General features: G+C 70.1%; 49 protein-coding genes (2 of these 49 only partly in view). 31 read left to right on the forward strand and 18 right to left on the reverse strand.

Going from position 1 to position 57671, the window contains the following annotated elements:
• The 12 genes from OG936_RS25405 to OG936_RS25460 all read left to right on the forward strand — a co-directional run.
• Positions 1-388, forward strand: the final stretch of a protein-coding gene (locus OG936_RS25405) for an MFS transporter (protein ID WP_406497701.1). The gene continues 947 nt to the left of window position 1, outside the view; 388 of the gene's 1335 nt are visible here — the last part of the coding sequence; its start codon lies off the left edge, out of view; it ends in the stop codon at positions 386-388.
• A 279-nt stretch (positions 389-667) separates the two neighbouring features.
• Positions 668-2275: a citramalate synthase gene (gene cimA, locus OG936_RS25410; protein WP_406497703.1), complete on the forward strand. Its 1608-nt coding sequence runs from the start codon at positions 668-670 to the stop codon at positions 2273-2275.
• Positions 2276-2525: 250 nt separating this feature from the next.
• Entirely contained in the window at positions 2526-3500 is a 975-nt protein-coding gene (locus tag OG936_RS25415; protein ID WP_406497705.1) for a LacI family DNA-binding transcriptional regulator, read from the forward strand.
• Positions 3501-3770: 270 nt separating this feature from the next.
• Positions 3771-5444 carry an ABC transporter substrate-binding protein gene (locus OG936_RS25420; RefSeq protein WP_406497706.1) on the forward strand — a complete coding sequence of 558 codons (1674 nt, stop codon included), beginning with the start codon at positions 3771-3773 and terminating at the stop codon, positions 5442-5444.
• A gap of 21 nt (positions 5445-5465) precedes the next feature.
• Positions 5466-6584, forward strand: coding sequence for an ABC transporter ATP-binding protein (locus tag OG936_RS25425; RefSeq protein ID WP_406497708.1), 1119 nt, complete (start codon positions 5466-5468; stop codon positions 6582-6584).
• Positions 6581-7561 (forward strand): ABC transporter permease, encoded by a 981-nt coding sequence (locus OG936_RS25430; RefSeq protein ID WP_406497709.1) that lies wholly within the window; start codon positions 6581-6583, stop codon positions 7559-7561. The genes OG936_RS25425 and OG936_RS25430 overlap by 4 nt, the downstream gene beginning before the upstream one ends.
• Before the next feature lie 3 nt (positions 7562-7564).
• The gene (locus OG936_RS25435; RefSeq protein ID WP_406497711.1) at positions 7565-8563 is read left to right on the forward strand and encodes an ABC transporter permease; all 999 of its coding nucleotides are present in this window, start codon (positions 7565-7567) and stop codon (positions 8561-8563) included.
• Entirely contained in the window at positions 8560-9579 is a 1020-nt protein-coding gene (locus tag OG936_RS25440) for an ABC transporter ATP-binding protein (RefSeq protein WP_406497713.1), read from the forward strand. The genes OG936_RS25435 and OG936_RS25440 overlap by 4 nt, the downstream gene beginning before the upstream one ends.
• 171 nt (positions 9580-9750) lie before the next feature.
• The gene (locus OG936_RS25445; RefSeq protein WP_406497714.1) at positions 9751-11169 is read left to right on the forward strand and encodes a GH1 family beta-glucosidase; all 1419 of its coding nucleotides are present in this window, start codon (positions 9751-9753) and stop codon (positions 11167-11169) included.
• A 74-nt stretch (positions 11170-11243) separates the two neighbouring features.
• The gene (locus OG936_RS25450) at positions 11244-12620 is read left to right on the forward strand and encodes a hypothetical protein (RefSeq protein ID WP_406497716.1); all 1377 of its coding nucleotides are present in this window, start codon (positions 11244-11246) and stop codon (positions 12618-12620) included.
• Between the two features lie 53 nt (positions 12621-12673).
• On the forward strand, positions 12674-15466 hold the full coding sequence (locus OG936_RS25455) for a SpoIIE family protein phosphatase (protein WP_406497718.1): 2793 nt from the start codon (positions 12674-12676) through the stop codon (positions 15464-15466).
• 137 nt (positions 15467-15603) lie between these two features.
• Complete coding sequence (locus tag OG936_RS25460) at positions 15604-16050, forward strand: hypothetical protein (RefSeq protein ID WP_406497719.1); 447 nt, start codon at positions 15604-15606, stop codon at positions 16048-16050.
• 172 nt (positions 16051-16222) lie between these two features.
• On the opposite strand, the gene OG936_RS25465 is transcribed toward OG936_RS25460, so the two are convergent.
• Complete coding sequence (locus OG936_RS25465) at positions 16223-16840, reverse strand: YceI family protein (RefSeq protein ID WP_406497721.1); 618 nt, start codon at positions 16838-16840, stop codon at positions 16223-16225.
• Between the two features lie 213 nt (positions 16841-17053).
• Here OG936_RS25465 and OG936_RS25470 point away from each other — a divergent pair, with 213 nt between their 5' ends.
• The gene (locus OG936_RS25470; RefSeq protein WP_406497723.1) at positions 17054-17578 is read left to right on the forward strand and encodes a hypothetical protein; all 525 of its coding nucleotides are present in this window, start codon (positions 17054-17056) and stop codon (positions 17576-17578) included.
• A 201-nt stretch (positions 17579-17779) separates the two neighbouring features.
• Here OG936_RS25470 and OG936_RS25475 read toward each other — a convergent pair whose 3' ends face one another.
• Entirely contained in the window at positions 17780-18208 is a 429-nt protein-coding gene (locus OG936_RS25475) for a DUF6223 family protein (RefSeq protein ID WP_406497724.1), read from the reverse strand.
• 195 nt (positions 18209-18403) lie between these two features.
• Here OG936_RS25475 and OG936_RS25480 point away from each other — a divergent pair, with 195 nt between their 5' ends.
• The 3 genes from OG936_RS25480 to OG936_RS25490 are packed head-to-tail and all read left to right on the forward strand — an operon-like array spanning position 18404 to position 20486.
• Complete coding sequence (locus tag OG936_RS25480; protein ID WP_406497726.1) at positions 18404-19531, forward strand: sensor histidine kinase; 1128 nt, start codon at positions 18404-18406, stop codon at positions 19529-19531.
• Complete coding sequence (locus tag OG936_RS25485) at positions 19528-20244, forward strand: response regulator (protein WP_406497728.1); 717 nt, start codon at positions 19528-19530, stop codon at positions 20242-20244. The genes OG936_RS25480 and OG936_RS25485 overlap by 4 nt, the downstream gene beginning before the upstream one ends.
• Positions 20241-20486 (forward strand): hypothetical protein, encoded by a 246-nt coding sequence (locus tag OG936_RS25490; protein WP_406497729.1) that lies wholly within the window; start codon positions 20241-20243, stop codon positions 20484-20486. The genes OG936_RS25485 and OG936_RS25490 overlap by 4 nt, the downstream gene beginning before the upstream one ends.
• A 120-nt stretch (positions 20487-20606) precedes the next feature.
• Here the strand turns inward: OG936_RS25490 and OG936_RS25495 are convergent, their stop codons facing one another.
• The 3 genes from OG936_RS25495 to OG936_RS25505 form a co-directional block, all read right to left on the reverse strand.
• Positions 20607-20894: a DUF1905 domain-containing protein gene (locus OG936_RS25495; RefSeq protein WP_398948866.1), complete on the reverse strand. Its 288-nt coding sequence runs from the start codon at positions 20892-20894 to the stop codon at positions 20607-20609.
• Positions 20895-21180: 286 nt separating this feature from the next.
• Positions 21181-21444 carry a DUF397 domain-containing protein gene (locus OG936_RS25500; protein ID WP_406497731.1) on the reverse strand — a complete coding sequence of 88 codons (264 nt, stop codon included), beginning with the start codon at positions 21442-21444 and terminating at the stop codon, positions 21181-21183.
• Positions 21441-22262 carry a helix-turn-helix domain-containing protein gene (locus OG936_RS25505; protein WP_406497732.1) on the reverse strand — a complete coding sequence of 274 codons (822 nt, stop codon included), beginning with the start codon at positions 22260-22262 and terminating at the stop codon, positions 21441-21443. The genes OG936_RS25500 and OG936_RS25505 overlap by 4 nt, the downstream gene beginning before the upstream one ends.
• A 111-nt stretch (positions 22263-22373) precedes the next feature.
• On the opposite strand from OG936_RS25505, the gene OG936_RS25510 reads away from it, so the two are divergent.
• The gene (locus OG936_RS25510) at positions 22374-22793 is read left to right on the forward strand and encodes an ATP-binding protein (RefSeq protein ID WP_406497734.1); all 420 of its coding nucleotides are present in this window, start codon (positions 22374-22376) and stop codon (positions 22791-22793) included.
• Positions 22794-23040: 247 nt separating this feature from the next.
• Here the strand turns inward: OG936_RS25510 and OG936_RS25515 are convergent, their stop codons facing one another.
• Positions 23041-23451: a VOC family protein gene (locus OG936_RS25515; RefSeq protein WP_406497736.1), complete on the reverse strand. Its 411-nt coding sequence runs from the start codon at positions 23449-23451 to the stop codon at positions 23041-23043.
• 72 nt (positions 23452-23523) lie between these two features.
• Positions 23524-23916 (reverse strand): helix-turn-helix domain-containing protein, encoded by a 393-nt coding sequence (locus OG936_RS25520; RefSeq protein WP_406497738.1) that lies wholly within the window; start codon positions 23914-23916, stop codon positions 23524-23526.
• Positions 23917-24099: 183 nt separating this feature from the next.
• Here OG936_RS25520 and OG936_RS25525 point away from each other — a divergent pair, with 183 nt between their 5' ends.
• From OG936_RS25525 to OG936_RS25560, 8 genes are all read left to right on the forward strand, one after another.
• Complete coding sequence (locus OG936_RS25525; protein WP_406497740.1) at positions 24100-27972, forward strand: endo-alpha-N-acetylgalactosaminidase family protein; 3873 nt, start codon at positions 24100-24102, stop codon at positions 27970-27972.
• A 325-nt stretch (positions 27973-28297) separates the two neighbouring features.
• Entirely contained in the window at positions 28298-29689 is a 1392-nt protein-coding gene (locus OG936_RS25530; RefSeq protein ID WP_406497742.1) for a serine protease, read from the forward strand.
• Positions 29686-32049, forward strand: a complete 2364-nt coding sequence (locus tag OG936_RS25535) for a tetratricopeptide repeat protein (RefSeq protein WP_406497744.1) — start codon at positions 29686-29688, stop codon at positions 32047-32049. The genes OG936_RS25530 and OG936_RS25535 overlap by 4 nt, the downstream gene beginning before the upstream one ends.
• A gap of 30 nt (positions 32050-32079) precedes the next feature.
• Entirely contained in the window at positions 32080-33486 is a 1407-nt protein-coding gene (locus OG936_RS25540) for a hypothetical protein (RefSeq protein WP_406497746.1), read from the forward strand.
• Entirely contained in the window at positions 33486-34505 is a 1020-nt protein-coding gene (locus tag OG936_RS25545; protein WP_406497748.1) for a hypothetical protein, read from the forward strand. Before OG936_RS25540 ends, OG936_RS25545 begins: the two co-directional genes overlap by 1 nt.
• Complete coding sequence (locus OG936_RS25550) at positions 34502-35737, forward strand: carbohydrate ABC transporter substrate-binding protein (protein ID WP_406497750.1); 1236 nt, start codon at positions 34502-34504, stop codon at positions 35735-35737. The genes OG936_RS25545 and OG936_RS25550 overlap by 4 nt, the downstream gene beginning before the upstream one ends.
• 153 nt (positions 35738-35890) lie before the next feature.
• Positions 35891-37474 (forward strand): acyl-CoA carboxylase subunit beta, encoded by a 1584-nt coding sequence (locus tag OG936_RS25555; RefSeq protein ID WP_406497752.1) that lies wholly within the window; start codon positions 35891-35893, stop codon positions 37472-37474.
• 66 nt (positions 37475-37540) lie between these two features.
• Positions 37541-37744 carry an acyl-CoA carboxylase subunit epsilon gene (locus tag OG936_RS25560; protein WP_406497754.1) on the forward strand — a complete coding sequence of 68 codons (204 nt, stop codon included), beginning with the start codon at positions 37541-37543 and terminating at the stop codon, positions 37742-37744.
• A gap of 191 nt (positions 37745-37935) precedes the next feature.
• Here the strand turns inward: OG936_RS25560 and OG936_RS25565 are convergent, their stop codons facing one another.
• From OG936_RS25565 to OG936_RS25600, 8 genes are all read right to left on the reverse strand, one after another.
• Positions 37936-38517 (reverse strand): ATP/GTP-binding protein, encoded by a 582-nt coding sequence (locus tag OG936_RS25565; RefSeq protein WP_014048542.1) that lies wholly within the window; start codon positions 38515-38517, stop codon positions 37936-37938.
• The gene (locus OG936_RS25570) at positions 38498-39106 is read right to left on the reverse strand and encodes a DUF742 domain-containing protein (RefSeq protein WP_406497755.1); all 609 of its coding nucleotides are present in this window, start codon (positions 39104-39106) and stop codon (positions 38498-38500) included. Before OG936_RS25570 ends, OG936_RS25565 begins: the two co-directional genes overlap by 20 nt.
• Positions 39107-39195: 89 nt before the next feature.
• Positions 39196-39609 (reverse strand): roadblock/LC7 domain-containing protein, encoded by a 414-nt coding sequence (locus OG936_RS25575; RefSeq protein ID WP_073771622.1) that lies wholly within the window; start codon positions 39607-39609, stop codon positions 39196-39198.
• Between the two features lie 10 nt (positions 39610-39619).
• On the reverse strand, positions 39620-42766 hold the full coding sequence (locus OG936_RS25580) for a nitrate- and nitrite sensing domain-containing protein (protein ID WP_406497757.1): 3147 nt from the start codon (positions 42764-42766) through the stop codon (positions 39620-39622).
• A 347-nt stretch (positions 42767-43113) separates the two neighbouring features.
• Positions 43114-43695 (reverse strand): ATP/GTP-binding protein, encoded by a 582-nt coding sequence (locus tag OG936_RS25585; protein WP_072487286.1) that lies wholly within the window; start codon positions 43693-43695, stop codon positions 43114-43116.
• Positions 43676-44083, reverse strand: coding sequence for a DUF742 domain-containing protein (locus tag OG936_RS25590; protein ID WP_406497759.1), 408 nt, complete (start codon positions 44081-44083; stop codon positions 43676-43678). The genes OG936_RS25585 and OG936_RS25590 overlap by 20 nt, the downstream gene beginning before the upstream one ends.
• A gap of 133 nt (positions 44084-44216) precedes the next feature.
• Positions 44217-44639 carry a roadblock/LC7 domain-containing protein gene (locus OG936_RS25595; RefSeq protein WP_003966009.1) on the reverse strand — a complete coding sequence of 141 codons (423 nt, stop codon included), beginning with the start codon at positions 44637-44639 and terminating at the stop codon, positions 44217-44219.
• Positions 44640-48461 (reverse strand): nitrate- and nitrite sensing domain-containing protein, encoded by a 3822-nt coding sequence (locus OG936_RS25600; RefSeq protein WP_406497761.1) that lies wholly within the window; start codon positions 48459-48461, stop codon positions 44640-44642.
• A 580-nt stretch (positions 48462-49041) separates the two neighbouring features.
• Here OG936_RS25600 and OG936_RS25605 point away from each other — a divergent pair.
• The 5 genes from OG936_RS25605 (at position 49042) to OG936_RS25625 (ending at position 52747) form a co-directional block, all read left to right on the forward strand.
• Positions 49042-49230: a hypothetical protein gene (locus tag OG936_RS25605; protein ID WP_406497763.1), complete on the forward strand. Its 189-nt coding sequence runs from the start codon at positions 49042-49044 to the stop codon at positions 49228-49230.
• 154 nt (positions 49231-49384) lie between these two features.
• Positions 49385-50161, forward strand: a complete 777-nt coding sequence (locus OG936_RS25610; protein WP_114246867.1) for a fumarylacetoacetate hydrolase family protein — start codon at positions 49385-49387, stop codon at positions 50159-50161.
• A complete protein-coding gene (gltX, locus tag OG936_RS25615) occupies positions 50154-51665 on the forward strand; it encodes a glutamate--tRNA ligase (protein ID WP_406497765.1) in 1512 nt (503 codons plus the stop codon). The genes OG936_RS25610 and gltX overlap by 8 nt, the downstream gene beginning before the upstream one ends.
• Before the next feature lie 108 nt (positions 51666-51773).
• Positions 51774-52376: a helix-turn-helix domain-containing protein gene (locus OG936_RS25620; protein WP_406497767.1), complete on the forward strand. Its 603-nt coding sequence runs from the start codon at positions 51774-51776 to the stop codon at positions 52374-52376.
• Entirely contained in the window at positions 52355-52747 is a 393-nt protein-coding gene (locus tag OG936_RS25625) for a helix-turn-helix transcriptional regulator (RefSeq protein WP_406497769.1), read from the forward strand. Before OG936_RS25620 ends, OG936_RS25625 begins: the two co-directional genes overlap by 22 nt.
• A gap of 122 nt (positions 52748-52869) precedes the next feature.
• On the opposite strand, the gene OG936_RS25630 is transcribed toward OG936_RS25625, so the two are convergent.
• Entirely contained in the window at positions 52870-53988 is a 1119-nt protein-coding gene (locus OG936_RS25630) for a hypothetical protein (RefSeq protein ID WP_406497770.1), read from the reverse strand.
• Positions 53989-54067: 79 nt separating this feature from the next.
• On the opposite strand from OG936_RS25630, the gene OG936_RS25635 reads away from it, so the two are divergent.
• Positions 54068-55270 carry an RNA-guided endonuclease InsQ/TnpB family protein gene (locus OG936_RS25635; RefSeq protein WP_406491934.1) on the forward strand — a complete coding sequence of 401 codons (1203 nt, stop codon included), beginning with the start codon at positions 54068-54070 and terminating at the stop codon, positions 55268-55270.
• A gap of 167 nt (positions 55271-55437) precedes the next feature.
• On the opposite strand, the gene OG936_RS25640 is transcribed toward OG936_RS25635, so the two are convergent.
• Together OG936_RS25640 and OG936_RS25645 are read right to left on the reverse strand one after the other, a co-directional pair.
• Complete coding sequence (locus OG936_RS25640; RefSeq protein ID WP_406497772.1) at positions 55438-56370, reverse strand: aldo/keto reductase; 933 nt, start codon at positions 56368-56370, stop codon at positions 55438-55440.
• Positions 56367-57671 carry the 3' portion of a hypothetical protein gene (locus OG936_RS25645; RefSeq protein WP_406497774.1) on the reverse strand. The gene runs 594 nt beyond the window's last position, so only the last 1305 of its 1899 coding nucleotides appear in the window; the start codon falls outside the window, past its right edge; the stop codon is at positions 56367-56369. The genes OG936_RS25640 and OG936_RS25645 overlap by 4 nt, the downstream gene beginning before the upstream one ends.

Here is a 57671-nt window from a genome sequence, read left to right on the forward strand (position 1 = left end):
GATGCTCAAGCACGCCGGCACCTTCTGGCCCGCCTTCGGCCTGGCGCTCCTCGCCCTGGTCGTCGTCACCGGATACACCTCGATCAACGCCTGCGTGAAGGCCGAACTCTTCCCGACCGGCATCCGCGCCCTGGGCGTCGCCCTCCCGTACGCCATCGCCAACGCGCTCTTCGGCGGCACCGCCGAATACGTGGCGCTCTGGTTCAAGAAGGCCGGCATCGAGTCCGGCTTCTACTGGTACGTCGCGGGGTGTGCCGCGGTCTCCCTGATCGTCTACCTGACCATGCGCGAGACCCGCGACATCGACCTGGGCCGGGTCGGCGCCGGCAAGCCCGGACAGGAACGCTCGGAGCCGTCCGGAGCGACCACCGTCACGCCCGCATCCTGAGACGGGGCAGGGCACGGAGGCGGCCCTGTGCAAGACTGCCTCCGTGCCCTCGTTCGTCATGATTATTGGCAACAGGCGCGCCGGTCCGCAGTGACCGCCCCGTATCACCTACGTGCGGCGCGGCCACCGTGCCCCAGACCCGCGCGCAGACCTCTCGCACCCGCGAGGGGTTTTTTCGTTTTCCGGCCCTCACCTCGGCCGGGGCGAGGCGCGCGGGATGATGGGGGCAAGTGGAGCCAGATCGTCCGGATCCACTCATCCGACAGGAGTCAGACCAGCATGACCACCAAGGCCAAGGCCAGCGACGACAGTTTTCACGTCTTCGACACCACACTGCGCGACGGGGCCCAGCGTGAAGGCATCAACCTGACGGTCGCGGACAAGCTGACCATTGCCCGGCACCTGGACAACTTCGGCGTGGGCTTCATCGAGGGCGGCTGGCCCGGCGCCAACCCCCGGGACACCGAGTTCTTCGCCCGAGCCCAGCAGGAGATCGAGTTCGAGAACGCCCAGCTGGTCGCCTTCGGCGCGACCCGCCGGGCCGGTGGCAAGGCCGCCGAGGACCCCCAGGTCAAGGCACTGCTGGAGTCCGGCGCCCCGGTGATCACGCTGGTCGCCAAGTCCCACGACCGCCATGTGGAACTCGCCCTGCGCACCACCCTCGAAGAGAACCTGGAGATGGTCCGCGACACCGTCTCCTTCCTGCGCGAGCAGGGCCGCCGGGTCTTCGTCGACTGCGAGCACTTCTTCGACGGCTACCGCGCCAACCCCGAGTACGCCAAGGCCGTCGTCCGGGCCGCCGCCGAGGCCGGCGCCGATGTCGTCATCCTCTGCGACACCAACGGCGGCATGCTCCCCGCGCAGGTCACGGCCGTCGTCTCCACCGTGCTTGCCGACACCGGCGCCCGGCTCGGCATCCACGCCCAGGACGACACCGGTTGCGCCGTCGCCAACACCCTGGCCGCCGTCGACGCGGGCGCCACCCACGTCCAGTGCACCGCCAACGGCTACGGCGAACGGGTCGGCAACGCCAACCTCTTCCCCGTCGTCGCCGCCCTGGAACTCAAGTACGGCAAGACCGTCCTCCCCGAGGGTGCGCTCGCCGACATGACCCGCGTCTCCCACGTGATCGCCGAGGTCGTCAATCTGACGCCCTCCACCCACCAGCCCTATGTGGGGGTTTCCGCCTTCGCCCACAAGGCCGGACTGCACGCCTCCGCGATCAAGGTCGACCCGGACCTGTACCAGCACATCGACCCCGCGCTGGTCGGCAACACCATGCGGATGCTGGTCTCCGACATGGCCGGCCGTGCCTCCATCGAGCTCAAGGGCAAGGAGCTCGGCATCGACCTCGGCGGCGACCGCGAACTCGTCGGCCGCGTCGTCGAACGCGTCAAGGAGCGCGAACTCAAGGGCTACACGTACGAGGCCGCCGACGCATCCTTCGAACTGCTGCTGCGCGCCGAGGCCGAGGGCCGGGCACGCAGCTACTTCCGTACCGAGTCCTGGCGCGCCATCGTCGAGGACCGCCCCGACGGGACGCACGCCAACGAGGCGACCGTGAAGCTCTGGGCCAACGGTGAGCGCATCGTCGCCACCGCCGAGGGCAACGGCCCGGTCAACGCACTCGACCGGGCGCTGCGCGTCGCGCTGGAACGGATCTACCCGCAGCTCGCCAAGCTGGAACTGGTCGACTACAAGGTCCGCATCCTCGAAGGCCGCACCGGCACCGAGTCCACCACCCGAGTCCTCATCACCACGGGCGACGGCAGCGGCGACTGGGCGACTGTGGGCGTAGCGGAGAACGTCATCGCGGCCTCCTGGCAGGCGCTGGAGGACGCGTACACGTACGGACTGCTGCGCGCCGGGGTCGAGCCCACGGAGTAGCGGGGGCGCTCCTCGGCCGCCGGACGGGCCCGGCCCCGGGCCCGTCCGGCGGCCGAGGACTGTGAGTCACCGGGTGCGTTCAGAACCTGAACGCATAACGCAACCTGCCCGTACGGGAAATGGGTACGGACCAATGTCGGCGTGAAGTATTGACGGCAGTGTTCCAGCGGGGTTAACTCACGCCGCAACGCCGGTACCGGTTCCGGTACCGGTTTCAGCTCCCTGTCGCGCCTTGTCCTGGAGGCCCCCGATGCGTGTCACCATCGCCGATGTCGCCCGCGAGGCCGGCGTCAGCAAGACGACCGTGTCCCGGGTCATCAACACCAAGGGCGAAGTGGACGTCTCCACGGCCGCCCGTGTTCGTGAAGTGATCGCACAGCTCGGCTATGTGCCCAGCTCGGGCGCCGTCGGACTGGCCCGGGGCAGCAGCCGTACGGTCGGCATGCTGGTGCCCTCGCTCACCTGGCCGTGGATGGGCGAAGTGCTCCAGGGCGTCGTCGACACCGTCGAGGCCGCCGACTACGGACTGCTGCTCTTCACCTGCAACCGGGGTGCCGAGTCCGTGGAGCGCTTCACCAGCCAGGTGTCGGCGCGCGCCTTCGACGGGCTGGTCGTCGTCGAACCCGAGAACACCCTCGACCACCTCACCGCACTGCACCGCGGCGGTCTGCCGATCGTGCTGATCGACGACCGCGGCCACCACCCCGAATTCCCCTCCGTCGTGACCACCAACCGCGAAGGAGGCGCGTCCGCGGCCCGCCATCTGCTGGCCGCCGGACGCATCAGACCCCTGGTCATCACCGGCCCCCAGAACTTCGGCTGCGTACGCGACCGGTTGGACGGATTCCGTACGGTCCTGCCCACCGATCTCGTCGCCCACGGGGACTTCACCGAACGCTGCGGCCGGCTGGCCGTGGAGCAACTCCTCGCCTCCGGAACGGAGTTCGACTCGGTCTTCGCGCACAACGACATCAGCGCGGCAGGCGCGCTGCGGGCGTTGCGGACGGCCGGGCGGTCCGTGCCGGACGACATCGCCGTGGTCGGCTTCGACGACATCCCGATGGCCGAGCACACCGAACCGCCGCTGACCACCGTGCGCCAGCCCACCCGGCAGATGGGTGAGACGGCCGCGCGAATGCTGCTCTCCCACCTCGGTGGCACGACCGTGCCCGACGCACCGGTCGTGTTGCCCACCGAACTGGTCGTGCGCCACTCGGCGCCGTAGCGGTCCGGCCGGCATCCCCGGCCGCCTGCCCCTTCCGCAAGCTCCCGCGCACCACCGGCCCCGCCTGCGCCACTGGTATCGCCCGTACCACTGGCATCACTGGCACTGTCCGCACTATCGACACCGTCGACACCACTGGCACCGGTTGCACCACTGGCACCGTCCGCACTATCGGCACCATCCGCACCGCCCCGTACCGCCTGTACCCGGCGCGCCGAGCGCTGCCCATTTCCCGGATCTCCCAGACCCGCAGTCCCTCATGGAGTCGCCATGTCCGCACGACGTCACGCCACCCTGAGAGCGCTCTCGCTCGCTACCACCGTGGTCGCGCTCGCCGCCGGTTGCTCGTCCGCCAATTCGGGTGCCAACAAAGGGGGCGGTGCCTCCGGCGTGCTGACCCTGGGCAAGCCGGACGGGCCGCAGACCAACAACAGCAATCCATTCCTCAGCACCTCGGCGGGCGCCACGCTCGGCTACCGCTTCATGATCTACGAGCCCCTCGCCATGACGAACCAGATCCGGCCCGCGGACAAGGCCGCCCCCTGGCTCGCGACCGGCTGGAAGTGGGAGTCCAACTTCACCAAGGTCACCTTCACGCTGGACCCCAAGGCCAAGTGGGCCGACGGCAAGCCGCTGACCGCCGAGGACGTCGCGTACACCTTCGACCTCCTGAAGAAGCACCCGGCGCTCAACGGCAACGGCATCCCGTTCGACGGGGTCGCGGTGCAGGGCAAGACGGTCGTCCTGACCTTCAAGGACTCCCAGTACGTCAACCAGAACAAGATCATCCAGCAGTTCGTCGTGCCCAAGCACATCTGGGAAGGCGTCAAGAACCCGGAGACCTGGCCCAACCGCACGCCCGTCGGCTCGGGCCCGTACAAGCTCAAGACGTTCACCCCGCAGACCACCACCCTGACCGCCACGCCCACCTACTGGAAGGGCGAGACCCAGGTCAAGGAGCTGCGCTACACCGCGTACAACGACAACAGCGCGGCGACCACGGCGCTGGCGAGCGGCAAGGTCGAGTGGTCGTTCGTCTTCATGCCGAACTACAAGCAGCTGTTCATCAGCAAGGACCCCAAGAACCACAAGCTGTGGTTCCCGTCCGGGCTCGGCATCCACGGACTGTGGTTCAACACCGCCCGCAAGCCGCTCGACAACCCGGCGCTGCGCAAGGCCATGGCGATGGTCGTCGACCGCAAGGCGATCTACACCCAGGCCGAGGCGACCCTCTACCCGGAGATCACCAACCCGACCGGCATCCCGCTGCCCGCCGGTGAGTCCTTTCTCGCGCCCGAGTACAGGAGCGCCACCACCGCACCGGACGTGGCCGGGGCCAAGAAGATCCTCGCCGACGCCGGGTTCGAGCTCAGCGGCGGAGTGCTGAAGGACCCGAGCGGCAAGCCGGTGCAGCTCACCTTCACCGACCCGGCCGGCTGGAACGACTACATCACCGGGCTCGCGATCATCAAGGACAACATCAAGCAGCTCGGCATCGAGGCCAAGGTCAAGACGCAGACCGCGGAGGCCTGGGGCGCGGACGTCGCCAACGGCAACTTCGACGCAACCCTGCACTGGACCAACAGCGGCGCCACCCCGTACGACATGTACCAGAACATCATGGACGGCGCGCTGCTCCAGCCCGTCGGCAAGGCGTCCCAGCTCGGCAACTTCGGCCGCTTCAAGAACGACCAGGCCACCAAGGCGCTCAAGGACTTCGCCAACGCCACCGAGGACTCCGCCCGCACCACGGCCATGAACACCCTCCAGAAGATCATGGTCGAGCAGGCGCCGGTGATCCCGACGGCCGCCGCCCCCATCGGAGCCGAGTACTCCACGAAGAACTGGGTGGGCTGGCCCACCGAGGCCGACCCGTACGCCCCGCCGCAGCACACCCAGCCGTCCGCGCTGCAGATCGTGCTCCAGCTCGAGCCCGCCAAGTAAGCACGGGGAAACGGACCGGCCATGACCACCACCACCGATCGGACCGGCGACGTCGTGCTCGAAGCACGCGGAGTCACCAAACACTTCCCCGTCCGCCGCACCGGCCGTGATCTCGTCTCCCGCCGGCGCCGCACCGTCCACGCCGTCGACGACGTCTCGCTGCAGCTCCGGCGGGGCACGGTCACGGCCCTGGTGGGGGAGTCGGGCTCCGGGAAGTCCACCGTGGCCAGACTGCTCGCCCAGCTGTATCCGCTCACCGAGGGCGAGATCCGGCTGGCAGGGAAGGCGGTGAAGGCAGGCCGCGGCCGGTCCTTCCGCGCGTACGTACGTCAGGTCCAGCTGATCTTCCAGGACCCGTTCGCCTCGCTCAACCCGGTGCACACCGTGCGCTACCACCTCACCCGGGCACTGGTGATCCACGGCCGGGAGACGAGCGGGGCCGAGCTCGCCGCGCTGCTGGAACGGGTGCAGCTCACCCCTGCCGCGCAGTACCTCGACAAGTTCCCGCACGAGCTGTCGGGGGGACAGCGCCAGCGCGTGGCCATCGCCCGCGCGCTCGGCGCCGACCCCCAGGTCCTGCTCGCCGACGAGCCCGTCTCGATGCTGGACGTCTCGATCCGGCTCGGGGTGCTCAATCTGCTGAAGGACCTCAAGGACCGGCTGCGTCTCGCGATCCTCTACATCACCCACGACATCGCCTCCGCCCGCTACTTCGCGGACACCACGCTGGTGATGTACGCGGGCCGGATCGTCGAGGGTGGCGACAGCGAGACCGTCACCCAGCGCCCCGCTCACCCGTACACCCAGCTCCTCATCGCCTCGGCGCCCGATCCGGACCGGGTGGTCGCCGAGGCGGAGCAGGAGGAGACGGGCAGCGGCGAACCGCCCTCGCTCATCGACCCGCCCGCGGGCTGCCGCTTCCACCCCCGCTGCCCCAAGGCGATGGAGCGCTGCCGCACCGAACCGCCGCCGCGCTTCGACCTCGAAGACGGCCAGTGGGCGGCCTGCTGGCTGTACGCGGACGACGCGCACGGCCCGCACGACGCAGACGGCCCGCACGGCGCGGACGGCCCGGACGACGCAGACGGCCCGCACGGCGCGGAAGCCGCCGATGGCCAGGCGAAGGGGGCCGCGAAGTGAAGTTCCTGCTGCAACGGCTCGCCTTCTACCTGGTCACCGCCTGGGCCGCGATCACCATCAACTTCCTGATTCCGCGCATGATGCCCGGCGACCCCGTCCAGGCGCTCATCTCCCGCTTCCAGGGCCAGCTCGACACCAACGCCGTCAACTCGCTCAAGGCGCTCTTCGGCCTCGACAAGCACCAGTCGCTCTGGCAGCAGTACACCGACTACTGGTCGCATCTGCTCGACGGCGACCTCGGGCTCTCCTTTACCTTCTTCCCGACGCCGGTCAGCGAGGTGATCGCCCAGTCGCTGCCGTGGACGCTCGCGCTCGTCGGCGTCACCACCCTGATCAGCTTCGTGCTCGGCACGGGCATCGGGGTCTTCACCGGCTGGCGGCGCGGCTCCTGGATGGACAGCCTGCTGCCCGTCACCACGTTCATCTCGGCCATCCCGTACTTCTGGCTGGGGCTCATCGCCATCGCGCTGTTCGCCGTGAAGTGGCCGCTCTTCCCGGCTGCCGGCGGCTACGACAGTTCGCTCGTGCCCGCCTTCGACTGGCCGTTCATCTCCAGCGCGCTCCGCCACGCGGTGCTGCCCGGTCTCACGATCGTGCTCAGCGCGGTGGCCGGCTGGATCCTCGGCATGCGGAACATGATGGTGACGGTGTCCTCCGAGGACTACGTCATGGTCGCCCAGGCCAAGGGGCTCTCCGAGCGCCGGGTGATGTTCGGATACGCCGCACGCAACGCGATCCTCCCCAACATCTCCGGCTTCGCCCTCTCGCTGGGCTTCATCGTCGGCGGCACGCTGCTGGTGGAGATGGTCTTCTCCTACCCCGGCATCGGCTACCAGCTCTTCCAGGGCGTGGGCGCGAAGGACTACCCCCTGATGCAGGGCGTCTTCCTGATCATCACGCTCTCCGTCCTCGCGGCGAACCTCCTCGCCGATGTGCTCTACATGGTCCTCGACCCCCGTACCCGAAGGGAGGCCTAGGGCATGGCCGTCACCGCAGCCGAGGTCGCCGTGATCGACGCGACCGAGACCCCGGCACCCAGCAGACGCCGCCTGCGTTTCCTGCGCGGCCGCAAGACCGTCATCGGCCTCGGCATCCTGTCGTTCTTCGTCGTGATCGCGGTCATCGGGCCGTGGATCGCACCGTACGACCCGGACACCATGAGCAACGAGCTGCTCCAGCCACCCTCCGGCGCCCACTGGTTCGGTACCACGCAGACCGGTCAGGACGTGCTCTCACAGATCCTCGTCGGCACCCGGGGCGTCCTGGTCGTCGGCTTCGTCGCCGGGATCTTCGCGACGATCCTCTCGGTGATCGTCGGGGTCAGCGCCGGATTCCTCGGCGGCACGGCCGACGAAGTGCTCTCGGTGCTCTCCAACGTCTTCCTGGTCATCCCGGGACTTCCGCTGATCATCATCATCGCCAGCTTCGTCTCCGACGCGGGCGACCTGCTGATCGCCACCGTCATCGCCTTCACCTCCTGGGCGTGGGGAGCGCGGGTGCTGCGCGCGCAGACGCTGTCGCTGCGCCGCCGGGACTACGTCGAAGCGGCCCGCGCCACCGGCGAGTCCACCTGGCGGATCATCTTCTTCGAGATCCTGCCGAACCTGACGGCCGTCATCGCCTCCGGCTTCGTCGGCACGGTCATCTTCGCCATCCTCTCCGAGATCACCCTCGCCTTCATCGGCGTCGCGGACATCTCCCACTGGAACTGGGGGACCGTCCTGTTCTGGGCGCAGTCCAACCAGGCCCTGGCCCAGGGCGCGTGGTGGTGGTTCGTCCCCGCTGGGCTCTGCATCGCGCTGCTCGGCATGTCGCTCGCCCTGATCAACTTCGGCATCGACGAGTTCGTCAACCCGCGCCTGCGTACGGAGACGGGCGCGTCCGGGAAGGTCCGGATGCGGGTCGGCTTCACCCCCGTGGCACGCGGTACGCACGATGCCGCGGCGCGCGGCACGCACGACAAGGAGACCCGCTCATGAGCAGCGAGCCCGTCCTCAGCATCCGTGGTCTGAACGTGGACTACGGCACCGGGGACGACGCCGTGCACGCGCTGCGCGACATCGACCTCACCCTGTACCGGGGCGAGGTCCTGGGCCTGGCGGGCGAGTCCGGGTCCGGCAAGTCCACGCTGGCGTACGCCGTCACCCGGCTGCTCTCGCCGCCCGGGGTGATCACCGGCGGCGAGGTCCACTACCACCGGCGGGACGGCGAGGCGCTCGACCTGCTGACCCTGTCGGCCCCCGAGCTGAGGGCCTTCCGCTGGCAGGAGCTGTCGATCGTCTTCCAGGGCGCGATGAACTCGCTCAACCCGGTGCACACGGTCCACAGCCAGCTCACCGACGTACTCAAGGCCCACCGACCCGAGCTGAAGCGGCCCGAACGGACCGACCGGGCCAAGGAGTTGCTGGGCCTGGTCGGCATCTCCGCCGACCGACTCGCCGCCTACCCGCACCAGCTCTCCGGCGGGATGCGCCAGCGGGTGATGATCGCGATGGCGCTCGCGCTGGAGCCCGAGATCGTCATCATGGACGAACCGACGACGGCCCTGGACGTCGTCATGCAGCGCCAGATCCTGCGCCAATTGGTCAGGCTCCGCGAGGAGCTGGGCTTCTCGGTCGTTTTCATCACCCACGACATCTCGCTGCTGATCGAGTTCTCCGACCGGATCGCGATCATGTACGGCGGCCGGATCGTCGAGGTGGCCGGCGCCTCCGCCATCTATCAGGACCCCCACCACCCGTACAGCGATGGCCTGTTGCACTCCTTCCCGGCGCTGCACGGCCCCCGCCGCGAACTCACCGGCATCCCCGGCTCGCCCCCGCACCTGACCGCGATGCCCGCCGGCTGCGCCTTCCACCCCCGCTGCGGCAAGGCGCTCGACGCCTGCGCCGCCCATGTCCCGGTGCTCGCCGCGCCGGACGGAGACGACTCACGCACGGTGGCATGCTGGCTCCACCGGCCGGCCCCCGACGCCGCGACGCCACCCCGTTCGTAGCGGCTCCACGCGACCCACGCGACCCACGCGACTCCACGCGACCCACACGGCTCCACGCGACCCACACGGCTCCACGCGACTCCACGTGGCTCCACGCGGCTCCACGCGACCCACACGGCTCCACGCGACTCCACGCGACTCCACGCGACCCACGCACACCACAGGAGACCCATGAACATCGTCACCCCGCAGGCATACGCGCGCGAGATCGCCGCCGAGGCCGTCCCGGGCCTGCCCGCCGACTTCCGCTGGGGCGTCGCCACCGCCGCCTACCAGATCGAGGGAGCGGCCGCCGAGGACGGCCGGACCCCGTCCATCTGGGACACGTACTGCAGGGTGCCGGGCATGGTCGTCCGCGGCGAGAACGGCGATGTCGCCTGCGACCACTACCACCGGATGCCCGAGGACGTGCGGCTGATCGCGGACCTGGGCGTCGACACGTACCGGTTCTCGCTCGCCTGGCCGCGCATCCAGCCGGGCGGCCGGGGCCCGGCCAACGCGAAGGGCCTGGACTTCTACCAGCGGCTCGTCGACGAGCTGGAGTCCAGGGGCATCACGCCGTGGATCACCCTCTACCACTGGGACCTCCCGCAGGAGCTGGAGGACGCGGGCGGCTGGCCGGCCCGTGACACGGCCTACCGTTTCGCCGAGTACGCCGCCCTCGCCTACGACGCGCTCGGTGACCGGGTCAAGCACTGGACGACGCTGAACGAGCCCTGGTGCTCGGCCATGCTCGGTTACGCGTACGGCAACCAGGCCCCCGGCCGGAAGAACTTCGGCGACGCGATCCACGCCGTCCACCATCTGCTCCTCGGCCACGGCCTCGCCGCGCGGGCCATCCGCGAGACGGCCGTCGCCCGCGGCAACGAGCTCGAACTCGGCATCACGCTCAACCTCGGCACCGCCACCCCCGAGACCGACAGCCACGAGGACGCCGAAGCCTGCCGCCGTGCCGACGGCCTCGGCCGCCGCTTCTACCTCGACCCGATCGTCAAGGGCGCGTACCCCGAGGACGTCACCGCCGACCTTGCCCTGCAGAACGTCGAACTCCCGGTAGAGAAGGGAGACCTGGCTGTCATCTCCACCCCGATCGACGTCCTCGGTGTCAACTTCTACCGGGGCACGCTCTTCTCCGGCTTCACCCAGGAGGGCTCCCCGGTGGACGCCGACGGCCTGCCCGTCACCCGTGGTGTGGAGCGCGACCTGCCGCGTACCGCGATGGACTGGGAGATCACCCCCACCGCCCTCACGGACCTGCTGGTGAACCTGGAGAGGGACTACGGCGTCCCGACGGTCATCACCGAGAACGGTGCCGCGTTCGACGACACCGTCTCCGAGGACGGACAGATCCACGACGCCGACCGCACCACCTATCTCGCCGACCACATCACCGCCGTGGCCGCGGCCCGCTCCGAAGGGGCGGATGTCAGGGGCTACTTCGCCTGGTCGCTGATGGACAACTTCGAATGGTCCTACGGCTACGACAAGCGGTTCGGCATCGTCCGCGTCGACTACGACACGCAGGAGCGGACGCTGAAGGACAGCGCCAAGTGGTACCGCGACACGATCCGCCTCACCCGCGACGCGTAGTCCGGTCGGCGCGCGGGAAGCCGGCTCGTGTGGGTGACCGCGCAGGCGTCATCCCCGTGGGTTAGCTTCGAGATATGCGGAACGGGATGTTCCTGACCTTGCTGGCAGGCCTGCTGCTGATTCTGTCGGTGGTCGTGCTCGCCGATGCGTCGACCGCTGCACCCGCCGCGGTCGGTGCATCGACCATCAACGATGTCGCGCAGGCGCTGCGCAAGAACCCGGTGTACGTCGACCCGGCCGCCACCGCCCAGCTCTCCCCGGGCCAGGCGGCCGCCCTGACGAAGAAGATCAAGGACGCCGACAAGCCCGTGTTCGTGGTCGTACTCCCGCGGACCCCGGCGTTCCCCGAGCAGAGCCTGCTCACCACCCTGCGCGCGGACACCGGCATCACCGGCGTCTACGCGGTTCGTCTCGGCAACGGGTTCGACGCCGGCGCCGACCCGCGGGTGATGTCCACCCGAACGGTCCAGAACCTGACCGCCGCGGTCAAGGCGCCCGGCACGGACATCGATGCCGCGACCCAGCTGAACGCCTTCGTGGACCGGGCCGTCGAACAGGCCCGGGGCAGGGCCCCCGCCTCCTGGAGCGGCTCCTCGGCGGGCAGCGGACCGTCGTCCGTCGTCGGACTGATCACGGCTGCCGCGATCCTGGTGCTGGGCGCCGGTACGGCGTACACGCTCTTCCGGCGCAACCGGAAGCGCAAGGAGGACGAGGAGCGGGCCGCGCTCGACAAGCTCCGCCTCGTCGTGGACGAGGACATCACCGCGTACGGCGAAACCCTGGACCGGCTGGACTTCCACCCCGCCGAGCCGGGCGCCGACGACGTCATGCGCGGCGACTACGAGCGGGCACTCGACTCCTACGAGGGCGCGAAGACCCGCATGTCCCGGGCCCGGCGCCCGTCGGACGTGCGCGGGGTCACCCAGGCCCTGGAGGACGGCCGGTTCTCCCTCGCGGTCCTTCAGGCCCGCCGCACCGGCACCGAGCCGCCCGCCCGCCGCCCGCCGTGCTTCTTCGACCCGCGCCACGGCCCCTCGGTCGCCGACGCCCGGTGGTCCCCGTCCGGCGGCACGGCCCGCGAGGTCCCGGTCTGCGCGGCGGACGAGATCCGGCTGCGCGAGGGCGAGGAACCGCTGAGCCGCACCGTCGACACGGGTGACGGCCGCCGCCGCCCGTACTGGGAGGCGGGCCCGGCGTACGGCCCCTGGGCGGGCGGCTACTTCGGCGGCGGTCTGCTCCCCGGCCTGCTGGCCGGCACGGTCCTCGGCTCGATGCTGTCCTCCCCGGCGTACGCGGACGAGTACGGCGGCGGGGACTTCGGCTCCGGCGGTGACTGGAGCGGCGGTGACGTCTCCGGTTCCGACTTCGACGGCGGGGGCTTCGACGGCGGCGGCTTCGGCGGGGGAGGTGACCTCGGGGGCGGCGGCGGATTCGACGGGGGCGGGTTCTGAGCCGTTGATCAGCGACCTCTCGGGCAGGGGCGATTCATGCTAGACCTGAAGTCATGTGTGGTATCGGCCGATTTCGGGCTAGGCTGCGGCGCACCGTCCGGCGACCACAGCGGCACGATGGGGGGCGCTCGGGCCAAGCTCCCGCTGCGCCGCCCTACCGGAACACGACTCACTGCTCCCCGGGGAGCGAACTGCGCGCGCTGTTCAGCGTGCGCACCCTGGCGGGCCAGGTCTTCTGCCTCGTGCTCGCGCTCGTACTGCTGCTCGTCGTCGCCGCCGCGATCGCGCTGGTGGTGCAGAGCCGCCGCGACAGCCTGCAGGAGGCCAAGCTGCGCACCCTGAGCGTGGCCCGGACATTCGCCGACTCGCCGGGGATCGTGGAGGCGCTGGGCACCAAGGACCCCACGGCGATCCTGCAGCCACACGCGGAGGAGACCCGCAAGGAGGCCCATGTCGATTACGTCATCGTGGTGAGCGTCCACGGCATCCGCTACACCCACCCCGACCCCGCGCTGATCGGCAAGCACGTCATCGGCCCGTACAAGGAGGCCCTGGCGGGTCATGCCTTCGCCCGGAGCTTCCGCGGCAGCCAGGGGCCCTCGGTCAACTCGGTGGTGCCTGTCGACCGGCCCGACGGGAAGGTCGTTGGCGCGGTGTCCGTCGGGCTCACCGACAAGTCGGTGAACATGGTGGCCGACCGGTCCATCCCGCTCAGTGCCGCCGCGGCGGTGGTCGCCGCGGCGATCACCACGGGCGGCGCGGCGCTCGTGAGCAGACGGCTGCGCCGTCAGACGCACGGCCTCGGACCCGCAGAGATGACCCGGATGTACGAGCACCACGACGCGGTGCTGCACGCGGTCCGCGAGGGCGTCCTCATCGTCGGGGCCGACCACCGGCTGATGCTCGCCAACGACGAGGCCCGCAGACTCCTCGACCTCCCGCCGGACGCGGAGGGCCGCGCGGTCCCGGACCTCGGGCTGCCCCCGGCCACCGCGGAGCTGCTCGTCTCCGGCCGTACCACCACCGACGAGGTGCTGCGCAGCGGCAACCGGCTGCTGGCCGTCAGCCTCCGCCCGGCGGACACGCGCGGCGCACCCCGGAGCACCGTGGCGACCCTGCGGGACACCACCGATCTCAGTGCGATCTCGGGCCGGGCGGAACTCGTGCACGAACGCCTGCTGCTCCTCTACGAGGCCGGTGCCCGGATCGGTACCACCCTCGACGTGACGCGGACGGCCCAGGAGCTCGCGGACGTGGCGATCCCCGGATTCGCCGACGTCGCCACCGTCGACCTCGCTCCCCCCACCGTCCCCGGGGAGAGACCGGCCACGGAGACCGGATACCCACTGGACATGCGCCGTACCGCGATCGCCGCCGCGGACCCGGACCAGCCCCTGTTCCCGGTCGGACGAGAGGTCGGCTTCGCTCCCAACAGGACCAGGGCCAAGCGCGTGAACATCGCGGAGACCGGGTTCGGCATGGAAGTGATCACCGCGCTGGGCTGGCGGCACTGGTCCACCGAGCGTGCCAGGGACATCTTGGACTACGGATTCCACTCGGTGATCTCCGTACCACTGCACGCACGTGGATTCATTCTGGGCCTGGCCAACTTCTGGCGCGCGGGCGACAGGGCCCCGTTCGACGCCGACGACGAGTCCTTCGCCGAAGAGCTGGTGGCACGGGCGGCCGTCAGCCTGGACAACGCCCGCCGGTACACACGCGAGCACGAAATGGCCGTGACACTGCAACGCAGCCTGCTGCCCCGCGACCTGCCCGAACAGAACGCCCTCGATGTGGCCTACCGCTATCTGCCGGCGCGCGCCGAGGTGGGCGGCGACTGGTACGACGTGATCCCGCTGTCGGGCGCCCGCGTGGCGCTGGTCGTCGGTGACGTGGTCGGCCAGGGACTGCACGCAGCCGCCACCATGGGGCGGCTGCGAACCGCCATCCACAACTTCTCCACGCTGGACCTCCCGCCCGACGAACTCCTCGGACATCTCGACGAACTGGTCAGCCGGATCGACCAGGACGAAGCTGCCGGCAGCGGCGTCGAGATCGCCGGAGGCACCTGCCTGTACGCGATCTACGACGCGGTCTCCGGGAACTGCTCGGTGGCCCGGGCCGGCCATCCCGGGCCGGTACTGGTCCTGCCCGACGGCACCGTGGAGTTCTCCGAGGTTCCGGTCGGTCAGCCCCTCGGTATCGGCGGTATGCCGTTCGAGGCGGCCGACTTCCACGTACCCGAGGGGAGCCGTCTGGTCCTCTACACGGACGGCCTCGTCGAACGGCGCGACCAGGACATCGACACCGGACTGGAGCTGCTGCGCGACTCCCTCGCGGGTCGCGACCGGACACCGGAGGAGACCTGCGACGACGTGCTCGCCGCGATGCTGCCCGGCCAGCCGAGCGACGACGTGGCCCTCCTCGTGGCCCGTACCCGCACACTCGATCCCGACCAGGTCGCGCGGTGGGCCGTCGCCACCGATCCGGCGGCCGTCGCCGGAGTCCGAAAGAACGTCACCCAGTGGCTCGCCGACCGCGGCCTGGACGAGGAGGCGTTCACCACCGAACTCATCCTGAGCGAGCTGGTCACCAACGCGGTGCGCTACGGCACCGGACCGATCGAGGTCCGCCTGCTCTACGACCGCAACCTGATCTGCGAAGTGTCCGACACCAGCAACACCTCACCGCATCTGCGCTACGCGGCGACGACGGACGAGGGCGGCCGGGGCCTGTTCCTCGTCGCCCAGTTCGCCGAGCGCTGGGGCACCCGCTACACCGAGACGGGCAAGGTGATCTGGTCGGAGCAGACGGTCGGCGAACCGGAGACGGACGAGGGGGCTTGAAGCGCGTCGCGGAAGGCCGTGGACGTTGTTGCCCGACATGCCTGCGGAGAGCGGCCGTGACACGCTGAAACGGGGGGTCAGGCCGGTCGCGGCACCGCTGGGCCGGAACGACGGCTCTGCCACCCGAGGAGATCGAAATGGCCAGTGAAACCACCGGACCCGGAGCGAGCAGCACGAACCCGAGCCCCACGCACGCGCCCGTATCCGGTACCACCGCCTTTGCGGCGGTCCTGATGGTCGTCGGCGGAGCGATGGCGATCTTCGAGGGGGTCGCGGCCCTCGCGAAGGAGCATTTGTTCGTCGTGACGCGCCACTACCTGTTCGAGTTCAGCCTGACGGGCTGGGGCTGGGTCCACCTCATTCTGGGCATCGCTCTCGTCCTCGCCGGCCTTGCCGTGTTCGGCGGAGCCCTGTGGGGGCGCTTTTTCGGTGTCGCAGTCGCCGGCCTGGGCGCGATCGCCAACTTCCTGTGGCTGCCGTACTACCCCTTGTGGGCCTTGGTGCTGATCGTCATCAACATCCTCGTCGCCTGGGCGCTGTGCATGGGCATGCACCGGGAAGCGGACGCGGGCCTGACGGCCTGACCCGCGTCTGCCCGCGTCAGGCCGAGAACGCGCCCCCTGCCTCACGGAAGGTGGCGAGCTGTGCGCAGGCGCCCCACGACGCAGGCGCCCCACGACGCCGAGCGCCCGCCTTCCGCCCCAGGCGGGGGAGGGGAAGGCGGGCGCGCTCGGGTTCGGCGTGAGCCGGAAAGCGTCAGGCCTGCGGTGCGGCGGCCTTGATGGCGGAGATGTCGAAGTTGAGCTTGACCTTGTCGCTGACCATGACGCCGCCGGTCTCCAGCGCGGCGTTCCAGGTCAGGCCCCAGTCGGAGCGCAGGATGTCCGCGCTGCCCTCGAAGCCGACGCGCTCGTTGCCGTAGACGTCGGTGGCGGAGCCGTTGAACTCCAGGTCGATGGCGAGGGGGCGCGTGACGTCCTTGATGGTGAGGTCGCCGGCGACGCGGTACTTGTCGCCGCCGAGCTGCTCGGCCTGCGTGGAGCGGAACGTCATGAGGGGGAACTTCTCGGCGTCGAAGAAGTCGCCGCTGACCAGGTGGCCGTCGCGGTCGGCGATGCCGGTGTCGACGCTGGCGATCCTGACGTCGATGGAGGCGGCGGAGTTCGCGGGGTTGCGGCCGTCGAGCTTCAGGCTGCCCTCGTGCTCACCGAAGGAACCGCGCACGTTGGTGACCATGGCGTGGCGCACGGTGAAGCCGATGCTGGTGTGCGCCGGGTCGATCGTGTAATCACCGGTGAGGGCGGCCAGGGCCGGGTCCACGGCAGGGGTGGTGGCGGACGGGGCGTTGTTGTTCTTGCGGTTGAACAGAGCCATGGCTCCTCCTCGGGGGACGTGATCGAGTGGCGATCGAAGTATTTGTTTAACCTTCAACGAGATTGACTGTAGCGCGGTCAAGTTCAAAGTTCAACATCAGGGGTGGATTGTTGTGAAAGAAGGGTCGTTCGCCGCCTCCCCCTCTGGCGACGCGCGTAGAACTCGGGCAGTATTCCCGTGCCCATACTTGTCATGAGCAGGAGGAGTCCCCCCATGGTGTCCCGTATGACCCTGCGCCCCGTCCTGACCGCCCTCGCCCTCGTCCTCGGCGTCCTCTTCGCCCCCGGCGTCGGTGTCCTCGGTGGCGGTGCCACCCAGGCCCACGCCGACACGAAGCTCACCCACGCCCAGGCCACCGCCCGGTTCAGCTCCTCCGGGATCACCTGGTCGTCCTCCGGCGGCTGCTCCAACCGCAACGTCGCCACCTGCACCTCGTTCGACCAGCTCAACCTGGCCACCGCCCGGGGCGCCCAGACCCTCAAGAGCGCCACGGGCTGCGCGCTGAACATCACCGGCGGCACCGAGACGGGCCACGCCAGCGGTACGTACTCGCACTGGAACGGCTACAAGCTCGACTTCGGCAAGTCCACCTGTCTCACCGACTACGTCCACGGTGTCTTCGCCTACATCGGGCTGCGCGGTGACGGCGCACCTCAGTACAAGTCCGGATCCGGCAACATCTACGCGGACGAGGGCAACCACTGGGACGTGACGTACTACAACTGCGGCGGCTGCTGACTTCCGCGCCGCGGGCGTCAGTTCGTGCGGGTGCCCCGTTCGCCGGACGGGGCACCCCCACGGGTGCGATCACGTCGGCAACGAGCCGACGGTCACCACTGCTTGGTCCGAGCAATGAGCCGGGTGCCGTTCCTTGGGAAGATGTCTCGTCGCCGGAGACGGCGCGGCTGCCGGTGCGCGAAGGAGGCCATCGCGGTTCGGTCAGCCAGTTCGGCGGGAGCGGGAGCGGGCCAGCCAACCGAGGGTGACGGCGATCAGGCCTACCAGCATGGCGACGTAGGCGCCGCCCAGCCCGTTGCCGGTGCCGAGACCACCATCGGCGGTGGCCGCGACCGACCCGCCGACGACCACGGCGATCAGCCCCGCCACGAGAGCCGTGACGGCCCCGTTCCGCCGGGCCCAGGTGCCGATGTGCCCCTGACCGGTGTGGCGGGCCAGAGCCAGGCCGCCATTGACCGCGCCGAGAAGGCCGACCAGCGCGGCCAAGGACGCTCCGACGCGGCCGGCGCTCAGGGTGTAGACGCTTGCGGCGACCGGCTGGACGGAGGGGTCCGCGGCCGCCGGTTCGGCGAGCACGAGACCGCTGATCAGGGCGGCTCCGGCCACGGCAAGCACAGTGCGGACTGACATGAGGTGCTCCTTCTCCTCACGGGAACTGGATCGACCGAGCATGTCCGCCCGACCCGCCTCCGGTCGTCCGGCGGACGCAGACACTTCGCGCTGCCGCGGACGCCGCAGGTGCCGCGCACGTACCGCGTCCGTGGTAGCCGAGTACTCGTCCGCGAGCGGGACTCGCCCGGGGCCGCATCCGGCTAGGGTGCGCGCATGAGCACAGGATGGTCCGGTGTCCCGGCCGGTGTGAGGGACTGTGCGATCGCCGTCGGCGTGGCGGCGACACTGCTGGTCACCGGCCTGTCCGAGCGCAACTCCGGTACGGGCCTCGACCTTCTCGGCTGCACGCTGCTGGCGGCCGGCGGCCTGGCGCTCGTCTGGCGCCGCCGGACTCCCGTTCCCATCCTGGCCGCCACCGGGCTGTGCGCGGTGGGGTACCAGGCGGCCGGTTTCGACGTGCCCGCCGTCGCGTTCCTGTTCGCGGTGTACGCGGCCGTACGGGAGGGACACCGCAGCGTCACCGTGGTGGCGAGCGTGGCCGTGCTGGCCACACTCCCGCTGGCTGCCCTGGCCTCGGGCCTGCACGACACGGGCGAGGCGTTCGCGCAGGCGCGCGGTGCCCTGGAGATCGCCTGGCTGGTCGCGGCCGGGGCCGCGGGTGAGGCGCTGCGGCAGGCCGAGCGGCGGGCGGACGAGGCCGAGCGCACCCGGGAGGAGACCGCGCGGCGCCGCGCCGACGAGGAGCGGCTGCACATCGCGCGGGAGCTGCACGATTCGCTCACCCATCAGATCTCGATCATCAAGGTGCAGGCCGAAGTCGCCGTCCACGTGGCCCGCAGGCGCGGTGAACAGGTGTCGGAGGCTCTGCTGGCGATCCAGGCGGCCGGACGTGAGGCGACTCGGGAGCTGCGCGCGACCCTGGGGGCGCTACGCGACGACGAGACGACCCCGCCGCGTGGTCTCGACGACGTCCCGGAACTGGTGGAACGGGCCCGTTCCATCGGCCTGGATACGACGCTGACGATCGAAGGACAACGACACGATGTGCCGGCTGCGGTGGACCGGACCGTCTACCGGATCGTTCAGGAGTCGCTCACCAACATCGCCCGTCACGCGGACGCCGCCACGGCGTCGGTCCGGATCGACTGCCGTCCGGACGTCCTCGGGATACGCATCGATGACGACGGCAAGGCCGCGCCGGACGCCGCCCCGACACCCGGCGTCGGGCTGCTCGGCATGCGCGAACGAGTCACCGCCCTCGGCGGGCGGCTGCGCGCGGAACCGCGCGGCGAGGGCGGCTTCACCGTCCAGGCCGAACTCCCCGTGGACCAGACGCCATGATCCGTGTCCTGCTGGTCGACGACCAGCCGCTGATTCGCAGCGGATTCCGCGCGCTCCTCGACCTCGAAGACGACATCGAGGTGGTGGCCGAGGCCGCCGACGGGAAGGAGGGCCTGGCTCTGACCAGGGAACACCTGCCCGACGTCGCCCTCATCGACATCCAGATGCCGGTCATCGACGGCATCGAGACGACCCGGCGCATCGCCGCGGACCCGACCCTGGCCCGGGTGCACGTCGTCATCCTGACCAACTACGGCTTGGACGAATACGTCTTCAACGCGCTGCGCGCCGGCGCTGCCGGATTCCTCGTCAAGGACATCGTGCCGGAAGACTTCCTGCACGCCGTACGCGTCGCCGCGCGCGGCGACGCCCTGCTCGCACCCTCGATCACCCGCAAGCTCATCAACAGGTACGTCACCCAGCCGCTCAACACCGGCGCCGAGACGGGGCTGGACGAGCTGACCAACCGCGAACGCGAGGCCGTCGTCCTGGTCGCGCAGGGCCTGTCCAACGACCAGATCGCCGACCGCATGGTGATCAGCCCGATGACCGCGAAAACCCACATCAACAGGGCCATGACCAAGCTCCACGCCCGTGACCGCGCTCAGCTCGTGGTCCTGGCCTACGAATCCGGCCTGGTAACCCCACGCAACTCCGGACATCCAGGTGCACAGCCGGCAGGCCGGCCCGTCGGAAAGGTGAGGTACCGGTGAAGCACTCCGCAGGCCCGACGCCGCCCGGCCGCCGTCGTCCGAACTTGTGGCACTGGCTGCGCCCCCGGAGTTCACGGGCGTTCGCCCTCGGCATCTGCATGGCCGTCGGCGGGCTCGCCGGCGGGGTGCGCTCCGCGGTGGACGGCAAGGGGATCTGGACGGCCTTCGGAATCTTCGGCGTGGGGGTTCTCGGAGTTGTTCTCACCATTGCGTGGATCGTGACGTACACGCGGGAGCATTGACGAGAAGGCTCGGGCACAGCGGCCGGGTCGCAGGCGCCGTCCGGATGTAGAAATGAGCCGGCCTGCCCAGCAGTTCGGGCGGCCGGTCGCGATCCCGCCGACGCCCACATCACGTGACAGCTACACGCGGACGGTCATGGTCACGGTCACCTCGTCACCTGCCGAGAGTCCCTGCGGCTTGCGGACCGCGTTCTTGAGCGGCAGCAGGTAGCTGCCGTCCTTGGGGAAGAGCGACGTGGTGAAAGCGGTCTCGCCGATGCACGCGTCCACGGGGACCGCGCCCCAGCCGTACGTGGCCAGCGCAGCCACCTCGCGGATGTCGGCGGCCTGTTCGTCGGGCACGGCGGCGAAGTAGAACGGTGAAGGCCCCCGCCACTCGATGACGCGGCCGGTGAATACAACGTGCACGAGGTCGATCCGTTCATCGGGGGAGCCGAATGCCAGGCAGCTTACAGGCGGGCTCACTCGGCAAGAGGCGGCGGTCGCCCACCTGCGGGAGGCGACTGCCACCCGCAGGATCAGGCCCCCACAGTCACCGTGGAGCGGCGCGGGCTGCCGTCGTTCGGCGGCGCCCGAGGCGTCGGGTTCGCCGTCGGGGTGGACGTCGTCGTAAGGGAAGGCGTAGCCGGCAAGTCTTGACAACTCGTCACATCGAAAGGGAGGTTGCGGCTCGGCACGCCGGGCCGCAGTACCGTCAGACCGTGGCGTCCAGGAAGGCGGTCCAGGCGGTGGGGGGAACGGTGAGGATGGGGCTGTCGGTGACCTTGGAGTCGCGGATGTGGACGGCGGTGGGGTGGGCTGCGACCTCGACGCAGTCACCGCCCTGGCTGCCGCTGTAGCTCGACTTGCGCCAGTCGTAGGCGACTTCGAGGCAGTTACCGCCCTGGTCACTGCTGTAGCTGGACTTGAACCAGGCGAGGGCGGCGATACGGGGAGCCGGGTGTGCTGCGCGGGTCATGTCTCTCCAAGCAGTTCGTCCAGTAGGCGTGCGCTCTTCTCGACGGAGAGCGCCTGCGAACGCAGCATCCCATATTTCTGCTGGAGCACACTGACGTCATCTGGATCCTCGTGCAGGTAGCTGGTCAGCTGTCCCTCCACGTAGGCGAGGTGGTCGTGATCAGGAGTCTCCAGCAGCACCATGGGCCCCGCGAGTCCGGCATGCTTCGGAAGCTTCTTCGGCATGATCTGGAGCCCCAGGAAAGGTAGTTCCATGCATCGGCGCAGATGCCGGATCTGGTTCCGCATCATGGCGGGGTCTCCGAGCTCGCCGCGCAGAATGCTCTCCTCCAGCAGGAAGTGCAGCATCGGGCGAGGCCTGCGTTCGAGGAGCTTCTGCCGATCCAGTCGGCCGGTCACCCACTCTTCCTGCTGGTCCTCTTCGATCGGCGGATAGAGGCAGGAGAAGACGAATCGGGCGTACTCCTCGGTCTGGAGCAGCCCCGGCACTGCCTGGTTCTCGTACGACAGCAGGGTGAGCACCTCCTGCTCGTACTCCACGAAGTCCTGTACGAACGCCGGGAACCGCTCCTTCTGCGGCACCTTCGACACCGCTACCTGCAACGTCCCTTTCGTATCCAGCAGTTCATCCAGCTGGACCGCGAAGTCCCACTGCAGTGTTCTGCGACCCTGCTCGATCGACGCGATCGTGTCCTCGCCCACGCAGCACTGATCGGCCAGCGCCGTCTGCGTCATCCGGGCCGCTTTGCGGAACGTGGCCAGTTGCGCACCGATCAGGTGCCAGGACGTGATCCGCTTGTTCCTTTTTGCCGGTTGCATGAATTGCCTCTCCCCGTCACGAACCCCGATTGACCCGTCAGAAGCCGTACAACTGCCCTGTACGACCCGACGCGCTGCTCAACCGTAGTGACTTTGTGTGACGTTGGCGGCGTGAACGAAACAACTCAACTCTCCTGCTTCCGCGAGGTGTTCCACCGCCGGGAACGCCGATCCGTCCCGCTCGTACGGAAGTTCGTGCGTGAGGCTCTCGCCGACTGGGCGTGCGACGTCCGGGTCGACGACGTATTGCTCTGCGTGAGCGAACTCGTCACCAATGCCTTGCTGCACGGCGTCCCGCCCGGTCGTGGGTTCCGCCTCCGTCTCTCCCTGGAACCGGCCGACGACACCCTGCGCATCGAGGTTCATGACAGCGGTGACGGGGAGGTCCGGCTCGCTGATTCCTGGGCGGCCTCCGATGAGGAAGGGGGTCGTGGGCTGCGGCTGGTGGCGGCGCTGGCCGACAAATGGGGGGTGGGGGAGCGGAACCCCGGCAAGGTGGTGTGGTGCGAGTTCGAGGCGTCGTCGGGGTGAGTCGCGGAAGTTCGACGAGATGCGGACGAGGGCAACCACGGGGACGTGACGTACTACAACGGCGGCGGCTGCTGACCAGCCTGCCGCAAAGCACATGCGCGGCTGCCCCCGTTCCGGCCGGAACGGGGGCAGCCGCGGACCGGCGGCGATCGCGCGCAGCTCCGGGCACGGGTGCCGCCCCTTGCGTTCACCGCTGTGGGTCCCCGGAGGGCAGCCCTTCCCCGCGTCGGCAGCCGGGGACCCTCAATCAGGCCTTCGGCTGGGTGAAGCGGATGCGGTTGCCGAAGGGGTCGCGCAGGCCGCAGTCGGTTCCGTACGGGCGATCGGTGGGCTCCTCGGTGAACTCGACGCCCTGGGCGAGCAGCTTCTCGTACGTCTTGCGGCAGTCGTCCGTGGTGAAGATGAGCCAGCCTCCCATAGCGCCCTTGGTCACCAGTTCGCGGACCTGCTGTGCCGTTTCCTCGGACATCGCCGGGGCGCCCGGCTTCTCCAGCATGATCTGGCGTTCCGGGTGGCCGGGGACGCTGACGGTCAGCCAGCGCATGAAGCCCATGTCGACGTCGGTGTTGACCTTCAGGCCGAGCTTGCCGACGTAGAAGTCGAGGGCCTCGTCCTGGTCGAGGACGTAAATCTGCGAGTGCGTGATGGCGTTGAACATGCGGATCACGCTACTGGGTGGGCCGGACGGAAACTTATCCAAAACCGCTCAGCCGGCGACGGGCGCGGGTGGTCAGGAACTCGGCCGCGTCCACGCCATCGTGAAGCACGTCGGTACGTCCGCGGCCGCGGCTTCCTTGCGGTACGTCCTCGGTGACCGGCCGACGATGTCGCGGAACGTGCGGCTGAAGGTTCCCGGGCTGCCGAAGCCGACTTCGAAGCAGATGTCCGTCACGCTGCGCCCGGTCTCCCGCAGCAGGAACATCGCACGCTCGACACGGCGGCGCTGCAGGTAGCGGTGCGGGGTCTCGCCGAACGTGGCCCGGAAGGTGCGGGTGAAGTGCGCCGGGGACACGTGGGCGATCCGGGCCAGGGCCGGGACGTCCAGCGGCTGTGCGTAGGCGCGGTCCATCGCATCCCGTGCCCGGAGCATGCGGCGGTTGGTCTCTTCAGTGGCGCGGCTCACGGTGCCATCACACCATGGTTCTCCGCCGCCGTGACAGATCCGGTGAACGGTCGGTCGTCCGCCGTCCCCGTCCTCACCTGCGCTCCGGCCACTTGGACTTACGCAACAAGGTTGTTGGACTGGAGCGCCCCGAGGAGCCGCACGTCGTTGACGGTGTCCGGACAGGGGGACTACTCAGAGCACATGTCGCGAAGATTCACTTCGGCGGGCGCTGTCGCCGCCGCCTCAGCCGCCGTCCTGGCGCTGGTGGGGACCGCACTCCCCGCCACCGCCGCCGCTCCCGTTCCCGCCGCAGTCGAGTCGGCCGTGCCCGCGGACGCCGCCGTCATCCGGTCCGCGCAGCTCTCGGTCGCCGTCGCGGACGACTTCCCGCGCGTTCTGGCGTACACCGACAAGGCCAGTGGCAGCCGGCTGCTCGGCAGTACGCAGCCCGTCACCGCCGTCACCCTGAACGGCACCGCGCACCCCGTGAAGCTCAAGGGCGCCCCCGAGATCACCGCCGCGGCCGCCCGCTACACGCTGACCTTCACCGATCTGCCCGGCATCGAGATCGACGCCTCGCTCTCCGTCTCCGGACGCGCCACCACCTTCAAGGTGACGGCCGTCCGCGACACCGAGGCGTTCCGCGTCGGCACCATCGACATCCCCGGCCACGACCTCGTCTCCGTCGGCTCCACGGACACGGGCGCCGCCACCGCCTTCACGCGGCTGGACAACGATTCGACGAAGACCGCCGACGTCTTCGCCGCGGTCACCCCGGACACCGCCGCCGACAAGGCGCCCGTCGGTGCCTCGTACGCGTTTCTCAACACCGGCTCCCTGGCCGCGGCCGTCGAGTCCAACTCCTCGTACGACAAGCCCTCCGGTGCCACCGGCGGCGACGACGCCCGGTTCTGGCACCAGGCGCGCAAGGCCGACGACGGCAGCGTGCGGGTCGGCGTCTGGTCCGGGCAGTGGACCTACCGCGGCGAGGGCGCGCCGAAGCCGGAGAGCGGGGACGCCCTGCCCTGGGCGAAGGTCGTCGTCACTCCCGACGCCAACGGCGACAAGGCGGTCGACTGGCAGGACGGCGCCGTCGCCTTCCGCTCCATCGGCATCACGGCGCCCGGCAGCAAGGACACCCCGGACCGGGTCATCACCCACATCCCGTTCAACTTCGCCAGCCAGGCCACCCACCCCTTCCTGCGCACCCTGGACGACGTCAAGCGGATCTCCCTCGCCACCGACGGCCTCGGGCAGATGGCGCTCCTCAAGGGATACGCCTCCGAGGGCCACGACTCCGCCCACCCCGACTACGGCGGCAACTACAACAAGCGCGCCGGCGGTCTGAAGGACCTCAACGCGCTCCTCAAGGACGGCAAGAAGTGGGGCGCCACCTTCGGCGTCCACGTCAACGCCACCGAGGCGTACCCGGATGCCAAGGCCTTCGACGAGAAGCTCGTCGACAAGACCAGGCCCGGCTGGAACTGGCTCGGCCAGAGCTACTACATCGACCAGCGCCGCGACATCAACAGCGGTGATCTGGCCAAGCGCTTCCAGCAGCTGCGCGACGAGACCGACTCCAATCTCAGCCTGCTCTACATCGACGTCTACTACACGCACGGCTGGATCGCCGACAAGACCCTCCAGTCCGTGCAGAAGCAGGGCTGGAACGTCGCCACCGAGTGGGCCGACAAGTTCGAGCGCGGCTCGCTCTGGTCGCACTGGGCCAATGACCTCGACTACGGCGGCGCCACCAACAAGGGCCTCAACTCGAAGATCATCCGGTTCATCCGCAACGACGAGAAGGACGTCTGGAACAACGACCCGGTCCTCGGTCAGACCGCCATCGAGGAGTTCGAGGGCTGGACCAACGAGACCGACTGGAACGCCTTCTACGACAACATCTGGCAGCGCGACCTGCCCGCCAAGTACCTCCAGCAGCAGAAGATCACCCGCTGGAACGGCAACGACATCGCCTTCACCGGCGATGTGCGCGGCACCGTCGAGGACGGCAGGCGGACCTTCTACGACCACGGCCGCAAGGTCCTCAGCGGCACCGACTACCTGCTGCCGTGGGACGGCGGCAAGAAGCTGTACCACTACAGCAAGTCCGGCGGTACGAGCAGCTGGGCGGTGCCGTCGGGCGGCACGTACACCGTCTACAAGCTCACCGACAACGGCCGGGTCAAGACCGGCACCGTGCGCCCGGTGGACGGGAAGATCACGTTGACCGCCGAGGCCGGTCAGCCCTACGTCCTCTACCCGAACCAGGCACCCAAGGCCGCCGACACCAAGTGGGGCGAGGGCACCCTGGTCGACGACCCCGGCTTCAACGACAACGGGCTGACCGCCTGGTCGAAGACCGGAACCGTCGCGCGCGACACCGACGGCCAGGGCCGGAACAGCGCCAGGCTCTCCGGCACCGGCACGGCGGCGCTCGCCCAGAGCATCACCGGCCTCAAGCCCGGCACCCGCTACACCGCGTCCGCGCTCATCGAGGTGCAGCCCGGAAAGACCCGGCACACGACGCTCTCGATCGGCGGGAAGTCCGTCGCCGTGGACCGCTCCACCGCCAAGGACTACGTCGCCGCGTCCGACTGGCACGGCACGTACTTCCAGCGCGCCAAGGTGAACTTCACCGCCCCCGCGAACGGCCGCGCCACGCTCCGCATCGAAGCGGCCGACGGCAGCACGGCGACGGTACGGGCCGATGACGTACGCATCGTCGCGAACGCTCCGGCCACCCGCGAGAACACGGTCGTGTACGAGGACTTCGAGGACGTCGACCAGGGCTGGGGCCCCTTCCTCAAGGGCGACGCGGGCGGCTCCACCGACCCCCGGACCGTCCTCTCCCAGCTGCACGCCCCGTACACCCAGGCCGGCTGGAACGGAAAGCTCACCGACGACGTCATCGGCGGCAAGGAGTCCCTCAAGGCCCACGAGGAGAACACCGGACTCGTCTACCGCACCGCCCCCTGGACCGTGCCGATGACCGACGGTCACCGCTACAAGGTCGAGTACGACTACCAGTCCAGTCACTCCGGCGCCTACGAGTGGGTCGACGGCTATGACCGGATCACCGCCGACGGCAAGCCCGCCTCGGTCCAGACCCGGACCACCCCCATCGGACAGCAGCGCACCACCGGCCACTTCGCCGAGACCGTCACCGCGGGCTGCGGCGACACCTGGACCGGGCTGCGCAAGCGCGGCGACGCACCCGACGGCGCCGACTTCGTCCTCGACGCGTTCACCGTGACCGACCTCGGCCCGGCCCCGGCCGGTGAGCTCGCCGCCTGCGGCACGCTCGGCGTCGACCCGGCCGCCGAGACGCTGGAGCCGGGCACGGCCAACACCGTCAAGGCGAGCTTCACCAACTACGAGGCCACCGCGGCGACCGGTGTCGCGCTGAGCCTGACCGTCCCCGAGGGCTGGCAGGCGGAGCCCACCGGCGCCGTCGCCTTCGACTCGGTCGCCGCGGGCGCGAAGGTCACCGGCAGCTGGCAGGTCACCCCGCCGGTCGACGCCAAGTACCAGACGTACAGCCTGAGTTCCCGGGCCACGTACACGGTCGGCGGTACGCAGCGCACGCTCGGCGCGCAGACCTCCGTACGGACCCTGCCGCCGCCGCCCACCACGGACAGCTGGGCCAGCGACCTCGACTGGACGGCCGCCGAGAACGGCTGGGGGCCCGTCGAGCGGGACCTCTCCAACGGCGAGCAGGGCAGTGGCGACGGCACCCCGCTGAAGATCGGCGGCACCACCTACACCAAGGGCCTCGGCAGCCACGCCCCGGCGAAGATCCGCTACTACCTGGGCGGCAAGTGCACCTCCTTCACCGCCGAGGTGGGCGTGGACGACGTGCAGGCCTCGCGCGGCAGCGTGCAGTTCAGCGTCCTGGCCGACGGCACCGAGAAGGTGAAGTCGCCGGTTCTGAAGGGCCCCGACAGCGCTTGGTCGCTCACGGCGGACATCACCGGCGCCAAGTACGTCGACCTGGTCGTGGGCGACGGTGGCGACGGGAACGGAAACGACCACGCGGACTGGGGTGACGCCCGCTTCCATTGCGGTGGCTGAGAACGGAGGATGCGGGGCGGGTGCGTACGACGAGCACCCGCCCCGCCCCCTTTCCCACCCCTTGCGCGATGGCGTCCACCCCCCTGACGCCCCGGAGCCACACATGCCGAACCCTTCGCCTCCCGCCTCGCCGAAACCGGCACAGCGAGGTCGTCTCGGCGGACCCCGGCATCGAGGTGCGGTCCACCGGCCGGCGCCTGGTGCTCAGGGCCGAACCGGGGGCGGAGGGGCGCACCCTGCGGTGTGACGTCCGGTAGACACCGGGTGACCGGAGTATGTCCGGGGGCTGGGAGCGGCACCCGCCTCGCGCGTACCCTCATGCGCTATGGGGGAGTTGAAGGCGGACTGGCGGCTCCGGCTGCGTCGTGGCGAGCCGCACGGGCCGGTGTGCGGCGCCGGAGTGCTGCTCACCCAGGACCGGGCGCTGACGTGCGCCCATGTCGTCGGCGAGCCGGACGCCCGGATGTGGGTGGAGTTCCCCGAGAACCCCGGCATCGCCCCGGTCGGGGCACGGGTCGCCGAGGCCGGCTGGCTGCCCGGCCTCGGCGCGACCCCCGATGACATCGCCGTACTCGCCCTGGACAGCCCGCGCCCGCAGGTCACCCCCGCCACGCTCGACCGGAGCCTGGAGCGCGGCCGCGAGGTGTGGATCGGCGGGTACGCGCGGAGCTTCGCCGACGGCATGTGGCTGACCGGCCGGATCGGCGGGGCGCACGGTGCGTGGATCCAGCTCGACGCCGGGCGCAACGAGCAGGTGGTGCGGCCGGGGTTCAGCGGCGCCGCCGTCCAGGTGCGCGGCGCGGGCGACGGGCGGCCCGAACGGGTCGTCGGCATGGTGGTCAGCTGGCGCGGCGACCTCGACCTGGCGCTGCCCGGCGACAACGACCTGGCGTTCTCGTACATGATCCCGATCGACCGGATCGCCGAACTCGTGCCACTCGTAGCCGAGTTGAGCGGAACGGACGGCTGGGACCACGACCTTGCCCGGCGGCTGCGGGCCTGGTTCGCGGGCGGCGACCAGCCCGCGGTGCGCTTCGGCGTCGTACCGCGCGGCGGCGGCCGCGACCGTACCCTGCGCCACCAGCTGTACCGCGCCCACCTCGTCTACCGGGGCGGCCGCACCACGCCCGAGGAGTTCGTCGACGAGCTGGTGGCGCGGCTGCACCCGCCGCGCCACCAGCTCCGGGCCTACCGCGACTGGCTGCTCCACGGCGGCACCCCGCCGGACCGGGCGGCGGGCGGCCTGCCCGGGGCCACCGGGCCCACGCTCGCCGTGATCGGACTCGACGAGGACCGGGAGCCGCGCCGGCTGGTGCCGTTGCTCGCCCGGGTGCGGACGCTCGGCTTCCGGCTGCTGGTCGTCGTCCGGGACGGCGCGGGCGACGGCGTGAGCGAGGTGGCCCGGCAGCTGCTGGTGCCGGCCCTGGACGAGCGGGCCACGGCACTCCTCGGCCGCGTCGAGTCCGCCGAACGGAACTGGGCCAGGCTGAACGGCCTGGTGGAGTCCGCCTCGCTGCCCCCACCGCCCGGGGTCGCCCCGGCCCGTCGCCGGCGGCAACTGGAGCGGCTGCGCGCCCTCGCCGAACCGCAGGAACAACTCACCGCACTGCGCGCCCTGTTACGCGAACTGGAAGCGGACCTGGACCGGCACGCCGGAGCCGGCCGGGCGGACGTTCCGGGGCCGCGCACCGACCGGGGACGGACGGAGCGCCGATGACGACCGACGACAACACCGCGAGGCGCGGTGCCGGGGCACACGAGCCCGGCGTGATCCGGACGAGAGACCCCGGCTGCCCGCACCGCCGGTTCACCGGAGCTCCCTGCGGCGGCACCGTACAGTCCACCGGCTACTGCGACACCTGTGGCCGCTCCAGGACGGACCCCGGCCTCCCGCCACTGCCCACCGCCCCCGAGAAGTACGGGCCGCCCGGTCTGCTGGAGCTGCCCCTGCTCGAACCGAGCAGCCCCGGCCAACGGCTGGACGCCGCCACCTCGCAGGCACGCATCCTGATGCGCTGCTCGGCCAAGTCCTGCCCCACCTTCTTCATCGCGCCGAACACCGCCGTCCCACCGCCGGACACGGGTTACTGCCCCAAGTGCGGCGCCCCGTACGCCTACCGGCCCGAACTCAGCGAGGACGGGCCGCTGCTCCAGGACCAGTACCGGATCCGCGGCCCCATCGCCCACGGCGGCCAGGGCTGGGTCTACCTCGCCGAGGACACCCACCTGGAGGAGTACGTCGCCGTGAAGGGGCTCCTCAACCGCTACGCGGAACGGGGCGCCGCCCAGGCCGACGAGGAGCGCCGCAGCCTCGTCGCCATCCGGCACGAACGCATCGTCCGCATCCGGGACTTCGTCAGCACCCGCGGCGACGACGGCACCGTGTCCGGCGGCTACATCGTGATGGACGACGTCGGCGACCGTACGCTCTCCGCGGTCATCGAATCGACCCGGCAGGGCACCTTCGTCCTCGACATCGAACACGTCATCACCTACGGCTGCCAGATCCTCGAAGCCCTCGCGCATCTGCACGGCATGGAATTCCTGTACGGGGACATGAAGCCGTCCAATGTCGTCCACCGGCACGACGGCATCAAGGTCATCGACCTCGGCGGGGTGCGCGGGAGCGGTGTCACCGAGCCGCCCCCCGTGATCACCCCCGGATTCGCGGCTCCCGAGACGGACCACGGCAGACCGCTGACCGCCGCCCACGACATCCACACCGTCGGGATGACCCTGGCCGAACTCGCGGGCTGGGCGGTCGGCGACGACGTACCCGGCCTCGGCACCAGCTCCTTCCGCCTGGTGGTGGAACGGGCCACGGCCCGCGACCCGGAACGCCGGTTCGCCGCCGCGGGGGACATGGCCGGCCAGCTCCGCGGCGTGCTGCGCGAGATCCGGGCGCTGCGCGGGAAACGGGACCAGCCCGAGCCCTCCGTCAACTTCACCCCGTCCACCGAACTGCTCGGCGCGCGGCTGGGCTCCGTACCCGACTACACGCACTGGCTGCGCCGCCCCCTCCACCGCCGCCACGAGACGCCCGACGCCCCGGCGCTGGACGCCGGGCTGCCCACCCCCACCGAGATCGCCCGGCGGCTCCCGGTGCCCAGGCCCTACCCGGGAGACCCGGCGGCCGCCCGGTTCCTGGTCAGCAGCTACGACCCCGGCCGACCGCTGAGCCAGCCCGCCGAGGGGGAGCGGTCGGTGGAGATCTGCCTGCACAACGCCCGGCTGCTGCTCGGCCAGGAGGGCAGGGAGGCGCTGGCCGGCGCGCGCGAACAGGTGCGGGAGGCGAACGCCATTCCCGGGCCCGGCCCGGTGCGGCAGTGGCGGCTCAGCTGGCACTGGGGGCTCGTCGCGCTGCGCAGCGCCGATGTGCTGGACGACCGGCGGCAGATGCTGGAGGCCGCCCTGGAACACTTCGCGGCCGTCCACCGGGCGCTGCCCGGCGAGTACGCGGCGAAGCTGGCGCTCGCGTACGTCGCGGAACAGCTCGGCGCGGACCTGCCGGCCGGGGCCGCCCCGTCGGCGTACGAACTCTTCCGGGCCGTGCACGCCCGCAACCCCTCGCACGTCGGCGCCGCGCTGGGTCTGGCCAGGCTGGCCCTGGCACGCGGCGACCGGGAAGCGGCGGCCGGGGTCCTGGACCTGGTGCCCGACGAGTCGCGGGACCACGCCGTCGCCCGCGTGGCCGCGCTGCGCATCCGGGCGGCGCGGCTCGCGGCGGGCGAGCGGCCGCTGCCCGCGCGGCGGGAGATCGACGCCAGTCTCGCCGCGGTCCCGCTCCGCGAAGGCGGCCCGGACCCGGGGTCCGTGGTGCCGGGCGACGAAGCGACCCGGCTGCTGCGCACCGAACTGTTCGAGTGGAAGCTCGACGTGGTCCGCGCCGCCGCCCCCGCCACCCGGCGTGGCCGGTGGCGGCGGGGACTGCCCCCGCTGCCGGTCCCCGGGGAACGGGCCGTGCGCGAGGAACTGGAGCAGTGCTACCGCTGGCTGGCCCGGCAGCGCCAGAAGACCGCCGAGTACGAGCGGCTGATCGACCTCTCGCACGCGGTCCGCCCGCAGACCCGTGTCTGAACCCGAGCCCGACGCCTTGGAGGCAATTCCATGAGTCGCACCGCTCCCTCGCCCGGCCTCGACACCGGTCTGCTCGTCGAGGTCCCCGAGAAGCACCCGCCGGGCGACGACATCCGGATCGAGGCCCATGTGCGGGTCGAAGCGGTCGCCGTCGGGCCCCAGGACGCGATTCCGGCCGCCGAAGTCGCCCTCGTCATCGCGGTGGACGTCGCCGCCTCGCGCCGCGCCGGGGCCGTCGACGCGCTGGCCGACGCCGTGGGCGCGCTGCCCGACGGGATCTCCTACACGGTGCTGGGCGGCGAAGCCTCCCGGTGCTACCCGCTGCGGGGCCGGCTGGCGATCGCGGATCCGGACGACCGGCGCCACGCCGCGTTCAGCGTCGGCCGGATCGCCGCGGCCGACGCCGGGCGCCGTCCGCCCGGATACGCCCGCTGGCTGGCGGGGGCGCGCGAACTGTTCGCCGTCTGCGAGCTCCCCGTACGGCATCTGGTGCTGATCACCGACGGGAGCGGCCGCGGCGACGAGGACGACGCCTACCGTGAAGACAGCGCACTGCGCACCGAACTCGCCCGTTGCGAAGGGGAGTTCACCGCGGACGTGATCGCCCTGGGGGAGTCCTGGGACCCGGCCGCGCTGCTTGCCGTCGCCGAACGGCTGCACGGCGACGCCGCGTACGCACCCGAGGCGTTCGCCCCCGCCGTCGACGCGGCCGTCGTCCGACTGCGCCGGATCCGCAGCCCCGCGCTCGCCCTCACGGTCGCGGTGCGACCGGCGGTCCGCGAGGTGACGCTCACCGAGACCGCTCCCCGCCAGCAGCGGCTCGAACCGGCCGGCGACGGGGACGATCCGCGCCGGCTGGAATTCCTCACCCATCAGTGGAAGCCGGAGACCCGCGACTACCTCCTCACCCTCCGGGTCGACGCGAGCAACGACCCGCTCGGGGTGCCGCTCCAGCTCGCCACCGTGACCGTCGGCGACCTCACCGAACCGGTCGTCGTCCGGTGGCTGCCGTCGGGAACCGCCGAGCCCACGGCGGACCATGCGGGCGGCGCGGACCACAGCGTCCACGCCATGAACGCCTCCACCGGGATCCGGACCGCTCTCAGGCGCGCGTACGACGCCCTCGACCTGGACCGGCGCGAGGAGGCCGAGCAACAGTTCGGACGCGCGGTCCGGCTGGCCGCGGAGATCGGCGCCTCCTGGGTCCGGGCCGAGGTCCGCAACGTCGCCGAGATCATCGACGAGCGGCGGGGACGGGTCAGGATCGGGCCGACCGTCGACCGGGGCACCGTCCGCCGGGGGCGGCTGAGCATCGCCTCCGCACACCTGGTGGAACCGTCCGAAAGCCCGGCCGGGACGACGGCCCGCTGCCCGGAGTGCGAACACCCGGCCGGTCCCGCCGCGCTGTTCTGCATCGCCTGCGGGCGGCGGCTGTGATGTCCGGGCCGACCCGGTGGATCGGCGCGCTGCGAACCCGCCGGTCCGGCGGGTCACGGACCCGGCGGCTCCTGGAGCGGCATCTGACCGTGTTGCTGGCGCTCGCCCTGCTCTCGATGAGCGTCCTGCTCGTCTCGTACCGCGAAGCGCAGATCTCGGCGGGCGAGATGCGCACCCGGGGCGCGCCCGCCGTGCAGGGAGTGGCGGCCACCCAGCTCGCCCTGCTGCGCGCCCACCAGGAGGCCCAGTTCTCCGTCCGCCACGACATCGACGGCGTGGTCGGGGCCGGCGCGCGCTACGAGAGCCAGCTCTCCGCCGCCGCCCAGGGCCTCTCCCGGCTCAACGACGTACAGCTGGACGGGGACCGAGGCCGCGGAGTGCTGGAAACCGTCAATGGTCTGCTCACCTCGTACAGCAGCTCCATCACCCCGGGCGCGGTGAAGTACGTGTCGGACGAGCCGATGCAGCGGGAGAAGTTCGCGGAGGCCGAGACGATCCTCAGCCGCGACGGCACAGGTGTGGTGCCCCGCCTCGACGTCCTCCAGGAACACCAGATGCAACGGATCGACACCGTCAGCTCCCTGGGCACCCTCCGCCGGACCGGCTGGGTGCTCGCCGAACTCGCCCTGCTGGCGATGGCGTCGACCACCCTGTCCGCGCTCCGGGTGCTGCGCCGTCGCTGCGGGCGCAGCTTCGACCCCTGGCTGCTGACCACGCTGCTGGCCACGGTCGTGCTGGCGGTGTTCCCGCTGTGGGCGACCACGAACACCCAGCAGCGGCTGGACACCGCCCACGCCGGACTCGTCAGGATCGAGCGACGGGCCCACGCCGACGGCGACCTGGCCAGGTCCCAGCAGTACGTCACCGACGAGTCGGCGAGCGTACGCGCCGATCTCGCCGCCCAGGGCTGGCAGAGCTGGACCTATTACGGGGCGCTGGGCGGCGGCGCGCTGATCGTCCTGCTGCCCGCCGTCGGTATCGGCCGACGCCTCAATGCCGACTACTGGAGGGCCGGATGATCCCGCGCGCCCGCACCGTCCTGCTCGTGATGGCCCTGCTCCTGGCCGCGGCGGGCTGCGGGCTCGCCGCCCCGGGCGGCAGCGACGAACAGCCCAGGGTCACGATCCTCGGCCCCTGGACCGACAACCAGGAGAAGCAGTTCAAGGACGTCCTGAACGGGTTGGGCATCCCTTACACCTACCAGGGCACGGCCGCCACCCGGGAAGTCCTGCTCGCCGAGGTGCAGGCGGGCAATCCGCCCGACATCGCGATCCTGCCGGGCGTCGGAGAGCTCGTCGAGTACGCCGCCGAGAACCGGCTGCGGTCCCTGCGCGGCCTGTACGAGCCCAAGGAATACGGCAAACCCTGGCAGCCCGAGGCGCAGGGCATCGCCGACGATCTGTGGGTGCCGCTCAAGGCCGATCTCAAGAGCATCGTCTGGTACCGCAAGGACCGGCCCCCGCCCTCCCACCCCGCGCCACTGACCTCCTGGTGCATCGGCATGGGCGACGACGGGTCCTCCGGCTGGCCGGGCAGCGACTGGATCGAGGACCTGATCCTGCAGACTGCGGGCCCGGTGCTGTACGAGCGCTGGGCGACCGGGGACATCGACTGGGTGGACGCCCCGGTGGTGAACGCCTGGACCAGGTGGGCCGGGCTGCTCGCCCAGGACCCGACGGCCGCCGCGCGCGCACTGATCGCCGACCACCGGGGCAGCCCCGGCGGGTACGGGCTGCTCTTCGGCGGCGGCTGTGACCTGGAACACCAGGGCTCGTTCGCCCGTTCCTTCTACGGGGACCGGAAGGAGAGCGCCGCCTTCACGGACTCCGCGCCGCTGCTGCCCGGCGGCCCCGCCATGAAGGGCCGTGAGGTGTCCGCCGACTTCGCCGCCCTGTTCGGCCGGTCCGATCAGGCCCGCGATCTGCTCCGGCGGCTCACCTCCCGCACGGCCCAGGAGGAGTGGGGCCGCAAGGCCGGGGTATTCTCGCCGAACTCCGCCGTGCACGCCAAGAACGGGGCGGTCGAGAAGCAGATCAGCGCCCGGCTCACCGACCATCACGTGCCGCTCTGCCTGGACGCCTCCGACGTCATGCCGGCCGCCGTGCGGGACGCCTTCTACGAGGCCGTCCTGCTGACCATCGCGCACCCCGGCGACCCGGTGCGGGAGCGTCTGGCGGCGATCCAGAAGGTGCAGGACGCCCAACCGGAGGACATCCCGAGGCTGACACGTGTGTGCAGCAGACCACAGTGAGTATTTGTCGGACTCGTACAAAGACGGACCCATAGGGGCTGGCACATCGCCTGCATGAGGCCGGAATTCTGTCAGGCTCCACCAGGAAACGGGTCAGGAGACTGTACGGAGTCGACGGCACGATTTACTTGCCCGGCTTCGTAGGGTCGGTACATGACCGTTGTGGACGAAACCCCGGGCGAGCCGAGCGATACCCGTGGCCGTGTGGCCGAACTGCTGGCACTGCGCGAGCAGGCCCGTCGCGGACCGAGTGACCGGGCGACCGAGGCGCAGCGCGCCAAGGGCAAGCTGACGGCGCGTGAGCGCATCGAGCTGCTGGTCGACCCGGGTTCGTTCAGGGAGGTCGAGCAGCTGCGCCGGCACCGGGCGACCGGCTTCGGCCTGGAGGAGAAGAAGCCGCACACCGACGGTGTCATCACCGGCTGGGGCACGGTCGACGGCCGCACCGTCTTCGTCTACGCGCACGACTTCCGGATCTTCGGAGGCGCCCTGGGCGAGGCCCACGCCACCAAGATCCACAAGATCATGGACATGGCCATCTCGGCCGGTGCCCCGCTCGTCTCGCTGAACGACGGCGCGGGCGCCCGTATCCAGGAGGGCGTCAGCGCGCTCGCCGGATACGGCGGCATCTTCCAGCGCAACACCAAGGCCTCCGGCGTCATCCCGCAGATCAGCGTGATGCTCGGCCCGTGCGCGGGCGGCGCGGCCTACAGCCCCGCTCTCACGGACTTCGTGTTCATGGTCCGCGAGACCTCCCAGATGTTCATCACCGGACCGGACGTCGTGAAGGCGGTCACCGGCGAGGAGATCACCCAGAACGGCCTCGGCGGCGCCGATGTGCACGCCGAGACCTCGGGCGTCGCGCACTTCGCGTACGACGACGAGGAGACCTGCATCGCCGAGGTCCGCTACCTGATCGGGATGCTGCCGTCCAACAATCGGGAGAACCCGCCCGCCGTGGCGAGCGACGACCCGGCCGACCGGCGCGGCGACGTCCTGCTGGACCTGGTGCCGGCCGACGGCAACCGCCCGTACGACATGCACAAGGTCATCGAGGAGCTCGTCGACGACGGGGACTACCTGGAGATCCACGAGCGCTGGGCCCGCAACATCATCTGCGCCCTGGCCCGTCTGGACGGCCAGGTCGTCGGCATCGTCGCCAACCAGCCGCAGTCCCTCGCCGGTGTCCTGGACATCGAGGCGTCGGAGAAGGCGGCCCGGTTCGTCCAGATGTGTGATGCATTCAACATTCCTATCATCACTCTTTTGGACGTACCCGGCTTTCTACCCGGGGTCGATCAGGAGCACGGTGGAATCATTCGGCACGGTGCGAAGCTGCTCTACGCGTACTGCAATGCCACGGTGCCGAGGATCTCGCTGATCCTGCGCAAGGCCTACGGCGGTGCGTACATCGTGATGGACAGCCAGTCCATCGGTGCGGATCTGACGTACGCCTGGCCGACCAACGAGATCGCGGTGATGGGCGCCGAAGGCGCCGCCAACGTCATCTTCCGCCGGCAGATCGCCGACGCGGAGGACCCGGAAGCCATGCGGACCCGCATGGTCAAGGAGTACAAGGCCGAACTGATGCATCCGTACTACGCCGCCGAGCGCGGCCTGGTCGACGACGTCATCGACCCCGCCGAGACCCGCGAGGTGCTGATCGCCTCGCTCGCCATGCTCCGCACCAAGCACGCCGACCTGCCGTCCCGCAAGCACGGCAACCCCCCGCAGTAGTCCGTGGCCCCCGCAGCGACCCTGCCGGACCCGCGAAGACCTGCCGAGAAGACGGAGAATCCGCTTATGAGCACTGCCACCGAGTCCGTGCTGCGTGTCGAGAAGGGTCTTGCCGACGCCGAGGAGCTGGCCGCCATAACCGCGGTTCTGCTCGCCCGCGCAGCCGCCCAGCCTGCCGCGCCCGCCGCCCACCGTGGCCACAGCACCGCCGGCTGGCGCCGCCTGGAACGCACCCCGGGCTTCCGCGCCCCGCACTCCTGGCAGCGCTGACCGAACCGATCAAGCCCACGCGGGCCAGATCAAGCCCGTCGAGGGGGTCCCCCCATGCCCTTCAGGCTATGGGGGAGATTGAGGACAAAGCGCTGCCGAAGGCCGCGCAACACGTGAGGGCCCCGCACTCCCGAAGGAGCGCGGGGCCCTCACGCACAGCCGGACCCTCCTGGGGCCGTTCGTCGAAAGCCCTAACGCAGTCGCGCCATCAGCGCGTGCTCCACGAGCGTGATCAGCGCACTCTTCGCGTCCGCGCGGTGCCGCGCGTCCGTCGTGAGAATCGGCGTGTCCGGCCCGATCTGGAGGGCTTCGCGGACTTCGTCGGGGGTGTAGGGCTGGTGTCCGTCGAAGCCGTTGAGGGCGATGACGAAGGGGAGTCCGCTGTTCTCGAAGTAGTCGACGGCGGGGAAGCAGTCGGCGAGGCGGCGGGTGTCGACGAGGACGACGGCGCCGATGGCGCCGCGAACCAGGTCGTCCCACATGAACCAGAAGCGGTCCTGTCCGGGCGTACCGAAGAGGTACAGGATCAGGTCCTGGTCCAAGGTGATGCGCCCGAAGTCCATCGCCACCGTCGTGGTGGTCTTGTCCCCGGTGTGCGTCAGATCATCGATGCCCGCGGACGCGGACGTCATCACGGCTTCGGTGCGCAGCGGATTGATCTCCGAAACGGCACCGACGAACGTGGTCTTACCCACGCCGAAGCCCCCTGCCACCACGATCTTCGCGGAGGTAGTGGAGCGGGCCGCTCCGCCGCTAGAGCTTGCGAAGTCCACTGAGCACCCTTTCGAGCAATGTCACATCTGGCTGGCCGCCGGCGGACTCGTCGCCGCCGGGCTGATGGATAGCGACGAGTCCGGCCTCTGCCAGGTCGGCTACGAGGATCCGGGCAACGCCGAGCGGGATCGAGAGCAGTGCCGAAATCTCGGCGACCGACTTGATCTCGAAGCACAGCCGGCAGATCCGCTGGTGCTCGGGCAACTGCCCTTGCAGCCGGGACGGATCGGCCGTGGTACTGACCAACGCCTCAATGGCGAGTTGGTAGCGCGGTCGTGTCCGGCCGCCGGTCATGGCGTACGGACGGACCAGCGGATTGTGCGCGGCGGGCGCGGCCGGCTCGGGGGCCTGCCGCGGCTGCACGGGCTGGATGCGGGGCGACTGGGGGTCGAAACGATGCGGCCGCTGCGGGGGCCACCCGGCGCCCTGCTGGGCGCCGTACGGCTGCTGCGGCTGCTGATAGGGCTGATACGGCTGCTGGCCGCCCTGTCTGCCGGGTGTGGAGGGGAAGTTGAAACGGTTGTCCCCGTGCTCACCCGGTACGTTCTGGCCACCGTTGTACCGGTGTCCGCCTGGGGGTGTTGCCACGATTCCTCCTCCGCCTGCCGGTCCCGATCCCAGTGGGTCCGCGCCACCGCACTTTATGGTGCGGTGGCGCGAAACGCACTGTCTGTCTACTAGTTAAGAAGACTTCCCTGGAGTTCGGCGCGGAGGTCCGGGGTGAGGACGCCGCCCGCGCGGTCGACGAGAAGGGCCATTTCGTACCCGACCAGACCGATATCGGCGTCCGGGTGGGCGAGAACGGCCAGTGAAGATCCGTCGGAAATGGACATGATGAAGAGGAATCCGCGCTCCATCTCCACCACGGTCTGATTCACGGCGCCGCCTTCGAAGATCCGCGAGGCGCCCGCGGTCAGCGAGGTCAGACCGGAGGCGACGGCCGCCAGCTGGTCGGCGCGGTCGCGCGGAAATCCTTCGGACATGGCCAGCAGGAGTCCGTCGGCGGAGACCACCACCGTGTGCGACACCCCGGGGGTGTTGTCCACGAAGTTGGTGATCAACCAGTTGAGATTCTGCGCCGCCTGGCTCATCGGGCTCACACTAACGCTCCTGGTTGTAGGTATCACTTGCGTCCGAACCCGCGTTACGTCCCCGCAGCACGCCCCGCCGCAGGTTGCTCAACCTGCCGCGGACGTCTTCGGGGGCACGGGAGACCTGAGGGCCGCCCTGCAGGGTCTGCTCCGCCGTACCCTCGACCAGATTGGCCTTGGGCACTCGCCGGGGAAGCCCGGACGGGGTGATCCCGCCCGCCTTGGGCTCCCGGAGCTTCTCGGCCCGATCCCAGCGCTCGTCGTTCGTCGAGCGCCAGTCGTCGGAGCCGTTCTCGTCCTGCTGTGCGGACGGCTGCCGCTGCGGCATCTCCTGCTGCTGCGGCGGCAGTTCCTGCTGTGCTGCGGCTGCGGGCCGGTTGTTCCCGCGGCCGGTGGGCTGCCAGTGCTGCTGACCGCCCCGGCGTGGCAGACCGGCTTCGGTCAGCTCGTGGCCGGAGTTCGGGGTGGGCCCCGGACGGTCGAAGCCTACGCGTTCCTGCGGCTCGGCGGGGGCACTCGGGACAGATTCCGCTTCGACCTGCGCAGGCGGCACGTACGCATCCTGATACGCGCCCTGATTCGCCCATTCGTCCTGGTGGGGCTGGGGGGTGAAGGGTTCCTCGTACGACGGCTGCGCGGTCTCGCCGGCCGCATATGCCGCCTCCGCATAGCCACCCGGCCGGGTGTGGCCGGGCTGCTCGGCAAAGCCCGCGTCACCGCCGTAGGGGGCGTAACCACCCTCGTACGGAGCCTGCTCGTACTGCTGCGGCTCCTGGGCGTAGCCGTTCCCGGCGTACGGGGCCTGCGCGAACTGCGGGTGCTCGCCCGTCGCCTGCGCCTCCAGCGCGGCCCGGCGCTCCTCACGCATCAGCGAACGGCCCACCGGGTCCAGCCGCGGGGCGTCCGCCGACGGCTGCTCGTAACGCGAGTCGTCGAAGCCGAGCTCCGCCGCCGTGCGCAGCTGCGGGGGCGCGGGCTGCTCGAAGTCCTGTTGCTGCGGAATGATCGAGGAGACGGTGAAGTCGTCCTGCGCGGCGTCCGGTTCGCCGCCGCCACCGTGGGTGATGGCATCCGGCAGCATGACCAGCGAGGTGGTCCCGGCCTGCTCGCCCGAGGGGCGCAGCTGAACCCGGACGCCGTGCCGGTCGGCGAGCCGGCCGACCACGAAGAGACCCATCCGCTGCGACACCGCGGCGTCCACGGTCGGCGGGTTGGCCAGCTTGTGGTTGATGTCGGCGAAGTCCTCGGCGGTGAGACCGATGCCCTTGTCGTGGATCTCGATCATCACGCGGCTGTCGGGCAGCCGGGTCGCCGTGACCCGCACCTTGGTCTGCGGCGAGGAGAACGTGGTGGCGTTCTCCAGCAGCTCGGCCAGCAGATGCACGAGGTCGGTGACGGACTGGCCGTGGATCTCGGTCTCCGGCACCCCGGAGAGCTCGACGCGCTCGTACGACTCCACCTCGGAGGCGGCGGCCCGCAACACGTCGACCAGCGGAACCGGCTGGTTCCAGCGGCGGCCGGGCTCCTCGCCGGCCAGCACGAGAAGGTTCTCGCCGTTGCGCCGCATCCGGGTGGCCAGATGGTCCAGCCGGAAGAGGCTCTCCAGCTGGTCCGGGTCGGCCTCGTTGTTCTCCAGGTCGGTGATGAGGGTCAGCTGGCCCTCGATCAGGGACTGGTTGCGACGTGACAGATTGGTGAAGATCGCGTTGACGTTGCCCCGCAGCATGGCCTGCTCGGACGCCAGCCGGACCGCCTCGCGGTGCACCTGGTCGAAGGCGCGGGCGACCTCGCCGATCTCGTCGCGGCTGTCGATCGGGATCGGCTCGACGCGGGTGTCGATCCGGCCGGGATCGGTCCTGGAGAGCTGGTCGACCAGCATCGGCAGCCGCTGCTCGGCGATCCCGAAGGCGGCGGTACGCAGATGGCGCATCGAGCGGCTCATCTGCCGCGCCATCAGCCCGGCCAGGACGAAGGCGGCCAGCAGGGCGACGATCACGACGGCGGCGTTGACGAAGGCGTCGTTCCGGGCGCTGGAAGAGATGTCCGCGGCCTCGGACACGGCCTTGTCGACGAGTTCGTCCTCGACCGTGGTGTAGCCGTCGAACTTCGCGGTGGCGGCGGCCATCCAGGTCTCGGGCGTGATGCCCTTGGCGGCCAGCTTCTGGGGGGACTTCCCCTGCCCGATCTGCTGGGCCATGCCGTCGAAGACCGAGCCGTCGACACTGGGCGGCGCGACGAACGGGACCCCCGCGGCGTCGGCCTGCTCCTTCGCCTTCTTCAGCTTCTTCGCGCCTTCGGCCGACTGCGCGACCATGACCTGCTTCAGCCGGGCCGCGTCGGCCTCCGTGCCGCCGGAGTTGAACTCGCCGAGCGCGATCTTCTCCAGGTAGTTGTACGAGCCGAAGGCCTTGACCTGGGCGTCGAACGTGGCTCTCTCCTGGCTCGGACGCACCAGCAGGTGCATACCGATGGAGCGCTGAAGCGATTCTGCAGCCTTGGCGAGCTCGATCGCGTAGACCGTACGGCCGTAACTGGTGATGTTGCCGGTGCCCAGACCCAGCTCGTTGCAGAACTCCATCAAGGAGTGCTGCACCTGGACATAGCCCTCCTCCGTCTTCACCGGGTTCATCGCCTCGGCGTAGGCGGCCTTGCGCAGCTCGGGGAGCTTGGGCTCCTCCAGCCGGAACAGCTGAAGGCGCCGCTCCAGGCCCTGCGTCCTGGGCATGTCCTTCACGGCCGTGTCGAACTTGGCCGCGGCGGCGTCGGTGGCCGCCCGGACCTGGTCGATGACGGCGGCGTCCCGCTTGTTCGACAGCAGGGGCTGAGCGGAGAGGTCACGCTCATTGAGGAGCGCCTGGCCGTACGCGGAGGCCGCGCGCACGATCAGTGCGGTCTTCTCGGCCTCCTGCGCCTCCCGCCAGGTGTCGATCGAGCCCTTCACCTGGAAGCCGCCCATGACCAGGCCGACGAGCACCGGGATCAGGAGGATCGCGTTCAGTCGAGTGGGTACCCGCCAGTTGCGCGGGGAAAGCCGACTTGAGCTGCCCCCGGACTTCATCGCTCGGGACCTGTCGGCGGGCGACGCCGCGGCGCGCGGCGGCGGGGTGAAATTGCCCCGCCCCGGCTCCGCCCCGGAGCTCTCGTTGCTTCGCCTCACTCGACCAACAACCTCTCGGCGTCGGCACCTACGTTGTGCCGTGTTTCGTTCAGGGCCGTACTACTCGGGAGTTCGTCGAATTCCAGCACGGGGACCGGTCGCGTTCCAAACAGTCGGAACCAGCCATTCCGAGTGGTCCAAGCCTCAGATAAAACGGGCATAAAGAACGAGCCCCGCCAAAAGGCGGGGCTCATGTGAGCTCAGCGATACCGATTGAACGCATCGGGTGTTGAAAGCGAGACAATTCTCTGTCGAAACGTTATGAACACGGGGGCGGATCGTGTCAAAGGACACAGCCCGCCCCCGTTTGGCTACGGTAACTACCGTATGTCAATACAGACTTGTGCCTACTTCAGTCGCGCCATCAGCGCGTGCTCCACGAGTGTGATCAGGCCGCTCTTGGCGTCCGCGCGGTGCCGCGCGTCCGTCGTGATGATCGGGGTGTCGGGCCCGATCTGGAGGGCTTCGCGGACTTCGTCGGGGGTGTAGGGCTGGTGTCCGTCGAAGCCGTTGAGGGCGATGACGAAGGGGAGTCCGCTGTTCTCGAAGTAGTCGACGGCGGGGAAGCAGTCGGCGAGACGGCGGGTGTCGACGAGGACGACGGCGCCGATGGCGCCGCGGACCAGGTCGTCCCACATGAACCAGAAGCGGTCCTGTCCGGGCGTACCGAAGAGGTACAGGATCAGGTCCTGGTCCAGGGTGATGCGCCCGAAGTCCATGGCGACGGTCGTCGTCGTCTTGCCGCCGGTGTGCGTCAAGTCGTCGATGCCCGCGGAAGCGGACGTCATCACGGCTTCCGTGCGCAACGGGTTGATCTCCGAAACGGCACCGACGAACGTGGTCTTACCCACGCCGAAGCCCCCGGCCACCACGATCTTCGCCGAGGTGGTGGCCCGGGCAGCACCGCCACTAGAGCTTGCGAAGTCCACTGAGCACCCTTTCGAGCAGCGTTACATCCGGCGCGCCGCCGGCCTCTCCATTGCCCGGCTGGTGGATGGCCACCATGCCGGCTTCCGCCAGGTCCGCGACAAGAATCCGGGCCACACCGAGTGGCATCGACAGCAGCGCCGAGACCTCGGCCACCGACTTGACCTCACGGCAGAGGTGGCAGATCCGCTGGTGCTCGGGGAGCAACGTCCCCAGATGCGCGGGGTCGGCCGTGGTGGAGACCAGCGCCTCTATCGCGAGCTGGTAGCGAGGCCGGGTCCGGCCGCCGGTCATGGCATACGGACGGACCAGCGACTGGTCGCCTTCACCGTCGTACGACGCGTGATGCAGTGCGCCGTACGGATCGGGTGAGGCGGGTGGCGGGGTCATGAATCCTCCGGGCGTGACAGCAGAGTGTCGGCTTGCCGTCTGAAGGGGGCCGGTGGGGGCTCTAAGCGGCCTGACGGGTGAGAAATGAGGGCATTACCTGGGGCAATCGAGTCTGTCATCGATCCGCGGCCGCCTAGTGGAGCAGGCTGCCTTGGAGCTCGGCACGGAGGTCCGGGGTGAGGACGGTGCCCGCCCGGTCGACCAGGAGGGCCATCTCGTACCCGACGAGGCCGATGTCGGCGTCCGGGTGGGCGAGAACGGCCAGTGAGGAACCGTCGGAGATGGACATCAGGAAGAGGAACCCGCGTTCCATCTCCACCACGGTCTGGCTTACGGCGCCGCCTTCGAAGATCCGCGAGGCGCCCGCGGTCAGCGAGGTCAGACCGGAGGCGACGGCCGCCAGCTGGTCGGCGCGGTCACGGGGGAAACCTTCGGACATGGCCAGCAGGAGTCCGTCGGCGGAGACCACCACCGTGTGCGACACCCCGGGGGTGTTGTCCACGAAGTTGGTGATCAACCAGTTGAGATTCTGCGCGGCCTGACTCATCGGGCTCAACTAACGCTCCTGCTGGTGAGTGGGGCCGAGTGGAAAACTGCCGGTCGACTGGCCGTTGTTGGCCTGCCGTCCCTGCTGGATGCCCCGGCGGAGATTGGTCAACCGCCCGCGCACATCATCGGGCGAACGCGACACCTGGGGACCGGACTGATGGTTCTGCTGTTGGGCGGTGCCCGGAACCAGGTTGGCGCGAGGTACCCGGCGAGGCAGTCCGGAAGTGGTGACTCCGCCCGCCGCGGGCTTCTTGACCCGCTCCGCCTGCCGTACGAGTTCGTCGTTCGGCGAGGGGCGCCAGGTAGGTGTGGTGCCGCCGTTGTCGGCTCCGGCGTGGCGCGGCGCGGGAGCCGGAAGCTCCTGGCCGGGCTGGTGCGGGGCGGACGTGGGCGCCTGCGGCTCGGCGGGCGGCTGCTGACCGCCCTGCTGCGGGCCGTGGAACCAGTTCGTCTCCAGGGTGTCGTACAGCGGCGTACGACCGTCCCCGGGCCCGGCCGGCGGCAGCGCCTCGGGCTGCGGCTGCGGCGGCAGGACCGGACGGTACTGCCCGTCACCGTGGGGCATGGCGGGCGGACGCGGGGCACCGAAGTCCTCGTTGTCCCGGCCGCGCTGACGCGGTGCCGGCAGACCCTGGTCCTGCCCGGGCTGCGGCTGGCCGAAGTCGGGGCGGGAGAACTGCGCGGTGCTCGCCGGGTCCAGCGGCGACGGAGCCTGCGGGGCCGGACCGGAGAAGTCCGGGCGGCCGAACTCGGCGGTGGAGCCGGGGCCCTGCCGGTCGTCCATGGCCGGGCGCGGGACGAGCGGCGGGCTCATCGGCCGCTGGAACCGGCCGGTGGATTCGGACTCCTCGTGACCGCGCGGGGCGTCCAGCGGGGTACGGCGCGGGGCGGACGGCTCGTCGGCGCCCCAGCTGGTGGTCTGCGAGTGCTGCGGCCGTGGGTTGCCACCGGGCAGCTCGGCACGCGGACCGCCGACCGGGGGCAGCTGACGACCGGGCTCGACCGGGCCGCCGGACCGCGGGAAGCCGCTCTGGCCGGCCGGGTTCTGCCGGGCCTGCTGCGGCTGCGGCGCCCCCCACGGGGCGGGGCCGTTGGCCTGCTCCTGCTGGTCGAAGCGGTCCTGGTCGTTGCGGCTCCGACCGTTGCGGTTCTGGTCGTTGTGGCTCTGGTCGTTCCAGTCCTGGCGGTTCTGGTCCGGGCGGTTCTGGTCCTGGCGGTTCTGGTCCTGCCGGTTCTGGCCGAATACGTCGGGCCGTACCGAGTCCGTACGGCCCGTTCCGTCACCCTGGCCGCGCGCGCCGAGCCGGGCACCGTTGCCGAAAGCACCGGCGAGGCCGCCGCCCTGACGCTGCGGCTCCTGGCGCGGGTTGCCCTGCGGACCGGCGTCGGCCGGTCCGTTGGACTGGAAGCCGGCGTTCTGCCGGCCCGGCTGACCCTGCTGGTCCTGCGGCCGGCGCGATCCGCCGTCCCGCGAGGGCAGTGCGGCGCGCGGACCGGAGCCCGCACCGACCTGACCTCGTGCGGCGTCCGGACCCGCGGCGAGCCGGCCGGCCGGGGCCGCCGGAGCACCACCGAGACCGGGACGGGAAGCGTTGCCCTGCCCCGGACCGCCGGCACCGCCGAGCAGACCGCCGGGGGCGGACTGCTGCCCCGGCCCCTGCTTGGGGGCCGGCTGCTTGCCGCCGTGCGCCACATCGACGGGCAGCATGACCAGCGCGGTCGTACCACCGGAGTCGGAGGGCCGCAGCTGGATCCGGATGCCGTGCCGCAGCGACAGCCGGCCGACCACGAACAGACCCATGCGGCGGGAGACCGAGACATCCACGGTGGGCGGCGAGGCGAGCCGCTCGTTGATCGCCGCGAGGTCCTCGGGGGAGAGGCCGATACCCGTGTCGTGGATCTCGACCAGCACCCGCCCGTCGGGCAGTGCGTGACCGGTGACCCGCACCTTCGTCTGCGGCGAGGAGAACGACGTGGCGTTCTCCAGCAGCTCCGCGAGCAGGTGCACGAGGTCGTTGACCACGCGGCCGGCGACCTCGGTGGCGGGCACCGCGGCCAGTTCGATGCGCTCGTACTGCTCCACCTCGGAGGCGGCGGCCCGGAGCACGTCGACCAGCGGGACGGGGCGGGTCCACCGGCGGCCCGGCTCCTCGCCCGCGAGGACGAGGAGGTTCTCGCCGTTACGGCGCATACGGGTCGCGAGGTGGTCGAGCTTGAAGAGCGAGGACAGCTGGTCCGGGTCGGCCTCGCGCGCCTCCAGTTCGGAGATGAGCGAGAGCTGACGCTGGATCAGGCCCTGGCTGCGGCGCGAGAGGTTGGTGAACATCGCGTTGACGTTGCCCCGCAGCAGGGCCTGCTCGGCGGCGAGGCGGACCGCCTCGCGGTGCACGTCGTCGAAGGCCGCGGCCACCTTGCCGATCTCGTCCCGGGAGTGCACACCGACCGACTCGACCGAGGTGTCGACGTCCTGCGGGTCGGCCTCGGAGAGCTGCTTGACGAGCTCGGGCAGCCGGTCCTGTGCGACGCGCGTAGCGGTGTCCTGCAGCCGCCGCAGCGAGCGGATCATCGACCGGGCGACGACGAAGGCACCGACCAGCGAGACACCGAGCACCAGCAGGATGAGCGCACCGCTGATGATCGCTTCGCTCTTCGACTGGTCGCGGAGCTCGCGGGCCTTGCCCTCCATGTCGCTGAGGAGGGTCTCCTCGATGGTCTTCATCGCCCCGATCTTGGTGGAGCTCTGGTCGTACCAGTCCAAGTAGGAGCGCCGCGGGGTGCCCTTCATGCCCGAGGGGCTGTCCAGCACCTTCTGCGCGTAGATGTTGGCGGCCTTGATCTCCGGGTTACCCTCGTCCAGCGTGGCGGTCAGCTCATCGGCGTTGTTGCCGGTGGCCTCGTACGCGGCCTTGAAGGAGCGGAGTGCCGTGGCTTCCTTGCGCAGCGCGGCGCGGCCGAACTGCTTGTCGTTCTGGTCGAGGTGCGGCTGCTTGTCGTTGCCGCCGGGCAGGGCCGCGGCGATGATCGCCCGCTGGACCGAGGCGTACTCCTTGGCGGAGGAGAAGGCCGCCAGCGCCCGGGTCCGCTTGATCATCTCCGCGTTGCTGGTCGCCTGCGCCATGTCCTGCGAGAGGCTCAGCAGCGAGGTGATCAGCTGGCTGTACTGGTCGACGGTCTGGAGACTCGGGGTGCCCTTGGCGTACGCCGTCTTGCGGATATTGCGGATCTCGGTCAGCTGGCTGGCGATCTGCTGGACGCTCGCGTAGATGCCTTCGAGGGCCTCGTCGCCGGACGGGTCGCCGATCGAGTTCGTGGCTTCGAGGAAGGCCGTCTTCGCCCGGTCGGACTTCTTGCGGGGCTCGGTGACCTTGAAGTCGTCGGGCTTCACCCCGTTGGACAGCGGACCGGCCGAGCGGTCGCGCTCCTCCTGGAGCGCCTGGGCGAGCGTGGTCGCCTGCTTGGTCATCTTGGTCAGCAGCTGCATGTGGTCCAGCTGCTGGATGTCGTTCATGGAGTCGTTGATCCGCAGCCCGCCCAGTGAGGTCGCGGCGACCACGGGAAGGGCGAGCAGGGAGACCAGACGCGTGCTGATGCGCCAGTTGCGCAGAGCCACTCGCGAGCCCGTGCTGACGGGGCCCCGCGGCTTGAGCGACGAGATCGGGTCGGTGCCGGCGGCCGCCGCGGCACCAGGGCCCCGGTCACGGTCGCCGCTGTCGCCGGCCGAGGCCGGTCCGGGGTTCTGGGCGTGCTGGGGCGAGGATCCGCGGTCGGTCCCGCCGCGCGGCTCCTGTTCCGCCGCAGCGCTGCCATCCCTCTTGAAACGTCCCTGCACTAGCGTCGCAACCTCTGGACCAGGCGTCCCTCCGCGCGAAGCGGATCGGACGGTGTCGGCGTCGTGGGGCGTTGTACCCGCCCCATGGTGGTCGTGAGTGACCGGCGCTCTTCCCCTTCCCGCCGCCACTCGGCGCTGCGTTGCGCCCCCTGCGCGCCGGCCTGAAACCCGCGGCGGTGCGTGGAATTCCAGCACAGTGCCGGATCTCCAACAAGGGCCTCGTACCCGGCCGTGACCTGGATGACACGTTGTGATGGCTGCGTGACAAGCCGTGGAGCGTGTTCGCGGTCAAAGTGGATCATTACGGGTGAATCGACGAAGGGTGAAGGGTGTCCCAGTCGACATGATCAGGAGCGGAATGGCTGATTCAGCTATGCAATGTCCGTTTCTTCCGAGGCGATCGACAGCCCGAGATGAGGCAATTGTCCACACAGTCGTGAGCAAACTCACATGATGATCGCCGTCTCATCCGGGCTTCCGAAGGGAATTCGATGTTTAGCCTGACGCTTTACAGGGATGGCAAATCCGACAACCGGCGCCCCTCCGAGCGGCGCCCGTACCGACAGGGTCCGAACGGCAGATGAAGACGACGATGATGTTCCGCAACATTGCCAACCCCCGGCGCACCACGCTGGCGCACCTCAAGGACGCCGAAGAGCTGCGGACGCCGGAGCTGCCGGAGCACACGCTCGACCTGCCCGCCCAGACGGCCAACCCCCGCCGCACCATCCTCATGGAGGCCCCGGTAACGGTCGCGGCCGCGGAGTAGTGCGTACGTCGTCCCCCTCACCCGCGCTCAACGCCTCGCCCTGCGAGGTTTGCCCCGTCGCGCCGCCCGGCACGCACGCTCGCCTGGCAGGGCGAGGCGTTAGCCTGGAGCGTCAGTCTTCAGCCAGCAAGCAAGTGAGGGGCGACAGCATCCCGTGCGCATCGCCAGGTTCTCCATCGACGGCAATGTCGCCTTCGGCGCCGTCGAGGGCGAGGGGCCCGATGGTCTCGTCCTCGACATCATCAAGGGCATTCCGTACGCCGAGTTCGAGCTCTCCGGCACGAAGGTCCCGCTGAGCAAGGTCCGCCTCCTGCCGCCCGTGCTCCCCAACAAGGTCGTGGCCATCGGCCGCAACTACGCGGAGCACGCCGCGGAGCTCGGCAACGAGGTGCCGGACGTCCCCGTCGCCTTCTTCAAGCCCACCACCTCGGTGATCGGCTCCGGCGACGCCATCGAGTACCCCTCCTTCTCCAACGAGCTCCACCACGAGGCCGAACTGGCCGTGGTCATCGGCCGCATGTGCCGCGAAGTGCCGCGTGAGCGCGTGAAGGACGTCATCTTCGGCTACACCTGCGCCAACGACGTCACCGCCCGCGATGCCCAGAAGCGCGAGAAGCAGTGGGCCCGGGCCAAGGGCTTCGACACGTCCTGCCCGCTCGGCCCCTGGGTGGAGACCGACCTCGACCCCAGCGACCTGACCATTCAGGCCACGGTCAACGGCGAGCAACGCCAATTGGGCCGTACGAGCGACATGATCCGCTCGATCGAGGACCTGGTCGTCCACATCACGGAAGCCATGACGCTGCTCCCGGGCGATGTGATCCTCACCGGCACTCCCGCAGGGGTCGGACCCCTCCATGTCGGCGACGAGGTCGCCGTCACCATCGAAGGCATCGGCACTCTCACCAACAAGGTGATCAAGCGTGGTTAACGCACCCTCCCCCAAGCTCTCGGTCCCGCTCGACCAGGGGGTAACCCCCCGTGTACGTTTCTGTCCCTCCCCGACCGGCAACCCCCACGTGGGCCTGGTCCGCACCGCCCTCTTCAACTGGGCTTTCGCCCGGCACCACGGCGGCACCCTGGTCTTCCGCATCGAGGACACCGACGCGGCCCGCGACTCCGAGGACTCCTACAACCAGCTCCTGGACTCGATGCGCTGGCTCGGCTTCGACTGGGACGAGGGCCCCGAGGTCGGCGGCCCGCACGCCCCGTACCGCCAGTCGCAGCGCATGGACATCTACAAGGATGTCGCCGAGAAGCTCCTCACCGGCGGGTACGCGTACCACTGCTACTGCACCACCGAAGAGCTCGACGTCCGCCGCGACGCCGCCCGCGCCGCCGGCAAGCCGTCCGGCTACGACGGCCACTGCCGCGACCTCACGGCCGAGCAGATCGCCGCGTACGAGGCCGAGGGCCGCACGTCCATCGTCCGCTTCCGGATGCCCGACGAGGCGCTCACCTTCACCGACCTGGTCCGCGGCGAGCTGACCTTCCAGCCGGAGAACGTGCCGGACTACGGCATCGTCCGCGCCAACGGCGCCCCGCTCTACACGCTGGTCAACCCGGTCGACGACGCACTGATGGAGATCACCCACGTCCTGCGCGGCGAGGACCTGCTCTCCTCCACCCCGCGCCAGCTCGCCCTCTACAAGGCGCTCATCGAGCTGGGCATCGCGAAGGGAACCCCCGCGTTCGGACACCTTCCGTACGTCATGGGCGAGGGCAACAAGAAGCTCTCCAAGCGCGACCCGCAGGCCTCGCTCAACCTGTACCGCGAGCGCGGCTTCCTGCCCGAGGGACTGCTCAACTACCTCTCGCTGCTCGGCTGGTCCATCGCCGAGGACCGCGACATCTTCTCCGTCGAGGAGATGGTGGCCGCGTTCGACATCGGGGACGTCAACGCCAACCCGGCACGCTTCGACCTGAAGAAGTGCGAGCACATCAACGCCGAGCACATTCGCAAGCTGGACGTGAAGACGTTCACCGAGGCGTGCGGCCCCTGGCTGAAGGCCCCGTTCGCCCCGTGGGCCCCGGAGGCGTTCGACGCGGAGCAGTTCGCGGCGATCGCCCCGCACGCCCAGACCCGAGTCACGGTCCTCTCGGACATCACCGCCAACGTCGACTTCCTCTTCCTCGACGAGCCGGCGACGGACGAGGCGTCCTGGGCCAAGGCGATGAAGGAGGGCTCCGACGCCCTGCTCGTCACGGCCCGCGCCAAGCTGGCCGACGCCGAGTGGAACGCGGACGCCCTGAAGAACGCCGTCCTCACCGCCGGCGAGGAGCACGGCCTCAAGCTCGGCAAGGCCCAGGCCCCGGTCCGCGTAGCGGTCACCGGCCGCACGATCGGCCTGCCGCTCTTCGAGTCCCTGGAGATCCTGGGCCGCGAGAAGACCATCGCCCGCATCGACGCGGCACTGGCCAAGCTGACCGCGTAGCGGGTTCGCATCACACGATGGGGTGGCTGCTCGGCAGGAGCACCCACCCCATCGGCAGAAATGGAGTCGGTGGGCGGTACCGTGCAGCGCCGCCGGGTTGGGGGGAAAGTGCGCGAACTGCGCCCACTGCAGCCGCTCGGTCTCTCCGCGACAGCGGAGGCTGTCTACCTCACGCTGGTGGAACAGGGGCCGCAGACCCTGGCCGAGCTCGCCGACCGGTCGACGCTGGTCGGGTCGCCTATCGAAAGCCTCCAGCACGCGGTCACCGAGCTCAGCGACATCGGTCTGGTGTCGCGCACGGACGGCAGACTGACCGCCCAGCCGCCCCGCGCGATGCTGGAAGCCGTCGCCGAACGACGCGCACGCGAAGCCCGGATCGCCTACGAGAGCGCGACGGTCCTGTCACGGTTCTGGCTCGACCACACCTCGGGATCCAGTTATGTCGAAGTCGTCGACTCCTCCCACAGACACGTGGCGGTCCAGGAACGGGTCCACGACGAGGCTGTGGCGGAGGTGCGTGGGCTGTCGACAGGGCCGGTGGGCGGGAGCGACCGGGTGCCGGAGGTCAGCCCCGGGACGTTGAACGCGCTGGACCGCGGGATCGCCTACCGGGTGGTGTACGGCGCCGACATCCTGCAGGATCCCAAAGCACTGGCGGTGAGTGCGTCGACCGCGGCGAGCAGGCACGGGTGTTCCCCCGGGTCGCGCTGAACGTGCTGGTCTGCGACGACCGCTTCGCCGTGGTGGGTGTCACCGCGCCGGACCGCACGGGACACCACAGCATCGTCGTCCAGCCGTCGGGTCTCCTGGACGGGCTGATCGGCGTGTTCGAGTCGTACTGGCGGATGGCCGTTCCACTCCCGTCGGCCGGCGAGGCCTCCGAGAGCGGGACCACTTCGATGAACGGGCACCGGCAGGTCCTGAGCTACCTCAGTGCCGGACTGACCGACGAGTCGATCGCCCGTGAGCTCGGGGCGAGTGAGCGGACCGTCGCCCGACGCATCGCACGCCTGCAGGAGATGCTCGGAGCCCGGACCCGGTTCCAGCTCGGTGTCCAGGCCGGCCGCCGCGGCCGGCTCTGAACCACGGCCCTGGTCGGGCCAGTGCCATGGGCGCGTGGGACGGGCCGGTGCGTGATCCGGCCCGCCCCACACGGGTCTTCGGCCGCTCAGGCGATCATCGCCCTGCGGTGGGAGCGCAGCCGTCAGCCGGCGTCCGGCTTGACCAGGTCGGGGAGCTTGGCCTCGAACAGCTCGTCGAACTTGAGCGACGGCAGGATGTGACCCTGGTTCGATGCGTCGTTGGCCACGCTCGCCGCCCAACTGGACGAGGCAAGCCGCTGGTTCGGCGTGCCGTGGTGGCCCGAGCTGGTGAAGCTGCAGTCGCCGACCTGGTAGAACGACTTCTCGGACTTGAGGAGCCTGGCGGCGTTCAGCGACTCGCCGCGGGCGTGGGTCAGGTAGTACGTCCCGAACGCGTCGGCCATGAGCTCGGTGCGGCGGGTGGCCTCCGGACCGGTCAGGTCGCTCTCGAAGAGGTTCTGCTGGAACTGCACATGGTGACCGAACTCGTGGCTCATGATGCCCTTCGGCGCGACATCGCCCAGACCCACCGCGGCCATGCCCTGCAGGATGCCGTCACCCATGACGATCCGGTCGGAGATGCCGAGGGGCTCCGGATCCCCCTTCTCGCTGTAGGCGAAGGCGTTGAAGGTGAAGATCGGGTTTGCGCCGCCCTGGAGCACCGGTTCCGAGTCGATCAGCTCGATGAACAGCTCGGCCAGGTCGAGTGCCCATTCCCGTGGGGCCTCCTCGATGGGATTGCCGTACATCACGGAGAGCACGTGGGCGAGCCGCTCGGGGCTGGAGAGGACGTCCGCTCCGTGCATGGGTACCAGCTGAATGCCCGCGGAGTCGATGTCCCAGAAACGCTTGAGGTTCTTCATCTCGGCGGTGAGCTTCTGGGTGTACTCGACGTTGACGCCGAAGGTGTTCGACTTCGACTCCGTGCCGACGATCAGCGCGTCGAAGGACGCCCAGTCGAAGCCACCGTAGAACTGGAGGTTTCCGAGAGCGCCCGGGTGTACGCCATCGAGGAGAGAGTTGGCGTACGTCGTGAGCTCGGTCCGCCGGCACGGGGAGTCGCCGGGGTTGATCACAGCGTCGCGGACCTCGCTCCACGGCGACTCGTTCAGAACCCGAAGGATCAGCAGTTCGTCTCCGTGGGATCCGTGGGCCAGGACCTTCTGGTCTTCATCGGATTCCTCCGTGGATACTCCGCCCTTCAGGGCGGGGAGGAAACGGACTTCTGCGGAGCAGGGCAAGGAGCGGAGTTTCGCCCCCAGGGCGAAAGGCCGTGCTGTGACCCGCAGATTTGATCTTAACTCGCAGCACCGCTAGTTTGTGAGCGTGACCACGGGCTGTGTGAAGCGGGCGTTCAAGTACCGCTTCTATCCGACCGATGCGCAGGCAGCCGAGCTGTCGCGCACGTTCGGTTGCGTGCGGAAGGTCTACAATCTGGCGCTCGCCGCCCGCACGGAGGCATGGGTGCGGCAGGAGCGGGTCAACTACAACGCAACGTCGGCGATGCTGACGGCGTGGAAGAAGACCGAGGAGCTGGCGTTCCTCAACCAGGTCTCGTCGGTGCCGCTCCAGCAGACGCTGCGGCACCTGCAGACCGCGTTCACCAATTTCTTCGGCAAGCGGGCGAAGTACCCGCGCTTCAAGTCGCGGAAGAAGTCGCGGAAGTCGGCGGAGTACACCACCAGCGGGTTCCGCTTCCGTGACGGGGAGCTGACCCTGGCGAAGATGACCGAACCGCTGGACATCGTGTGGTCCCGGCCGCTCCCCGAGGGGGCGAGGCCGTCCACGGTGACCGTTTCCCAGGACGCGGCGGGACGCTGGTTCGTCTCGTTGCTGTGTGACGACCCGTCCGTCCAGCCCCTCCCCGCCACCGACAGCGCGGTCGGAATCGATGTCGGCCTGGACCACCTGCTGACCCTGTCCACCGGGGAGAAGATCGCCAACCCCCGGCACGAACGCCGGGACCGCGCCCGACTCGCCAAAGCTCAGCGGAGACTGTCCCGCAAGGCCAGGGGCGAGGGCGCCAACCGGGCCAAGGCCCGGCGCAAGGTCGCCGAGATCCACGCGAGGATCGCCGACCGTCGCCGTGACCTGCTCCACAAGCTGACCACTCGGCTCGTGCGTGAAAACCAAACGCTCGTGATCGAGGACCTGACCGTGCGCAACATGGTCAAGAACCACACGCTCGCCCGAGCCATCTCGGACGCGAGCTGGAGCGAGTTCCGCTCCATGCTGGAGTACAAGGCCGCCTGGTACGGGCGCGAGGTGATCGCCGTCGACCGATGGTTCCCCTCGTCCAAGCTGTGCTCCGCCTGCGGCACCCTCGCGGAGAAGATGCCGCTGAACGTCCGTACCTGGACGTGCGACTGCGGAACGACCCACGACCGGGACGTGAACGCAGCGAAGAACCTTCTGGCCGCCGGGCTGGCGGTAACAGTCTGTGGAGCTGGTGTAAGACCTCAACGGAGTTCTCCGGGCAGGCAGTCGGCGACGAAGCAGAAACCCCCACGGCGCGAGCCGTAGGAATCCCCCTCGTTCACGAGGGGGAGGAAGTCAACGTCAGCACTCCCTGTCTTCTGCCGCCGGGTGTCGAACAGCAGAAATTCTGAGTTCTGAGCCCTTGGCCCTCAGCCACCTTGGAGACGGCGGCCGGTGATCGAAGTCCACGGGCCGCCTCTTCCGCGTTCTAGCTAGACGGGCACCAACTCCGGCGGTACGAAACCCGCTTCGGCCAGCCGCCGCCACAGTGCGTCCGGGACGGGGAAACGCGACGCCGTCGCGTTCGCCGCGACCTCGGCGGCCGACCGGCAGCCGACGACCACCGACCCGACGGCCGGATGCAGGGACGGGAACTGGATCGCTGCCGCGGCGAGCGGCACTCCGTACTCCGCACACAGCTCCCGGCATCGCCGCGCGCGGGCCAGGGTCTGCTCGGGAACGGGGCGGTAGTTGAACATTGCGCCGGGGGAGGGATCGGCGAGGAGACCGGTGTTGAAGACCCCGCCGACGACGACCGAGGTGCCGGTCTTCACACACAGCGGCAACAGCGTCCCGAGCGCGTCGTGGTCCAGAAGTGAGAACCGGCCCGCGATGAGGACGACGTCCACCTCGAACTCCGCCACGTACGCGGCGAGCGGCGCACTGTGGTTCATGCCGAACCCGATCGCCCGTACCAGTCCTTCGTCCCGCAGTCGGCGCAGCGTCGGGTAGGCCGTGCGCCGGACCTCCTCCGGGAAGTCGTCCGCGTCGTGCAGATAGAGGATGTCGACCGACGACCGTCCCAGGCGGTCCAGGCTCGACTCCAGGGACGTGCGGATACCGGACTCCGTCCAGTCCGTGACGACCTCGCCGGGCGAGCCGTCGGGCCGTGGCCGCAGCAGCCAGCCCGTCTTCGTGGAGATCAGCGGCGCCATGACGCCCGCCGGTGCCAGAAGGCGGCCGAGCCTGTCCTCGGCCTGACCGTGCCCGTAGCGCGGTGCCGTGTCGAAGTACGTGATCCCCTCGCGGGCCGCGGCCTCCAGCGTGGCCGCCGCGTCCGCCTCGGTCACCTCCTCGAACAGGCCGCCCAGCGGTGCGGTTCCGATGCCCAGGCGGGGCATCTCGAAGGGCAGTCGGCCGGTCATCGCGACACCTCCCAGACCGGGGCGCCGCAGGTGGGCCGGCCGCCGCGCAGGGTCATCGTCAAGGTCAGCCGCACCTGTGTGCCTCCGGACAGTTCCACGCGGCAGTACGGGCCGCCCACGTCCTGTACGGGACCGTCGTCGACCTGCGCGGTGTGCACGACGTGTTCGGCGAACGAGCCCGCCTGCACCACCAGCGAGCGCGCGGTGCCACCGAGGTTGACCAGTTCCACGACGGTGTGGTCGGGACGGATGTCGGAGACGAGCGCCGCGACGTCCGCGGGAAGTCCCGGCCGCTGCCCGACGGCGTCGTAGTAGCGCAGATGCATATGGGCGAGGCCCCCGTTGTAGAGGACCTGAGGGGAACCGGTGGTCAGCTGCAACAGCGCCTCCGTGACGACGGGGTTGAGTTCCTGCCAGTGGTGGATGTCGAGAATGCCGGGGCCGATGGCCGGGTTCATCGGGTCGTTCTCGATGGCCTCGACGCGTTCGGCGCAGGAGTCGAGGGCGCTGCGCAGCATGCGCTCGGGGAAGCCCGGGTTTCGGCCCTGCAGGAACTCGTACCACGGCTCCTCGTGCCCGGCCTCGTCCTTGATGCGCTGGGTGTGCACCGTCGTCCAGTCCCAGTTCGCGCCCGCCCGCAGCCGCTCGATGCGCTCCTGATCCTGGGTCTCGCGGCTGAAGTGCCACAGGGACAGCGGCAGTTGGCCCGGCATTACGGTGAAGTCGAACCAACCGGAGTCGTTGTGCCGCTGCGGGACCATCAGCGTCCGGTCGGCGTCCATCGCGCGCAGATGCGGATCCCAGCGCTTGCCCAGGGTGCCCCGGCCGTCGGCGCCGCGCTGCTCGCCCTGGCGCAGTACGGCATCGAGCGGGTTGCGGGCCAGGTCGAGGTAGGCCGCGTCGCCGGTCAGCAGGGCCGCGTTCGAGGCTCCGACGAGGGTGGCGCTGCCTACGGGGGAGAGGCCGTGCGGCCAGGACCAGCCGTAGTGTGCGCCGTACCACCGGCCGCCCAGGTACTCGCCGACCGTACCGCTCAGGCCCGCATTGTCGGGGACGACGTCGTGTCCGTCGAGCCGTTCGCGCCAAGCGCCGACGTACTCGGCCACCCAGTCCGCGTAGCGCTGCTCACCGCTGAGGAGGAAGGCGTTCGTGGCCAGTCCCGTCGCGGCCAGATTGACGATCGTGTCACCACGGCCCATCCGGTCCCACATCGCACGGCCGTAGGAGCGGGCGCGCTCGGGGTCGGCCGCGAGCTGGTCGAAGGACGTGACGTCGTCCATGGCGTCGAGCGGCAGCCCGTA

The organism is Streptomyces sp. NBC_00846 (assembly GCF_045207325.1).
Taxonomy (GTDB): domain Bacteria; phylum Actinomycetota; class Actinomycetes; order Streptomycetales; family Streptomycetaceae; genus Streptomyces.

Excerpts from the sequence above, each read along its gene's own strand:
- OG936_RS25450 (WP_406497716.1), top strand. The coding sequence starts at position 11,244 with ATGCGGAACGGGATGTTCCTGACCTTGCTGGCAGGCCTGCTGCTGATT.
- OG936_RS25640 (WP_406497772.1), bottom strand. The coding sequence starts at position 56,370 with ATGACCGGCCGACTGCCCTTCGAGATGCCCCGCCTGGGCATCGGAACC.
- OG936_RS25535 (WP_406497744.1), top strand. The coding sequence starts at position 29,686 with ATGACGACCGACGACAACACCGCGAGGCGCGGTGCCGGGGCACACGAG.
- OG936_RS25480 (WP_406497726.1), top strand. The coding sequence starts at position 18,404 with ATGAGCACAGGATGGTCCGGTGTCCCGGCCGGTGTGAGGGACTGTGCG.
- OG936_RS25590 (WP_406497759.1), bottom strand. The coding sequence starts at position 44,083 with ATGACCCCGCCACCCGCCTCACCCGATCCGTACGGCGCACTGCATCAC.
- OG936_RS25440 (WP_406497713.1), top strand. The coding sequence starts at position 8,560 with ATGAGCAGCGAGCCCGTCCTCAGCATCCGTGGTCTGAACGTGGACTAC.
- OG936_RS25575 (WP_073771622.1), bottom strand. The coding sequence starts at position 39,609 with ATGAGCCAGGCGGCGCAGAATCTCAACTGGTTGATCACCAACTTCGTG.
- OG936_RS25415 (WP_406497705.1), top strand. The coding sequence starts at position 2,526 with ATGCGTGTCACCATCGCCGATGTCGCCCGCGAGGCCGGCGTCAGCAAG.
- OG936_RS25540 (WP_406497746.1), top strand. The coding sequence starts at position 32,080 with ATGAGTCGCACCGCTCCCTCGCCCGGCCTCGACACCGGTCTGCTCGTC.
- OG936_RS25420 (WP_406497706.1), top strand. The coding sequence starts at position 3,771 with ATGTCCGCACGACGTCACGCCACCCTGAGAGCGCTCTCGCTCGCTACC.
- OG936_RS25500 (WP_406497731.1), bottom strand. The coding sequence starts at position 21,444 with ATGACCCGCGCAGCACACCCGGCTCCCCGTATCGCCGCCCTCGCCTGG.
- OG936_RS25555 (WP_406497752.1), top strand. The coding sequence starts at position 35,891 with ATGACCGTTGTGGACGAAACCCCGGGCGAGCCGAGCGATACCCGTGGC.
- OG936_RS25455 (WP_406497718.1), top strand. The coding sequence starts at position 12,674 with ATGTGTGGTATCGGCCGATTTCGGGCTAGGCTGCGGCGCACCGTCCGG.
- OG936_RS25435 (WP_406497711.1), top strand. The coding sequence starts at position 7,565 with ATGGCCGTCACCGCAGCCGAGGTCGCCGTGATCGACGCGACCGAGACC.
- OG936_RS25485 (WP_406497728.1), top strand. The coding sequence starts at position 19,528 with ATGATCCGTGTCCTGCTGGTCGACGACCAGCCGCTGATTCGCAGCGGA.
- OG936_RS25550 (WP_406497750.1), top strand. The coding sequence starts at position 34,502 with ATGATCCCGCGCGCCCGCACCGTCCTGCTCGTGATGGCCCTGCTCCTG.
- OG936_RS25460 (WP_406497719.1), top strand. The coding sequence starts at position 15,604 with ATGGCCAGTGAAACCACCGGACCCGGAGCGAGCAGCACGAACCCGAGC.
- OG936_RS25425 (WP_406497708.1), top strand. The coding sequence starts at position 5,466 with ATGACCACCACCACCGATCGGACCGGCGACGTCGTGCTCGAAGCACGC.
- OG936_RS25445 (WP_406497714.1), top strand. The coding sequence starts at position 9,751 with ATGAACATCGTCACCCCGCAGGCATACGCGCGCGAGATCGCCGCCGAG.
- OG936_RS25475 (WP_406497724.1), bottom strand. The coding sequence starts at position 18,208 with ATGTCAGTCCGCACTGTGCTTGCCGTGGCCGGAGCCGCCCTGATCAGC.
- OG936_RS25515 (WP_406497736.1), bottom strand. The coding sequence starts at position 23,451 with ATGTTCAACGCCATCACGCACTCGCAGATTTACGTCCTCGACCAGGAC.
- OG936_RS25545 (WP_406497748.1), top strand. The coding sequence starts at position 33,486 with ATGTCCGGGCCGACCCGGTGGATCGGCGCGCTGCGAACCCGCCGGTCC.
- OG936_RS25605 (WP_406497763.1), top strand. The coding sequence starts at position 49,042 with ATGAAGACGACGATGATGTTCCGCAACATTGCCAACCCCCGGCGCACC.
- OG936_RS25465 (WP_406497721.1), bottom strand. The coding sequence starts at position 16,840 with ATGGCTCTGTTCAACCGCAAGAACAACAACGCCCCGTCCGCCACCACC.
- OG936_RS25525 (WP_406497740.1), top strand. The coding sequence starts at position 24,100 with ATGTCGCGAAGATTCACTTCGGCGGGCGCTGTCGCCGCCGCCTCAGCC.
- OG936_RS25560 (WP_406497754.1), top strand. The coding sequence starts at position 37,541 with ATGAGCACTGCCACCGAGTCCGTGCTGCGTGTCGAGAAGGGTCTTGCC.
- cimA (WP_406497703.1), top strand. The coding sequence starts at position 668 with ATGACCACCAAGGCCAAGGCCAGCGACGACAGTTTTCACGTCTTCGAC.
- OG936_RS25470 (WP_406497723.1), top strand. The coding sequence starts at position 17,054 with ATGGTGTCCCGTATGACCCTGCGCCCCGTCCTGACCGCCCTCGCCCTC.
- OG936_RS25530 (WP_406497742.1), top strand. The coding sequence starts at position 28,298 with ATGGGGGAGTTGAAGGCGGACTGGCGGCTCCGGCTGCGTCGTGGCGAG.
- OG936_RS25505 (WP_406497732.1), bottom strand. The coding sequence starts at position 22,262 with ATGCAACCGGCAAAAAGGAACAAGCGGATCACGTCCTGGCACCTGATC.